The sequence below is a fragment of the Methanomethylovorans sp. genome, assembly GCF_041447285.1.
GTDB lineage: Archaea > Halobacteriota > Methanosarcinia > Methanosarcinales > Methanosarcinaceae > Methanomethylovorans.
In genome coordinates, this window is record NZ_JBGMEB010000014.1 from 1 (window position 1) to 57,671 (window position 57,671).

Sequence of the window (57,671 nt, forward strand, 5' to 3'; positions counted from 1 at the left end):
GTGAAGAAATTAAGGCAAAAAACTACTGGAATCAAGTAAAAGAGGTTAAAATCAAGTTATTGATACATAACCTTGACAGGCATGTCAAAGTTATATGTATTGCTCAAATGAGGATTTCTACAAAGCCCATTTTTAGAACTTATAAAATATCCTCAAGTTTTCATCCCCAAGGTAGTTATTCATAATTAGATTTTCATCTATCAGATGAAATCAAGGATCACTTTGAACATCAAGATAACTATCTCAAATTTAAAAAAAGGAAACTAAAACGATGTGTTTATATTGGGAGCATTGTTATTTGACAGAAAATAGCCTACCGATGGGCAGTAAAAAAAGAGGGATAAAACGGATTTCTTAAAATGGAAATGTGAAGTATGGCAGAATTGCTCCCTTCGCCAGTACAATTTGCCATCTCAGGATGCTTGCACCCATCCAAATAAAGTAAAATATTGCTGCATGGGGAATTGTCCAATGATTTCAACTCAAGAGAGTTCAAAATATTCGCTTTAATCATTCCTTTTATTGTTGAGAACATTTTAAGTTTCTGTGGGAATCCTTGTTTTTCAAGCAAATAAGTAAGTTGAAATTATTCTCAAATCGTTTTTCTACGCACTTTGTTTTTTATTTACTGAATTTACAATGAAATCCTTATCTTCTTACACTGCTATTTTCTTATAGGGGGTAAAAATGAACATAGTCGTTACTTGCTATAATTGTCAAAAAGAGTTTTTTGCAGTTGCAACCAGTCTTCAGTTCATCCGCCGTTGTCCCAACTGCTTCAAGATGAACAGGGTCAGAACAATCATTAATGGGAAAGCCTACGGTGAAGATGAACTGGCCTCATTGCTCTCTGTAGATTCATATTGATCTACATGCTATTTTTATTACCTCATTTTGATAGATAAGTTGCATAGAGATCTCTCTGCTATTAGGCTTTTTGAATCCTTCCTCCATTGCTTAAGAAAAAAAGGTTTTTGAAAACAATTCCTATCGAAAATCTTATTTACTCAACACTGAAACGTTATTATATCGAATTAAGTGTGGGGTGTGGTAAAATGAAATTACATATTGGAAACTGGATACTTACATTGATTGTTGTCTGCTCAATGATAATGCTAGCAGTACCAGCATCAGCACTGGTAGATGCAAGCTCAGATGACATACTAGAAAAAAGTGTAGATGTTAAGGATACTGAAAAGTACGTACCTGGCGAGATACTTGTCAAATTCAAGCCCGGACTTTCGGATAAAGAAATCAAGGATATCAACGCTAAACATGAGACCTCTGTCCTGTATACAAGCCCGTATGCAGGCTTCAAGACACTGAAGGTTCCAAAGACCAAGACTGTCGAAGAGATGGCCGAGATTTATAGCAAGAACCCAAATGTCGAATATGCAGTGCCAAATTATCTCATGTATGCGACCGGGTTCGTGCCTAACGACTATTATTATGATTTACAATGGAACTTCAACTCCCAACATGGCATAAATGTCGAGCAAGCATGGCCTCTTTCTACAGGACGCGGTGTGGTTGTTGCTGTGATTGATACCGGAGTTAAAAAGACTGCTCCTGACCTTGCAAATACTAAAATCCTTTCAGGTTATGATTTTGTAAATCGTGATACTAACCCTGATGATGACAATGGTCATGGAACGCATGTGACTGGGACCATAGCCCAGAGTACAAACAACGGAATAGGAGTTGCAGGCGTAGCTTATGGTTGTACGATAATGCCTGTAAAGGTGTTGAATGCAAAAGGAAGTGGAACCCTGAGCCAGCTTGTAGACGGGGTATCTTATGCCAGCAATAACGGGGCAGATGTGATAAGCATGAGCTTGGGATTCCCCCCTTCTGTAACTGCAGAGAGTTTGATACCGCTTGGGAATGCAATTAATTCTGCAGACAGCAAGAATATTGTCATCGTGGCTGCTGCAGGTAATGATGGAATTTCAACTGTTGGGTATCCGGCAGCCTATGAGGAATGTATAGCCGTTGGTGCAACCAGATATGATGGAACCCGCGCATATTACTCCAACTACGGAGATGCACTTGACATAATGGCACCTGGAGGAGACTTGAATGTAGACCAAAGCGGTGATGGTTATGGGGATGGTATACTACAAAATACTTTCAACCCAAAAACTGGAACATTCAGTTATTACTTCTATCAGGGAACTTCAATGGCAACACCACACGTCTCTGGTGTTGCAGCCTTGCTGATAGCAGATGGAGTCAAACCAGAAAATGTGCGGACAGCAATAGAGTCAACTGCAAATATGGATACTACGGCTGGATATGGATGTGGTATAGTGGATGCATATCAAGCACTTTACGATTATTCCCCAATTTCAGGACCAACTGACCAGGTATCAATCGAGGATGTGACAGTAACCTGTACCCCAAGGACAGTCAGAAAGAATACATTAGTAACTGCAAAAGCCACCATAACAATAGTTGATACAAGTAAAACGCCAGCTGTCCCAATTCAAGGAGCAACCGTTTCAGGTAAATGGAGTGGTGCAACCACTGATTCGGATATCGGTCTTACAGATAGCTCTGGACAAGTAATTTTCTATTCCAATGAAGTAAAGGTACTCAGTACTGCAAAATTCACTTTCACGGTGAATGATATATCTGTACCTTATACAATCCCATGGGACGGAGCCGGAGCATCTAATTCAATAACTTACCCTAAATAAACAAAACAGATAGGACCACACCAATGGTCCTGTTTACTTTTTTTACAGCGAATATCATATTGAATTGAAGTTAATTTTATAATTATTGTAACAAATGTGATTCATGTACCAGCATCTTGCAGAAATCCTTAACCGTCACTGTTTAGATATTTCCATAGGAAAAGATAATCAGGAAGCTGCTGGGGAAAATAAATAAAAACTCTTAAACCAAAACACACTGTATGAAAACGATTAAAGGAAAACTGGTTGATATTATTCAAAGGGATATTTATAATGCCATCATCAGTATCGAGGATGGGAAAATACAAAATATCCAAAAGACAGGAGAGGAGTTTGATGGGTATCTGCTGCCCGGATTTATAGATTCCCACGTACACATTGAAAGCTCAATGCTCAAACCTTCTGAATTTGCCAAAATGGCTGTCAAACATGGTACTGTTGCTACTGTTTCCGATCCTCATGAAATAGCTAATGTATGTGGTCTTGAAGGAATTTTTTATATGATAAAGGAAGCTGAAAAAGTACCTGTAAAGATACATTTTACTGCTCCAAGCTGTGTGCCTGCAACCGTATTTGAGAACACAGGTCACAGTTTATCATCAAAGGAAATAGAAATCCTGATGAACGAGCCCAAAATAGTTGCATTAGGTGAAATGATGAACTATCCTGGTGTACTGGGCGATGACCCTGAGGTATATGCCAAGATCAAAGCTGCGCTTGACTCAGATAAACCTGTTGATGGTCATGCACCTGAGCTTGGAGGAGAGGAACTTAAAAAATACATTCATGCAGGAATCAGCACAGACCATGAATGTACCCGGCTGGAAGAAGCCCTGGAAAAAATAGAGAATGGAATGCATATCCTGATAAGGGAAGGTTCCGCAGCACAAAACTTCGATACTCTTCATCCTCTTATCGCTAAGTACCCTGAATCATGTATGTTCTGCACAGATGACTGTCATCCTGATTCTCTTGAACAGGGGCATATAAATACACTTGTGTCCAGAGCCATAGCTGCAGGTCATAATCTCTTCGATGTATTAAGGGTTTCTTCCTACAATGCATCAAAACACTATGGGATCAATACGGGGATGCTGCAACCAGGAGATCCGGCAGATTTCGTAATTGTCAATTCTCTGGATAAAATGGATGTTATTGCAACCTATATAGACGGAAAACCTGTATTTGAAAATAGTAAGGTACAGTTTCAGACATCTACATCAAAACCGGTCAATAATTTCAAATTAAATAAAGAGATCAGACCAGAACAACTGGAAGTATGCTCGGATGCCAGTCTTTTTAAAATTATACAGGCTTTTGATGGTTCACTTTTCACAGATATGTTGGAATACCAGCTTCCAAAGAAAAAAGGCAAGGTGCTTGTAGATTCTGCAAACGGGATCAACAAGATAGCAGTAATCAACCGTTATACGGAAGATCCTGTGCCTTCTATTGGATTTATAAAGGGTTTTGATATCAACAAAGGGGCAATAGCTTCTACAGTAGCCCATGATTCCCACAACATCATAGCCATAGGAACGGATGATGTAGATATAGCTCGGGTAATCAACAAGCTTGTTGGGTCAAGGGGTGGCTTGGCTCTCTCAGATGGAGTCGATATATATCATCTTCCTCTGTCGGTTGCTGGGTTGATCTCAGATGAAAAAGCGAGTAATGTTATCGAAGCCTATAAAGTGCTGAATGAAAAAGTCCACCAGATCGGATGTAACTTGAACTCAGCTTTTATGACAATGTCGTTTATGGCATTATTGGTAATTCCAAAGTTTAAGATAAGTGACAAAGGCTTATTTGATGTATCTGAGTTCAAATTGACAGCCTTGGAAAAGGATACTGGAAATACAACACATTTCTAAATCGTTTCCCCTGCTTTTCCAGAATCAGGTTTCAAATAAAAATGAAAGAGAAAAATGAGGTCATACTACCGAATATAACATCGATGCGACCCCGATGAAGAGTGGCTCCATGACGAGATCCACTCTGTATTTCTTTCCGACTTCTTCAGGTAATCCACAGGGTATTCCCGGTGTTGAGACCAGACATCTCTCTGCGATCATACCTTCAGTAATGGTATTTGCATTGGGTGTTGCCTCGAAGACCATTGAAAATTTCTTGCGGTCTTCCTTGCAGTATTCCTTTATCCCAAGCTCATGAGCTGCTTTCTCCAGAAAGTTCCTGTTTGGGTCACAGGCATAAACATTGAAACCCTTTTCAGCAAGATGTTTAGCTCCTGCATATCCCACTCTTCCAAGACCTACTACCAGGATCTCACTTGAACCCGCGTCCTTGAACCTGGAAGCTATCTCTGAGTAGATTATGCCTGTTGCTTCATGATTGGTGACAACCTTTCCGTCCTTTAGGTTGTGAGCTATGAAAAGATGGTCATCGGCCATCAATAATATGTCTGCACCTTCGCTTATGGCTTCATAATATCCTGCTACGTCCGTATGCTGGGTAATAAATCCTTCAAGTCCGAGGCGCTGGACTATGAAAAGCAGGGAAGAGGAGAAATTGCTTATCACTCCGTTTCCTGCGGTTATGGGTATTATACCCACCTTTTCCGACCCCAGGTCTTTTCCATAGATGTCCTTGCATATATCCGTTAGTTTGCTTCCTGTAACTCTTTCAATGGTGTATTCTACCTCTTGAAATTTGCTAGAGAGATTGTCCAGATCCTCAGGTGTGAGCAATGCCATTCATACCACCTCCTGCTCTGGTGCTGTGAGTATCATTTCATGTGCCTTTTTCCTGTTCATCTCGGCACTCTCCTGATCTGCACCCCAGGTCACAACCGTGAATGCTTTGTGTTCTCCATCACGCTGGAATATTTCCATACCTTCGGATTCATGGATTGGCCTGTAGTTCTTTCCCATAGAGAGAATATGCTCACCTATGGGCAAAAGTTTGCCATCTTTCAGAATAAGGTGTTCGTATATGCAGTAGTTACCCTCCGGTGCTTGTGTCATTTCCTGGACACCTTCAGTAAAAGCCTGCATCAGCAGTTCCAAGAGATTCACTCCTGATGAATGATACACAGCTGTAGGTGTCTGGCTGGGGAACCTGGCATCAATTTCCAGCACTTTCAAACCTTGTGGACTGTCAATTGCTTCCACATCCATGATACCTTTGAGCTTAAGATTACGGGCAAGCTCGTAGGTGATTTTTCTGAGTTCAGGGTTGTGGTCAATGGGTGTCACCATATGGCAGTCGTAGGTGTCATCTATATGCACCTTTGTTTCCTTCACCACTGCAAAATGTTCTCCGTCCCCCACAACTTCAAGGGATAACACGTCTCCTTCTACGTATTCTTCTATCAGTATAGTGGGATCAAGACCCTTCAGACCTTCATCGTCATAGATTATGGCTGTGCCTATACTGCTGCTCATGCAGGAGGGTTTTATGAAATATGGAGGATGGGTGGGTTTATCAGCAGGAGTTGGAATATCTATGGACCTGAAATATTCCTTAGATGTGTTCTTATCCCTGCTTATCCTGTATGCATCAAAATCAAAGAGTAATGGACATTGAAGTTTGTCCTTTATAGTTTCAAGGAAATCGATAGTGTCAAAATTTTCGTTGACAGGGATCATGGCATCTACGGTTTTTGATATCTCTATGAGTCTTTCGGGTTCTTCCGCAATGTCAAAACAGTGGAACGTATCCACAAGATGCTTTATGAATGCATCTTTGTTCCTGTCTACCAATACAACTCCCATGCTCGCTTTTCTGGCATGGTATGCAGTTTCAAAGCCCTGTAGCTTGCCTCCGATCAGGCATATCTGCTTCATGCCACCACTCCCAATATCCTGTTGAAATCTGACTGTGCGGCTGGTTCCATACCCATAGTCCTGAGCTTTTCTACTACGCTCTTTGGGTCTCTTTTCCTCTCTTCATGTTTTCGATCATAGTTTGCCACTCCTTCAAGGGAAGAGTCGGAGGGGATTATGGATGTAACCACGTTGGCACCTGCATTAAGGCGGTATACCATGCCTTCGATGCCTTCTACGTCCAAAGATGCTGGTATCAGTCTGTTGGGGAACATCAGCCTTAGCACTGATATTATCTTAAGTTCTGACAGGTTTGATTCCTGTACTTTTTTCTCAAGAGGTGTTCCCTCCTGGGGAATGAAGGTCATAACCCGGACCATTTGAGGATTGTCTTTTGCCATACCCTTAAGAGAAATGATGGTGGATTCTACATCATTACCTACACCCGTAAGCAGTCCGTCCTCTACACAGTAACCTATCTTCTGAGCGAATTCACGGGCATGGATGCGGTCTGAGAAGGATTGCCCAACTCTCAGGTTCTTATAAAGTTCTTCGTCGTAAGTTTCCTGATACAGGGCAAGGAAGTTAGCTCCATGTCCACGAAGCATTTCCAGTGTTTTATCATCCAGCACACCAGGCGAGACCATAATGGGGAGATTAAGTTCCTCCTTTACGATGTCTATGACTTTGGCGAATCGGGAGGGTTCTTCATAGAAATAAGGATCTTCTCCCATGGTAAGGTCCACCATGTGGATCTGCTCTCCTTTAAGCTGCTTGCATATGTTGCGGATATCCTCCAGTTCCAGTCTGTACCTGTTGATCTTATTCATTGTGTTGTAGTAGCAAAATGCACATCTGTTCTTGCAGTGTGTGGAAAAGTAAACAAAACTGTACAGGAATACCTTGTTCCCGAAGTAGTGGTCTCTCACTTTCCTCGCAACGTAATGAAGCTTTTCAAGTTCCATACTGTCGTTTATCAAAAGCATTTTTCGAAGATCGTCATCAGATAACTGCATCCCATCTATGATATTTTGTGCATATTTGTCAAGCTCGTTATTGTCCATATTAGTAAACATTGAGATCACCTCATAGGTTCGTACTTATGCCATTGTAGTAATTTTCACAACGGGCTGCTCTTTTAATGGTCTTGAAATTGTGCATGACCTTAAGCAGTCTTTCCAGTCCGAATCCGGCTCCCATCCAGGGTTTGTTTATACCCCAGTCTATGTCCTGAGGGATGGGTCCTACAACTGCAGAGGAGAGTTCCATGTCTTTATGGAGCACATCTATAGTTTCTCCATATACCATGCAGTTATCAGAGACAATCTCATGTTCTATGTTCAGGAAGTCCAGAAAATCCTGAATGAGAAGTATCAGGTTTTCCCGGGTGCATTTTGATCCCATCTGGCAGAAGTTGAGCATTGTGAACTCTTCAAGGTGGCTCTTACCATCAGATTCCTTCCTGTAACAAGGTCCTATCTCGAATATGCGTATAGGATCAGGAAGGACGTTATCGAACTTGTACAGATAATTATAAAGGCCAGGGGCAAGCATGGGGCGAAGGCACATGTTTTCATCCACGCGGAATATCTGCTGGGAAAGTTTCGTATCTTCACCGACTCCCATTCTTTCCATATACTCGAAAGGTATCAGAATAGGAGATTTAATCTCCATGAAACCTCTGTCTACAAAGAATTCAGTTATCTGGCGCTCCAGTTTTCCCAGAAGGTTTTCCCTGCTGTCTTCATACACTTCACGCAGGTCTTCTTTTCTTTTGTTAATGAGGGTGACTTCAAGTTCCTGGAATGAACGCTTCTCTTTTGAGAAGGAAATCATTTCATCAGGCCCAAGCAGCGAGACTATTCTGTCCTTCTGGCTCTGGGTGAAACCTGCATCTTTTGTTTTTGTACCAGAAGTTACGGGTTTCTTAGATGTATTTATATTTTGGCCTTCTACCCTTTTTTCAGTTTTCTTCTGAGCCTGCATCATAGGAGGTATTTCAGACTGAACTCTAGGGATGGGTGGAACAGAGACCACTGGTCTCTCAGCTTGAACAGGAATAGACACATTTACAGATGATGGAATTTCTGTTACTCTTACAGATTTCGTTTTACTTTCCTTGGATGTTTTCTGCAAGAACTCATTGACCTTCATGTCAGAAACGCGACAGTGTTTGCAGGGTTTTTTGAACTTCCTAAGTCTCAGAGACCTTGCCGAGCGGCTGGACCTCGAGTTCCTAATGTCAAAAGTCTCTCCACAATCGGTAACTATATGAATAAAACGTTGAGATACATTAAATTCCCGTATGCTATGCAGCAATCCGGTTCTTGATACCCACATATCAGTATCATTAATTAAGGATTCAAGTAATTTTTTCTTCATGCTTTCAGCTCCTTTATACGCTACGACCGTTCAAGAATCTCCTATAAGCCCATGTAGAGCAATGTCCAGTTGTTCTCTTTCTTCAGTGACATTTTACTTTACCTTCTTTGTATTAATTAAGATTATATTCATGTCACTCAGTCCTCTATTTATATTTTTTGCTAGGAAAAAGTAGTATTTATATTTGTCCAACAGTTTGATGAAAGAACAATAGCAAAAATACAGATTGCAAAATAGAGATGAATCAATATTTAGAGGAATGGAAATGGCGGAAACCCCGGGAATTTAACCCGGCTGAACGGATTTAGAGTCCATTTGATCAACCTGATCCGGTTTCCATTTAGTAAAGAGTAATCCTTCAACCTACTATTTATATTTTGCGTTTGCACGGGTTATGTCAAAATAAGGGAAGAAGATCAAGATCTATTATTGATCCTGAGGCTTCCCACTCCCAGAAATACAAGCTTTGTTTCTATGGGGATGGGGCTGCCTTCATGCAGCGTTATATCTTCTCTGGACATGTCTATTTTTACATCGCTCCAATCCATGTCTGCTTCCCTCATGTACTCCATAACCAGGTTTTCACCCATGTTCTCAGCATACTTTAGGGCTTCTCCATGAGTCGAAAACTCCTCGAATCCTCCGGGTGTGAAGACAAGGAAAAGTCTCTGTTTCTCTCTATACACAGCTTTAATAAGAACTTCGACCCGTTTGACACCCTGACCTACCAATGCACCTACAGCGTTACCCACTTCCGCAAAAGGTGGCAGTATTATCTCTGCATCGATGATATTTTGCATCTTTTCCACATAAGCCCTTACAGGTCCTCCGAGAAGTACCACAGGTACTGATAGCCTGAACTTAGAAAAGAAATCACCCCTTAGTATCTTTTCTATCTCTTTACTGTCGACTCCCTTAAGCATAAAGGACATCAGGTTCAAGGCCATATTATATGCAACTTCTTTCTTTATGTGCTCCGCGAGTTCCTCCTCGCTTATATGCACAAGTCTTGACATAATAGTTGCACCTATAACTGAAGCTTCCCTGTCCCATTCATTGTAGTCACCCAATACATGCAAAGCATCTGTGGGTGTGAATCCAATGGCTTGTACAAGCCTCTTCTGTATGAGATAGTCCAGATGTTCTACTGAAACAGGACGCCCGAATTTCCAATAAATATCGCTTATGCATACTGGTTCTTTGCCAATTGTATTGAGTATTTCCTGTTCATAGGGACTTATCTTTACGGGTTCCTTTCCTGTACGCACAAAGAACTTTGTGGGTTGCACATTTTCCCCCAGCTCTACTCTTGCAGGGGTGCGTCCTATTTTTAAAGTGTCTTTAAAACCAGGATACTGCACAGCAGCAACGCATAATGGTATTACCCGGCGAGGACCTATGTTTAACTTCCTGTTTTTAATCCATACGTGACTGTCTCCTCCCATAGCGGAAGTTTCCATCCGGATAGCTTTCACTTTCGTATTCCAGCCACCCACTTTAGCGCCTTCCTCACAAAGTTCGGGCAGTCCTTTATACAGCAGGGAAACATCAGTACTCGTACCTCCTACATCTATTACTGCACATGTATCTCTCTCGGAAAGGAAAGACGCTCCTATAAGGCTTGCTGCAGGTCCTGTAAATATGGATTCTATGGGTCTTTCTATGGCTTCTTTGATGTTTATCAGCGAACCATCACATTTCAGCATCATGAGCTTTGCATTAATACCTCTTCTCTCAATGTCAGAAATAATGGCGTTTATGAACTGTGTGGCTATGGGTATAAGCTGGGCGTTGAGGTATGCTGTTACACCTCTTTCATAGGCTCCCAGACTCTGGGATAGTTCATGCCCACATACTACAGGCATGCCCGTAGTTTTTACTATGTAATCTTTTATATGAATTTCATGTTCAGGGTTTCGCACGCTGAAATAAGAAGAAACTGCAAAAGCAGATACTTCATCCTTTACTTTTTCCACAAACTCTTTCACTGTATCCATATCAAGAGCGGCCGCTTCGGCTCCGGTTGCAGTATGTCCTCCTTGAACCATGATATATTCTTCAATAGATGTTTCTTCAGGCACCACATAATTGCCGACAAGAATCAGGCCTACAGGATAGCCTGTTTTCTCAAGTATCGTATTGGTTGCAAGAGTTGTAGAAACTGAGACAAGCTTTATGTCCTTCAAGTATTTTGGATCCAGGCCATCAATAGCGTTTTCAATACCAGTGATCACTTCAGGATAAGTTGTAAGGGCTTTGTGTGAAGCCACAACTTTCCTATCAGAGTTTCTTATAATAACTGCATCAGTGTAAGTACCACCTGCATCAATACCCAGACTATATTGCATTTCTCCTCCCGTCTTAAATCCTGAATTTGATTCAAATGCTTTTGATGGCTGTTCAGTTGTTCACTTCGCCTTTTACTATCCCTACTCCAAGGAAATCTAGTTTTGTTTCCAGAGGTGTGATGCCATCCTCCACGCTTATGTCCGTACGGCTCATGTCTATCTTCACTTTACTATTATCCAATCCGGAAAATGACATGTACTCCATCACAAGTTCAGCCCCAATCTTTTCTGCATGTTCCAAAGCTTCTGTATATGAGGAAAATTCTCTTCTGCCACCCGGATAGAAAACAATGTAAGCTTCAGGTTTCAGATTGTACTTTGACTCCGTGAGCGAGGCTTTTACGAGTACCTCAAGTCTTTTGATACCTTTACCCATAAGTGCTCCCACAGCGTTTCCTACACTGGAATGTTCAGGAACAACGATAATAGATTCTATATATTTCCCAAGGTCATTCTTGTAGGCAGTTACTGGTCCTCCCAGTAATACCACGGGCATTTTCACTTTGATACCTGCAGCAAAGTTCCCTTTGATTATATTTTTTATTTCTTCTCTGTCCACGCCTTCAAGAAGAAAGGCAGCCAGGTTCAGAGCCATATTAAATGCCACTTGTTCCTTCACATTGGAACATAATTTCAACTTATCAATACCTGTGAATGTGGCTAGTACTTCTGCACCTATTTCTGCTGCTTCCGCATCCCATTGGTCATATTCTCCCAAAACATGAAGAGCATCAGTGGGAGTAAAACCTATGGTTTTCACAAGTCTTTTCTGGATAAGCATATCCATAGTCATGGGGCTTGGCATGCGGTCCTCGTTCCAGTATATCTCACTTACTGAAGAGGGCCTCTCGCTAAGACGTTTGAAAAGATCTTTTTCCTCAGGACTAAGTTCATCCGGCTTTTTTCCGCTCGTCATGAAAAATTTAGTAGGCTGTATGTTTTCCCCGATCTGGTTTCTGAGGATCGTTTGTTTCATCTTAAGTTTTTCTTTTATCTCCGGATATTTCATCGCAGCAAGGCATAAGGGCATGACCCTGCGAGGTCCTATATGGATCTCATGATTTAGCATCCACACATGACTGTCTCCTCCCATAGCGGAAGTTTCCATCTTTAGTGCCTTTACCTTTGTCTGCCATTTGCCTACAATTGCTCCTGAATTTGATATTTCAGGAAGGCCTTCAGATATCATAGAGACATCAGTGCTTGTCCCTCCTACATCAACTACTGCACAGGTTCTAAAGCCTGAAAGATGAGAAGCACCCAGTAAACTGGCGGCAGGACCTGAAAAAATAGATTCAATAGGTTTTCTAAGAGCTTCTTCTATGCCCACTACAGATCCATCACACTTGAGCATCATGAGCTTTGCTTCAATGTTCCTTCTTCTGATCTCTGCTGTCACAGCTACCATAAATTGATTAGCTATGGGTATCAACTGTGCATTCAGATAAGCTGTCACACCTCTGTCATAAGCTCCAAGGTCTTGGGACAGTTCATGTCCACAAACCACTGGCAGATCGGTAAATTTTATTATACTGTCCTTTACCTGTAGTTCATGCTCAGGGTTACGGACACTGAAATATGAGGAAACTGCAAAAGCAGAAACATTATCTTTAACTTTCAGGATGAATTCTTCAACTGACCGGATATTAAGGGGTTCAACTTCATTACCTGCACTGTTGTGGCCGCCGCTAACCTGTATACTATATTTTATTTTGTGATCGCTGGGAACATTTGCTTTTCCAATCAGTATTAAGCCGACAGGGTAACCGGTATTTTCAAGTATTGTGTTTGTTGCAAGGGTTGTTGAAACCGAGACCATCTTTACATTAGCCAAGAATGTTTGGTCAAGACCGTCTAAGGCATTTCTTATTCCATGGATAAGATCAGGATATGTTGTCAATGCCTTGTTTGTCTGCATAACTTTACCATCAGTATTACTGAGAACAACAGCATCAGTGTAAGTACCACCAGCATCAATGCCAAGACTATATTGCATTTATACGTTCTCCTTTTTCTTTAAAATGGCCTGTTTGGCTCTTTGATATGATTGCTCAACAATCTTCACTGTGCCTTCCATATTGACTATTTGAAAATCAAAGGTTTGAGCAAACTTTTCTACATTTTCATCGAAACTTTTCTCATAAGCAAGACCTGTATCAATCTTGCCTACTTTCTTATATCCTGAATAATCAAAAACTATCTTTATCATGGTAGTATTTTCAGGATCATTTGTGAGACGGGCAATAACCGCCATCTCCCTCCAGAAAGCAGCTCCCATAGGTGTGAGGAAATAAATACCATCTCCTCCGGCTTCTTTCAGGGCTTTAAGATAGTTTATTCTTCCTCCAAGGGAAGCACCTATACAATCATCGATGACCTCGCCGTCTTCTTCTCTCAGAATGTGCACAGGACAGGAAAGGTGTGCAAAGTCACTGTTTATATTGCCAAGGACATTTCCGCACAATCCGTAGAATATAAGAATAGTATCAGCATAATTGGACATGCTGCCAACTTCCTTGTAGACACTTTCCTTTAATAACTGGGGGGATGCATCAAGGGAAAAACCAAGGATATTTAAAACAAGGATATAATTTGTTTCTTTTTCTGTGTATGCCATATACTCTATTTCATTTGCTGAACAAACTGTATGAGGTATAGAATTATCGGACAATTTTCCAAGTATACCTGCAGCATCCGGGCTATCTTGAACTAAAACCTTTGTAATTTGAGAATCGTTTTTAATAAGATGTATGATCTCGTCCTCAAAGATCCTGCAGGCAATTATGCACATAAAAGTCATTGAGAGTCTCCGTAGACATTCTCCTTTAATTTCCAGTCTCTTTTTACTGACAAAACTCATAGTTAGAATTATGTATATATATTTTTTCATAGAGGCTGATTTAATGAGTTCTCTTTATGTAGCAATTTAGTCAAAGTGGAAAGTGTCAATAAAAATAAATATTTATACTTTTCCCTATCTTTTTATCAGTGAATAGATATTTCAAAAACGACAAATAAAATAAAAATGTTGCATGGATTTTGTTTTAATAATATGATCATAGTAGTTATTTATTTTATGTAATACAAAATGAATTTATACCACTACATTTTTACTCAACCCGAAATCTATATATATTTAGTTTTTTGTTTCTTAGATTGATCACAAATACTGTTTATATTTCCATAACGTAGAGACTTTTCGATCCAAGGCGGTAGTTATTATTTCCAAAAGTACAACACTTTTTGAGTATGAAAAGAAACGTGCTGAATATTATCTACCGGAGGATCCTGATACTCTAAAAAAACTAGAGGCATTATATAAAGTGAGCCCTGTGATCCCTTTCATGTGGAGAGTGGACGAAAGATGGTCAGTTGAATGGGTTTCTGCAAATATCACGCAATTTGGATACACTCCTGAGGAATTAATGTCAGATGAACTTGATTATGCTGATATTGTTCACCCAGATGATTATGAAAAGATTAGTTCAGAAGTCAAAAAACTTGTTAAGAAGGGCAATATATCTTATTTCACCCTTGTCTACAGGATTCTCACCAAATCCGGAGAAGTAAGATACGTAACTGAAAGGTCTCTTTTAAAGAGGGATGCCGATGGAAATATTTCACGTTTTCAGGGTCTAATAATTGATAATACCGAAAAAGAAAAAGTAGAACATACTTTGGAAGATTTAGAAAGAAAATATCATATATTATTTGAAAAAGCTCCTCTGGGTATCCTTTGTTTTGATGAGAATGGTACAATTATCAACTGCAATAATATCTGTTTAAAAATTATTGCTGCACCCAAAAACAGGGTATTAGGTCTTAACATCCTTCAATATGCAGGTGAAGGTCCTCTTAAAGCAGCTATTGATCTTGTATTCCTGGGAGAATCTGGTCATTTTGAAGGGGAATACATTTCTCCGGTGGGAAATAAATTTTCCATTAAGGCAGAGTTTTCTCCTATATTATCTGAAGGAGGTTCTTTTGTAGGGGGACTTGGGCTTATTCAGGATGTAACTGAACTTCAAGGGACTGAGGAACGTATCCATCTGAATGAAGCGCGTCTGGAAGCACTTCTTGAACTCTACGAAAGAAGTGAATCCTCGATATCAGAGATTGTAGAATTTGCTCTTGAAAAAGCTGTGAGATTAACACATAGCCAAATCGGTTATCTTGGTCTGCTACAAGAAGATGGAAAAAATCTGGAAATGTATGCATTTCCCTCACAGGAAACAAATGGTGAAATGAATTCTTGGGAATTCCCTGTAAAATCTGCCGGTATATGGGGAGAAGCTATCAGGGAAAGAGAACCTATCGTGAACAACAATTTCTTAAGGTCTGGTTTACTCAAAGATATTGATAAGGATATCAAGATTAGTCGTTATATAAACATACCTGTCCGGGATGGAGATCAAGTAGCAGCGGTTGCTGCCGTGGCCAATAAATTAGAAGATTATAATGGCTCGGATGTTAAGCAGCTTACATTACTTTTTGATGGAATGTGGAAACTTATACAAAGAAAACTTCTTGATGAGGAATTACTCGAGACGCGCAGGATACTTAAAGTTTTAGAATCTGTGATAAATGACAGTCCGGCAGTAGTCTTTATCTGGAGTCCTGAAAAAGATTGGCCAGTACAATTCGTTTCAAAGAACATAGAACGTTTTGGCTTTTCAGTTCAGGATTTCCTTTCAGGTAAAATGATATATGGTGACATGATTCACCCGGCAGATCTGGAGAAAGTACGTACAGAGGTAGCCAGGTGCTATAAAGAAGGATATTCTGATTTTAGCCAGGAGTATAGGGTTCTTACCAAATCAGGCGAGGTCAGATGGGTAGATGAAAGAACGCTTATCCATCATAATCCTCAGGGAGAGATAGATTTCCTTCAAGGTATTATTGTTGATATCACTGAACGAAAGCAGGCAACTAATTTTGTTCAGGTGGAATCTGATTTTGAAAATGTTCTCTCTTCAGGCGATAATCTGCAGGATATGTTTGAAAAAATACTTGATTTTGCTCTTCAGATCAAGGCTGTAGACTGCGGAGCTATCTACTTGATAGACAGTTCAAAAGGTAATTTTGAAATGATGGCTTATAGGGGATTATCTAAAAAGTTTGCAGATGCCTTAAGTCATTTTGGTCCTAATACTATTCAGGCAAGGCTTTTTACAACCGGTTATCCGGTATATAAATATTTTTCTGAGATTAGCGATATGATCAAAGAAGATCTTGATTATGAAGGTTTGCAGGCCATGGGCTTCATTCCGGTAATTAACAATGAAAAACTTATTGCTTCAATGATACTTGGTTCTCATAATGAATTGGAAATACCTGCAAATTCCAGAAATGTTATTGATACTATTGCAGACCAGTTAGGTTTGATCATAACTAGGTTCAAAGAAGGTACTCCGATCAAAAAAGATCAGAACGGGCTTCAAGATCTTTTCGATACAATGGATGATCTGATATTTATTATGGATATGGGTGGATTGATCATTCATGTCAATCATGCTTTGCAGAAATACTTAAAGTACTCCAGAAAAGATCTTTCTAAGATGGATTTCTTGGAACTTTTCCCTCCAGGGAAAGAAGAAGAAGTGCTTGAGAGTATTGATATTGAAGGTTTGATTTCGGGTAATTCATCCAGGTGCTATGTACCTCTTATGACCAAGGATCGTAATTTCTTGTCATCAGATACTAAGTTCTTTATCGGTAAGTGGGATGGACGAGAAGCTTTAATAGGTGTGTCCAGGCTATCGGCAAATCACAATTAAGTTCAATTGTCATTTGATCTGAGTTTTCAATGTCTGATCATTTGTACTTATTAATGGGTAATAAGGGTGTATTTTTCTGCGCTAACTGGTTTCCTACAAACTTATGCCTCTTATTTATACAGATCTGCAGGTAGAACCTGAGATCTTTGTAGCAGTACAATAAACAATATTCATTGCCTTCATTTTTCTCTATTTCTCTTTATGTGTTTCTTTTTCAGGAAAGCTCTTTGAAACAAGGTAACATAAAGTATTTATAGTTGTTCAAACCCATTAATTTATTGTCCAAATAAAAATAGTTATCAAAGAAGTATACATTTCATTTTTATTTTCTTTTGTGTATTTGTGTTTTGGCTTATATCTTCCACTGCTTTTAAGTACTATTACTTTTTCTTCTTGCACCGCAAACTATATATTACAGGATTAACAGCAAAATATATATACTAGATTGCATAAGCCTAATGTAACAGGAAAAGCATGTTAGAAACAGCAATTCTGACGGATTGCAACGTGACATGCATAAGTAAAGTAAGGAGGAAAAAATATGGTAAACCACTATTATCCAGGCAGGGATATATTGGATGGTGTGAAGTTGGAGCTCTTCTCTGAAGAAGATCTCAGAGCACTCCACTATGCAACCATGGATGTATTAATGAACCCAGGTGTCCAGGTTTCAGATGCTGAAGCAAGGAACATTTTCAAGCAGGCAGGATGCCAGGTCGATGAAAAGACTAAGATCGTCAAGATCCCCGAATATATAGTTAACAGGGCACTTCTTGACTGTCCATCAAGATTCACTTTATATGGACGTGACCCAAAGAAAAAGGTCGTTCAGGAACACAAAGGTAAAGTCCACTGGACTTGTTTCGGTACCGGTGTCAAGATGTGCAATTACAAGGCACCAGGACAATATGAGACAGTAGATTCCACTGAAGCCGATGTTGCAGCAACTGCAAAGCTTGTAGATTGGGCAGACAACATTGACTATTATTCACTTGCAGTTTCTGCAAGGGACTGGGCAGGCAAGGGAATGCAGGATGTTCACGAAACTCTTACACCTCTGATGAACACATCAAAGCACTTCCACCACATCGATCCAGTCGGTGAGCATGTAGAGTATTACAGAGATATTGTAAAAGCTTACTACGGTGGAGACGAGGAAGAAGCACGCAAGAAGCCTATCTTCTCTATGCTGCTCTGTCCAACCAGCCCACTTGAACTCAGTTCAAACGCATGTCAGGTTATAATGAAGGGTGCTCGTTTTGGCATTCCAGTTAACGTATTGAGCATGGCAATGTCCGGTGGCTCATCCCCAGTTCACCTTGCGGGTACACTGGTTACCCATAATGCTGAAGTCCTTTCAGGTATAGTACTAGCTCAACTCACACAACCCGGAGCATCAGTATGGTACGGTAGCTCTACAACTACTTTTGACCTTAAGAAAGGTACAGCACCAGTAGGTTCTCCTGAACTCGGTCTTATCAGTGCAGCAGTAGCAAAACTAGGCCAGAAATACGGTCTGCCCACATACGTGGCTGGTTCGTAGTCTGATGCCAAGATCCCAGACGGTCAGGCAGGTCACGAGAAGACCATGACAACGTTGTTGCCAGCCCTGGCCGGTGCAAACACCCTATACGGTGCAGGTATGCTTGAACTCGGTATGACTTTCTCTATGGAGCAGCTTGTCTTTGACAACGATATGATCTCCATGACAAAGAAGGCAATGCAGGGTATTCCAGTATCTGAGGAGACGCTTGCAGTGGAAGCTATCCAGCAGGTAGGAATAGGAAACAACTTCCTTGCACACAAGACCACAAGGAAGAACATCGATCTCCCCTCCAACCCAATGCTCATCAACAGGCTGATGTACGGAGACTGGGCAGCGGCAGGCTCAAAGGATCTGGCAACAGTAGCCCACGAAAAAGTAGTCGATGTAATGAAGAACCACGAGGTTGCACCAATCGATGCGGATCTACTCAAGGACATGAAGGCTATCGTAGATAAGGCAGATAAGGCATTCAGGGAAGGCCTGTGATTTCATAGAATTTTTTATGGAGGATTATTAATGGCAACAAAAGCAGAAATAATTGCAAAAGCAAAGGCAGCAATTCTTGACTTTGATGAAGAGGCAGCCGAAGAAGTAGCTAATGAAGCTCTCAAAGCAGGTGTCAATCCTGCAGAGCTGATCCAGGATGGTTTCACTGCTGCAATGACAGAAGTAGGCGATCAGTTCGAAGCAGGTACATTATTCCTGCCACACGTTATCGCAGCATCTGAAGCAATGAGTGCTGGTGTGAAAGTACTCACTCCTGCACTTGAGAAGATGGGGGGAGAGACAGAGAGTAGAGGCAAGGTCCTGATCTGCACTATTGAGGGTGACATCCATTCTATCGGTAAAGATATAGTGGCTACCATGCTTAAGATCGCCGGTTTCAAGGTTGTAGACCTTGGAAGAGATGTTGCAATCAAAGAGATTGTCAGTAAAGCATCTGAGATGAAACCGAATGTAGTGGCAACTTCAGCTCTGATGACTACTACGATGGTCAACCAGATACAGGTTGAAGAGCAGCTCAAAGAATCAGGTTTGCGCGCAGGTGTCAAGACTATGGTCGGCGGCGCACCTGTTACTCAGGCCTGGGCTGACAAGATCGGCGCTGACATATACGCCGAAAATGCAGCAGATGCAGTAACAAAGCTCAAAGCTTTGTTCTAACCCTGAATATCGGGGTCTATATCCAATTGGGGTGTACCATCCAATGCACCCCAACTCCTTCAATTACTGATTGGAGGGATATATTGCTCACTAAAGGAGGAATTATACTTAGGATAGTTTTGTGGTCATATGACTGAAAGTCAGTCTACTGGTAGTTATGACTGCATCAGTCGATTCAGGCGGGCTTTGTCCTGAAACAAAATGGAGGTATTCGATTTGGATCTGCAAGCTTTAAAGAAACTCGAACATCAAAGGAGGGTAAGATATGGATACATGTGGGCTCTCTTCTGTGCTGTGCTATGGGGACTTTGGTATCTTCCCGGTACAGTGGTCTGGGTACTCAATCCTTTTGATGAAATGTACGCTGAAATTGCTGCGGGAAGCGGTGATTCAATAGCGCTGTTGGTAACTGCTGTACTAATTACGGCATTCAATGCTTTAACGGTTATAATTGCACTAATGGTATGGAATGGTGTTCTCGGTAAATTTGGTGAAATGAAGAGAACTCTGGTAGAATTTAAGCCATGCTCAAAATGGTTCTTTTTGGCATCAATCTTTGGTGGTCCAATGGCCATTTTAGGTTCATTCATTGCTATGGGTTTTGTAGGTGCTGCTTTTGCAGCTGTTGCAGCTTTGATGTATCCTGTTGTTGGTTCTATACTTGCATCTCAGTGGTATGGTGAAAAAATAAGTAAAAGGGCTGCCACTGGTATCTTCTTGATAATTGTTGGTGGGTTCGTAATATTTGGTGGTGGGCTGCTTTCGGAACTCGGCAGTGGAAATGTTCAATGGATCGGTTATATTGGTGGTCTGATGGCAGCTATCGGCTGGGGTATTGAAGGAGCAATCGCCGGAAAAGGCCTGGATATTGCTGAACCAGATGTTGGTCTTACTCTGCGTTTCCTGGGAGAGAACATAATCTGGTGGATCATTGCAGTACCTATCTTGGCAATTGCCGGATTCCCAATGGTAAAATATGCTTTGATGGCATTCGAACCACTTACAATCATGGTACTTGTCTTTGCAGGAATAACATTTGGTTTCTGTTATGTTACCTGGTACAAGTCATTCCCTCTCATCGGAGTTGGAAGAGGGCAGGGTATAGGGAATCTGTATGGATTGTTTGCTGTGCTTTTTGTGATCTTGTTCTTTGGGGATGTTCCCTCATGGACTTTATTATTGGGAGGTGCATTCTGTCTCGCAGGCAGTTTCACTATGTTCTCTGAAGATACCAGTAGTCTTGAATCACTAAGAGGTGACTGAAATGGCCAGGAATCGTCCGATCAAGTTCAGGATACTGGAATTGTTCAGTGATGAAAAGCCTCATTGGAATTATGAGGTCGTGCAAAAGATACAGAAAGAATACAACCAGATGAGTAACTTTCAAAGAGATTCAATAAACTTTGATATTATCGAATTGGCTTCAGGGGGTATGCTCAAGGGTATCGAAACTAAGGTTGATGAAGAAGGCATCTATAAAAAGGGATTCCTTCTGCACAAGTACGTAATCACAGACTTCGGAAAAGTCAGGGCATCTAATGCGTGTCTTGTATATGTTTAAGGAGGAGTGCAAATGGTACAAACTGCAGTCGCAATGGAAGCATACAATAGGTACTGGGCAAACTCGTACCTTCCTTCTGCAGAAGTTCTGTGGATGGTAGTGATTTTGATAGTAGCTGTTGTAGCTTTATGGCAAGCTAGGACATTTGTATCAAAATTCTAAGGGTAAGTATTCTGAAAGCTGCAGGTATAATTTCATTAATGTGTTGTTATCCTGTCCTTGCTTTCAGTTTCTTTTCTCTATTGATATTAAATGTCAGCAATTACCAAAAAATATAAATACTTAGAGTGATTGCCTATATATAAATATGCGTGTTACAAAAAATGGCACTAGTATATATATATTATCAAAGGAATACCCGTCCTATTATAACAACGGGCATAAAAACCAATATGAGGTATGAAAATGAGCAAAGAAGAGATGTTCAAGGAACTCTCAGATGCGATCATTTCCTGTAAGAAGGACGTAGTGATCGCTGCTGTGAACAAGGCAAAAGGCCAGGGAATCGCACCTGCTGAGATCATTGAGAAAGGTCTTGCTGCAGGTATGAATGCAGTAGGTATAATGTTCGAGAGAGGCAAGCTGTTCTTACCGCACGTTATGATGGCGGCAGGCGCCATGCAAGAAGGGGTAAATGTCCTGGAAGCCGACATGCCTAAGGAAGCAGCATCTAAGAAACTGGGTATCATCGTCAACGGTACAGTTGAAGGCGATGTGCACGATATTGGCAAGTCCATCGTGTCCACTATGCTGCAATCTGCAGGTTTTGAAGTCCACGATATAGGTCGGGATGTGCCACTCCAGAACTTTATTGACAAAGCTAAGGAAACCAATGCACAGATGATCGGTCTTTCAGCTCTCATGACAACAACACTGGCAGGCCAGAAGGATGTTATCGAGATGCTTAAAGAACAGGGCATGAGAGACAAGGTCAAGGTCATGGTAGGCGGTGCCCCTGCAACCCAGAACTGGGCTGACAAGATAGGCGCTGACTGCTATGCAGAGAATGCAAGTGAAGCAGTTGCAAAGGCAAAAGAGCTTTTGCTCTGAGGAGTGAGGGAAATGACACAATATGCATTGAGAATGGGAGACGGTAAGAGGATCTTCCTTACAAAGGAACAGATCAAAGCCGATCTTGCAGCAGGTACTGCAGATGCTGCAGACCTGGGCAGCATTCCCGCGTTAAGTGGTAATGAACTGGACAAGCTGGCTGAGATTATTATGATGCCTGCCAGAATGGTTGGTGTAGAGCCTGGTAAGGAAGTACCTGTAACACACGACATAGGTACCATCAGACTTGACGGTGATCAGGGTAACAGTGGTGTAGGAATTCCTACAAGCAGGCTTGCAGGATGTATGGTCCACGAGAGAGCTTTCGGTGCCGATACCATGGAACTGGGCCACATCGACTACAGTTTCAAGCCCGTGAAACCTGTGATTGCACAGGAGCAGCAGGCAATGGAAGTGTGCCAGCAGAACATGGTGGTACCATTGTTCTACGGTGCTATGCCTAACATGGGATTGTATTACACTCCTGATGGTCCCTTCGAGAATCCTGGAGACCTTATGAAGGCTTTTAAGATTACTGAAGCTCAGGCATCCATGGAACATGCTGCAGACCATCTTACCAGAGATATGATCTGGATCATGCAGAAGATGATGTTTGCAGGTGCAGATGGTGTTAACTTTGACACAACTGGGGCAGCCGGTGATGGTGATATGTTTGCAACGCTCCGAGCAGTGGAAGCTTTGAGAAAGCAATATCCTGAGATGTATATTGAAGTAGGTATGGCTGGAGAGCTTGTACTGGGTATGCACGGTGAGCTGCAATACGATAACACTACCTTGGCAGGACTGTGGCCTCATCAGCAGGTAGCTCTTGTGGCAAAGGCAGGAGCTAATGTATTCGGACCTGTGGTCAACACCAACACCAGCAAATCCGCAGCATGGAACCTGGCAAGGGCTGTTACTTTCGTGAAGGCAGCTGTAAAGGCATCACCAATACCGTGTCACGTAAACATGGGTATGGGTGTGGGCGGTATTCCAATGCTGGAAACCCCAACCATTGATGCAGTTTCCAGAGCCAGCAAGGCGATGGTGGAAATTGCTGGCGTGGATGGTATATAGATAGGGGTCGGCGACCCGATGGGTATGCCGATCACTCACATAATGACCTCCGGTATGAGCGGTATAAGAGCAGCTGGTGACCTTGTGGCGAGGATGGAATTCTCTAAGAGTATGAGGCTCAACGATGCCAAGAACTATGTGGCAAAGAAGCTGGGCGTTTCTACAATGGACCTCTCTGATGAGTATGTCATGAGAGAACTGAGGGAAGAGCTCGGTATAGGCGTGGTAACCTCTGTTGCAGGAGCGCCGAAAGGCATTGCAGCCAAGATGAACATCGAGAAGCTGCTTGATGTCAAGATAAACTGCTGTGAGAAGTTCAGAGGGAAGCTGAAGTAACTTATTTAAGTCGCGATGGCCGGAACCTTGCGGTGCAAGACTCGGTCTATTTCTCTCCTTTATATATTTTGTGTACTTTGACGGAAAACTATAAGTATAATTAAGTCGGTATAGAGATACCGTATGCCAATAAAGGAGCTGTGTAAAAAGAGTAAATAGCATCAATTTCTACAACACAGGTTCATATAAGGTCTAAAAATTTGATGATGGAGGAATACAAATGGGAAAGCAAGAGATAATTGAGAAACTTAAAGATACTATAATTAAGCAGGATATCAATGGTTGTGCAGCAGCAGCCAAGGAAGCACTGGCTGCTGGTGTACCAGCGTTTGAGGCCATCAATGATGGTCTTGCAGTGGGTATGAAGGTCGTTGGTGACAGATTCGAAGCTGCTGAGATATTCTTACCACAGATCATGATGTCAGCCAAGGCCATGAATGCTGCAATGGCAGTTCTCAGTCCTGAACTCGAAAAAGAGCAAATAGGCGAAGGTAAGGGTACTGCAATTACTTATGTGCAGGAAGGAGACATTCACGATATTGGTCACAGACTAGTGTCAACTATGCTGGGTGCAAGTGGCTTTAAGATAGTAGATCTTGGTGTGGATGTACCTAACGAAAAAGTAGTTGAAGAGGTTGCAAACGCCAAAGTTCAGAAAATAATCCTCGTAGGTTCTGCACTCATGACAACTTCTATGCTTGGCCAGAAGGACGTGGTCAGACTGCTCACTGAAGAAGGTGTAAGAGACAAGGTCAAGATAATGTTTGGTGGCGCACCTGTTACCAAGGCTTGGATCAAGGAAATTGGTGCCGATGCAACTGCAGAGAATGCAGCCGAAGCAGCTCGTGTAGCTCTGGACATAATGAAATAAGGAGGTTTAGCGATGACATACAGAAAATCATTTGACGTTTACGACTTCTATGACCGTGCAAAGACCGGAGAGAAGATCACTCAGGATGATTGGGATCTCATGGTTATTCCATCTAAGACCATGGAACTCAAGCAGAAGTATGGCTTAGACTTTAAGGGTGAGTTCATCCCTACCGACAAGGACATGATGGAAAGGCTGTTCAAGGCTGGTTTCGAGATGCTGTTGGAATGCGGTATCTTCTGTACCGACACCCACAGGGTCGTCAAGTACACCGAGGACGAGATCTGGGACGCTATTAAAAACGCAGGTGAGGAGTTCACTCTGGGTACTGGCAGGGACGCTGTGCGTGTCAGCAAGAGGCAAGTGGGAGATAAGAAGAAACCCATCATTCAGGGTGGCCCGACTGGTTCTCCAATATCCGAAGATATGTTCCTTCCTGTGCATATGAGCTATGCTCTGGAGAAGGAAGTTGACACCATTGTCGATGGTGTGATGTACTCTGTCCGCGGCAAGTCTCCTGTGCCAGGCAGCCCCTACGAGGTACTTGCAGCCAAGACCGAAGCCAGGCTCATCAAGCAGGCATGTGCTATGGCAGGCCGCCCAGGCATGGGCATATAGGGACCAGAGACTTCCCTGTCCGCTCAGGGAAATATCGCTGCTGATTGTGCCGGTGGTATGATTAGCAGTGACAGCCATGAGGTCTCACAGCTTAATGAGCTTAAGATCGACCTGGATGCGATTGCTGTGATAGCCCATTATCAGGCTAACAGCAACATTATCATGGACGAACAGATGCCCATATTCGGTGGTTACGCAGGTGGCATTGAAGAAACAACTATTGTGAACATCGCAACCCACATTAATTCAATGGTAATGAGCAATGCAAGCTGGCACCTTGACGGTCCTGTGCATATCAGATGGGGTTCCACAAACACCAGGGAAACCCTTATGATCGCAGGCTGGGCATGTGCAACCATCAGCGAGTTCACCAACATTCTCTCAGGTAACCAGTACTATCCATGTGCAGGTCCATGTACCGAGATGTGCCTGCTGGAAGCAGCTGCTCAGTCCATCACAGACACTGCATCCGGCCGTGAGATCCTTTCAGGTGTCGCAGCTGCAAAGGGTGTCGCACTGGACAAGACCACTGGTATGGAAGCCAGGATGATGGGAGAAGCTGCAAGGGCTACTGCTGGAATGGAGATTCCTGAGGTCAACAAGATCCTGGATAATCTCGTCAAGATGTACGAGAAGAACTATGCCACAGCACCCGCTGGAAAGACCTTCCAGGAATGTTACAACGTCAAGACCATTGAACCCACAGATGAATACCTCAAGGTATACGACGGAGCAAGAAAGAAGCTTGAGGGACTTGGACTGGTATTCTAAACCTTAGTAGTAACTCACTTCCGTTACCGGTGGCTGATCCCCACCGGTTATTTTTAGTAGTGCACTCTTTCATAATGGCTTCTACTATGATTTATAATGAAATATTAGATTGCTTCTCCTGGAAAATTTCCCATTATCTCGTAGGATATCTTTCTATAGAGCGATATGTATTCCTCAGTAGGTTCAAGATCATACTCTGATTTAATCCTATAACATTTATCAAAGGTTTTTCCTTCAGGAGGATTGGTAAGCTTATTCTCATACTTTGAATATATTTTCTCGACAAGACGGTTTGCTTCAGACAGTGACAAATGTGTTGCCATTTGTGCTATTTCACCCATGAATCTGGACTCAAGGCCTGATGAATGGTCCGGCACTCCGCCGTGTGATCCTACTGGACCAAGAAGCATGTCCCTGCCGCATACCGTGTCTCCTATTGCCTGGGCAGCAGTTTCATAAAACATCATATCAGTGCATATTCCAGCTGCGTTCCAGTAATATCTTGCAGTGTAATAATTCATATTCCTGGATATTGCAAGTGAGGAAAGGTTAGATGCCCAGAGTATCTCTTTTGCAGAAGATGATCCGGTATTCGCATGAACAGCACCCGATGCATGGATGCTTGAATGGGTAAGTACTTTTGATTGCAACGTCTCAGCTACATCTATTATTGCAAGTCCTTCTGGTGAACCTATACAAGGTCCGCCAAAAACAGGCACTTGTCCGGAAACATAATGATTTCCATGTTCTTGATGAAAAATACATTTTGATAATGTTTCATAGTCGACTTTCAGATCGTCCATGTAAACTTCCTGAGGGTCATAACTGGAATATAGTTCATCTGATGATACGAGCAGATATGAAGTGGGAAGAGTAGGTGTGCTGGGCCCCATCAATGCCAGTCCTTCGCGTCCTCCTATCTTTGTAGCAAGCCTTTCATTCCGTGCAGCTTTAAGGACAGCTAACATTTCCAGTGGACTCTTTGGTCTTATGTATTCTCCGCAAAACTGTTTCATTGCACCGCTATAAATTCCCTGCACAACATTTTCAAGTACTGCACTTAAATTAATGTAAAGGAAATTCTCTTCAGAAACACTTCCTCCCATTGGACCACCAATAATAGTTGGGGGGATAGGTGCCATAGGATATCTGTGGGCAATGGTTACTTTTTCTTTTAATCTCCCGATTTCCAAAGGATTTATAACATTAAGGGATTTCAGAATGTCTTCTTCATCGATCTTGATGACTTTTTCGGTGCTTTTGCAGTATACACCTACGGAATGTAGTAGTTCTATCCCTGCCTCAAATGTTGCATCTGCAAGTTCAAGATCAGTGGGTACAAAGCTTTTTCCATCGTATTTGATGCCATACTCTAAAGCAAGTTCTTCTGATTTTTTGAAGACACTCAGATCATGCTGTTTCTCAGTTTTAGTCTCGCCTTCAATTGCACTTTTGAGGTATTTATACATGTTTTGCATGTTACAACAACCTGGATAAGAAGAGATAATGCAGTAATCTTTACTTTTTAAGTTTTAATATTCACTCTTATAATCATTTTGCTTCTGTTTTATGAGCTAATTTGTTCGTTCAGATAATTTCGTCTCATTTGTTTTGTGCTTTCTTATTCCATCGTGTTCCTTTGTTGTGTAGTATTTATATTTTTCTATTATCTCCTATTGGCATCAGGTAAATATAGGATAGAGTCTTTAAGAAAATTTGTTTTCATATAGTGTCATAATAATGAAAAAAGCTCTATACTTCTTGATTCTTGTTTGTATCTCTATGGTTTATTGTAAAGGGCTGTTTTGTCATTATTTCTCGCATATACTCTTTTCGAATGGTCTTCTTTCCTTCTTCTATATATACTTATCTTCAAGGGAAGCAAAAAATATATATGCTTCACTGATCTACTATCCATTATCGCTTAAGAAGAGGAGACGTCCGATGTCAAATTATACACCAAAAGAAAGACTAGCCCGTATTCTTACCGGGCAGGCAGTAGACCGAATGGCAGCCATATCTGTCACACAGACTGGTACCGTCGAACAAATGGAAGCTTGTGGCGCATTCTGGCCGGAAGCCAATGAAGATGCCACTCTTATGGCAAAGCTTGGAGAAGCAGGTCACACCGTTGTAGGTTTTGAAGCTGTGCGCGTTCCTTTTGATATCACAGCTGAAGCAGAGTTCTTTGGATGCAAGATAAAGGCAGGTACACGTGAACAACAGCCTTCTGTAGTAGGGCATGTAGTAAAAAACGTTGATGATATTGCCAAACTTGAAGGCTATAACCTTGACCATGGAAGAATTGGTGTTATCTGTGAAGCTATCAAGATTCTAGCGGACAAATATGGTAAGGAACTTCCTATTATCGGCAGTATGATCGGTCCTTTTTCCCTTGCGCAACATCTCAATGGTGATGAATGGTTTATCAACATTTTCACTGATGAGAACCTGGGTCTAAAACTCATGGAGTTCACAACAGATTTCAATATTGCATACGCAAAGAAAATGGTGGAGAACGGTGCCGATACTATGGTCGTTATTGATCCGACCGCAAGTTATCAACTCATAGGAGCCGAATTCTATGAAAAGTTCGTGGTTCCGTATCATAAGAAACTGGTAGATGCGATGAATGAACTGAATGTGCCTACTGTACTCCATATCTGCGGGGATACCACAGCAGGCCTTGCCCTCATGGAATCATGTGGTGTGAACGCCATCAGTATCGACCAGAATGTTGACCCCGCAACCGCTGTTAAGGCGGTACAGAAGGCAAAGATTGTTGGTAACCTGGACCCTGTAAATGTGCTCTGGAACAAGACACCCGAGTTTGTTAAAGAGAAGTCAAAGGAAGTTCTTGATGCTGGAGTTGCATTGCTTGCACCAGGATGTGGCATTGTCAGCAAGACACCAACAGTGAACTTGCAGGCAATGGTGGAGATGGCAAAGTTACATAAGTACTGAACATTTCATTTTGCATGCTTGATTTTTGGGGATCATTTCTTAATGATCTGATCCTCATATATGCCACATTTTATAGTTTCTCTATTAGATTTTTAACTTGTAAAATTACAAGTATTGCTCAAATGAATATTTTTACAGAGCTCAAAATTGATTAATACTTAAACTAACAAACAAATAAGATAAGAATAAGTGTTTAGCTTTAGGGGGAATTAAATGGGAGCTAACATATCCGGCAAAGAAGAGATACTTGAAAAGATTATCAGTAACGGTCCAGTTATTGCTTTTCTCTGGAAGGCAGAAAACACTGCCGAGGAAAAATGGCCCGTAGAATATGTTTCAGATAACGTAAGTCTTTTGGGATACACGGTAGAAGACTTCATTTCCGGGAGGCTTCTTTATGCTGACATAGTTCATCCGGATGATCTTCCAGAGGTAGAGATGGAACTTTCGGAGATCTCCCATGCTGGAGGTACAGTCTTTGTCAAGGAATACAGGATAAGGACTAAGTCCAGAGAGGATAAGTGGGTGAAAGAGCAGACGTTCATTCAACGCAATGATGAAGGGGTTGTGACTCATTATCAGGGTACGATTTTCGATATAACCGAACAAAAGAACAAGGAAATGGCCTTAGAGGAAGCACTGAGGAAACAAAGGTCCCTGGAAAATGCCATAAAAAATAGCTCTACTATGGTATTCCTGTGGAGGGCAGAGGAATTCTTGCCTACGGATTACGCTTCTGAGAATGTTTCAAAACTTGGTTATTCAGCTGAGGACTTTGTTCTCGGTCGTATTTCTTATAGCGATCTGATTCATCCGGATGACTATGAGACTGTCAAAGATACGCTTGCAGAGAAGTGTGAGGATGACACTGACCATTATACTCAAGAATATCGTTTGATGTCAAAGAAAGGAAAGATTTTGTGGGTAAGTCAGGGGACTTTTATTCAGAGGGCCAAAGATGGGAATGCTACTCACTTGCAGGGAATTATTCAGGACATCACTGAGCAGAAGGAAAAAGAGATCGCACTCAAAATAGCACTTGAAAAGCAGGCCGATCTACTGGACAGAAAACAAGCCTTTGAAACAATTGTCAACCATAGCCCTGTGATCGCTTTCCTTTGGAAGGCAGGTCCTGTTGATGAAATGGAGCTATGGCCAGTTGAGTTTGTTTCAGATAACATAACCAAGTTCGGGTATTCTGTTGATGATTTCCTCTCAGGGGATATCCTTTATGGCAACATAATCAATCCTGAAGACCTTCTTGATGTGCAGACGGAACTTTCGGACATATCTCGTGAAGGCGGGACAGTCTTCGTCAAAGAATACAGGATAAGGACGAAGTCCGGAGATGAGAGATGGGTGGAAGAGCAGACTTTCATCCAGCGTAATGATGAAGGGGTTGTGACTCATTACCTGGGTGTCATCCAGGATATTTCAGAACGAAAGGAAAAGTGATGTAAACTGAAGTAAGTGAATATTTCAATTAGAAACACTAGCAAGGAGCACCCTTCGAGCGTTTGTGTCATCTGGATGATTGTTATTACTTTCATCCTCTCCTTCCCTCAAACGAAAGCAAAAGTAATCGCCTTCAAGCTTGAACTTCTCATGGGTGTGACATCCGAGACACAGACAATCTGCCTTTAATGATGGTTTGTGCTGATTTTTCCTGGCACAGAACATCATCCCATTTCCTGGATACGAAGAACATTTTGTACAGAGGCAACCTTTTGAATGATGGTATGAAGTACATATACCAAAATACCGGCCATACGTTTGCCTGTTACTGTCAGTATGTTTTGAGGGACCCATACATCATGTCCTTTGAAAGTGCCCAGCCTGCAAAGGTTCAACGCTTTATTTTCAAGAAATGTTTTATTTTCAATATGGAATGGTTCATTGTTTGCTCGGGACAGATAGCAACACAACGTCTGCAACTTGTACCCAGACAATGCTGGCTGTCTATATTGGCAAACCTCTTACCGTCTCTTTCAATGATAATAACAGCGTCTTCAGGACATTCTTTTTCACACTTATGACACAAGATACATTTTTCCACTGGTGCTTCCAGGGTAATACCTATGTCTTGTACTATGTCTAAACCTTGTTTACCCACATCATCGATATCTTTTGAAACACGTCTTACTACATGCACTTTTTCGAGGTTTGGGGGGAATGGTTTGATGTTATATAACTCAAGCATCTGGTCATAAATCTCTTGGGGCATTCCTTGTTGCCAATAAGATAGTTCACAGACGTATATATCTTTGAATGTCTCGCTCGTAGCCATCATAAGATGATCGGCATGAATTTTATTTGCCATAGACATGACATCGCATAGCTTGATAGGATCTACAGCAAGCTTTCTTGCAAGGCCGATCGAAGTGTTGCCGAACTGGACAATGTTACTGACAAAACCTGGCACAGAACCTATATGCCTTGCTTTTTCAGCATTTACATAGGTACCGGTGGCACCGGACATATAGACATATTTCAAATCGGAGTATTCAATACCGGCTTCTATCATGAGAGTCATATGGGCTGCCCAGATAGCACCTATTGCCTTACCCACTTCTTCAACATCCTTATCTGTGATGATAATACCTTCACCCAAGATAATCCGTCCATCAGGAAGATGCGGCAACTTTTTAGTAAGGCCTTCTTTGATAGCCAATGCGATGGTTGAAATAACACCTGTTCCTGTAATACCTTTGGCCTGTATGCCGGAAGATTCAATGATTTCACCGGAAACCGGATCTATAAGATCTCCTTTTACAGCTTCCATCTTCTCATTGAGCACTATGAGCCTCCAGTGAGTACCCTCAAGGTTAACATCACTTATGGCTCCGGGACCAGCCAGCATACCACAGTTGATTCCCTGACCTTCAATGGCTGGACCAGCAGCAGCACTCGCAGTAATGATCTTATCTCCAACCTTTAGTGCCATTTCTGCATTTGTCCCGTAATCTGTTACAAGGCAGATTTCATCTTGGTTTATAAAATCAGTTTCCATCATCATAGCAAGAGCATCAGCACCGATCTCATGTTTTATTGCAGGGGGAACTACTATCTCACAGTTGTTCATCTCATAGATTCCTTTGAAGATCTCGTTAGCAGGGAAGATCCGGGCATCTCTTTTCACATTGTGGACACCCAGCTTTTTCTGCTTTGTCTCTCCTGCATACGCAAGATCCAGGATCTCGCTGTTCTGGAAAAGGGATAATTGTATGGGATTACCACAAACAGCTATCCTCTGAATACTTGAAGGATCAACATCGAATCTTTCCAGCACTTTCTTAACAGCCTCTATCATTAATCCATGAGCTACATCCTTGCCTGTGTTAATGGCAAAATCCAGATGGTCCATTACATTTCCTCCTGGAAGAGGATGGCCCATAGTAATCACAGTTTTAATAGTTTCCCTAGACTCGATATCTATGAGCTGGGATCTGAAACCGCTAGTCCCTAGGTCCAATGCAATTACATACATGAGAGTTCCTTCAAATTGTATTTTTTACTTTTAAATGCTATGTTTTGTGTTAAAGGCACTACTATATATATTTTGTGTTTCAATATGTTGTGGGTGAATGCTTAACTAAAAAAATTAAGACGAAGCTACTGATGTTTATTCTATACTCGATTATGACATTTATTCTGTATTTCTAATATTACAATTTTGGTGAAAAATAGTGGTATTTATATTTTACTGTATTTGGTTCCAACATTGATCATTTCGATTAGCAAGGCCACATTCTTCTTGTTATCTAGATCTTATATTATTTCCCGTGGGCATGCTATTTAAATCCATGTTCAATAATTAAATAATTAGGGTGCTTTCATGAAAATTAATAATGACCATATTTTAGTGGACGAGGATATCCCGTCGATCCACGTCACATTACACCAGTTTGTCGATCACGATACTTGGAGTCTATATCTTACTTTGCACGCAAATGATATATTAATTGGCACTGCTTCTGCCAAACTAGGTAATTCCAAATATGATCAAGAAACAGTTGTTGCTGCAATGCAATATCTAAAAAATGAATATTTTAAGGCTATTGGTTCACCTATGCGATATGAAAATGGGAAACTCATATTTCTAGCACCTCACAAGGGTATATCAATGGATAAAAGAGCAGATTTGCAGGTTAATAGACAAGAAAAAGTCAATTCTATGAATATGTCCGAAAAAATGCCGCAAAAGATATTTGCATAATTCCTGACAGCTTCCTAGGCGTTGCATATTAATAAGATCGATCCAAATACTTTTTAGGGAGGTTTTTTCTTGGAAGAAAAAGACGATCTTGAAGATGTTATAATGGCTAAGCCAGGTCCTCGCGAAGCAAAAAAGATTGAACATGACATGCTTAACAGAGCCGCTTCTAATCCGGTGCGCCGTAAAATCATCAAGGAAATTGGTATTTACGGTGCTTCAAAGGAGGAACTTCTTAAAAACATGAGTATGCAAGAGGCAGCTTTCAAGTTCCAGATTGACTACCTCCTGCACCAGGAACTTGTAAAGGAAGATAATGGAAAATACCGTCTTACTGATAAAGGTATTGAAATACTAGAAATAAGCAAGTAAATTTTTCATAAATGGGCTTATCAGTTTAGTTTATTCATCAGGTAAGCCACTAACTATTTTATTGATAACTTTTATGCCCTTTGAGCTTTTCTATTATATTTTTCTCAAAAACCATTTTACAATCATTGAATCAAAGCTCTGTTGAAAAGCCATTTATAAAAAAGAGGTTAATAAATAGGTTAAAAATGAACGATGTCACGTTTCAAGGCCATCAAGTGATCTCTTGAAATATGCCAATCGCATGTTTTCATTGACATAATCAGAGAACTTGACTAATTCCCAGCCGTCAATACCCATCTTATTGAGATCTTCTTTAGTTTGATCCCAGTCTCCATATCTTACTGATCTGATCTCATATTCCCATGGTGTCATTTTCCCAACTCTGTTCTTTTTTCAGTTCATTTTATTGTAGTGTATAATTAGAGTAGGAAGCTTCAGTATTTATAACTATCTAAAAAAGCAACTTGTGTTTAACTAAAGTAAATTTGATTTATTGCATCAAAACTGTGTTTTTAGATTTGATATTAGATTAAAACGATATTAGTTATGTAGCTAATGTTAATAGCATTTAACAAAACATTTATATCTAATAATGCACATGTTCAAATTAAGTTGTGTTACAATCCCTTCAAAGTAGTACCTCCTTCAAATATACTTATGAACCCTATGCAAATAGTTTTAATACCCAGTGAACTAAGCAAAATCTGTTTTCAATTGAAAGGATTGTAACCTGCTTATTCTTTTCAGAACGGTTTATCATAACGCGAGAATTAACAGCATGAGCTCTGCACTAAGGCCTGCAAATACTGGTATAGATAAATTATCATCGATTCCTGATAAGTAAGTTTCAGTCAATGTAGCAACTAGGGCCATCAAAAAAGCTACAGGCAGATTCTTTAAAACTATAATCCCAATAACGGTATCTATTAAAAATTCAGCAGCACTCCCCTCTAAAGACTTATTCGTTCCCTTGACACGTGTTTTGCCTAAGGTTATACCTACAAGAGAAGCTGCCAAATCTCCAAAAGTAATAAAAAGTACTGAAGTAATTGCCACTTCCTTGCTATAAACCCCTATCGCAATAAGGGAACCAAGAGCAAAAAAAACATGTCCGCCCATAAATGCTCTCTCTTTATCCCTAAATAAAAAATCAAATAAAGGAATTTTGATGCCTTTAGTAAGACGGAAATGCTCAATTAATAAAAGGAGTGCAAGATACAATATAAGCAGATTTAGTAATATCTGCTTCCCCAAATAGACATATATTAGTACTATGACCAGAGACAAAAGATGAATGCTCTTGCGCAAGAGCTCTTTGATAATGATAGGTGTTGTCATTTGTCATTAAAAATGAAAAGGCAAATGAATGCACGAAAGATCATCTGCCTGATCTTGTTATTGTGAACTATTTAACTTGTCAGCGATCTTCATTATATGGGAAGTATGCATTTAATACATACTCCTGTATCATTCTATGAGTATTAAAGAATGAACCATTTATAGCAATTGAATGTGTCATCATACTAATAAATTGTTCTCTATTCTCATAGAACATAGGTATAATTATATTTTCAAGTTTCTCATATAAAGAGACAGCATCGAATGAATGATTTCGATTTTCTCCGTTTCCAATAACAGCTTCACCTATAGACCAACCTGTTAATCCTTCTATATTACCTTCTATCCACCATCCATCCAGTATACTTAGGTGGGGAACACCGTTAAGAGCAGCTTTCATTCCGCTGGTTCCAGAGGCTTCCAAAGGAGGAACAGGTGTATTCAGCCAAATGTCTACTCCAGCTGTTATCATTGCACCCATTGTCATGTTATAATCTTCAAGGTATACTAGTTTTATATCGCCATTTAGAGATTGCTTAGCATGGAATATATTTTGGATGAGTTTCTTTGCTTCATAATCCCTTGGGTGCGCTTTTCCTGCATATATTATCTGGATCTTGCCAACCTGAGAAGATATCTTTTTCAATCTTTCAATATCCTGGAACAATAAATCAGCTCTTTTATAGGTAGCTGCCCTTCGTGCAAATCCTATCGTCAACACATCTTCATCTAGGTAAATGCCCGTTTCGTGGCCTACAAAATCAATCAATTTTCTTTTAGCTTCCATATGAGCTTCCCATATTTCCTCTTTTGGAATGCTCAGTGCATATCGAAGGCTGAAATTATCCTGTTTCCAGATAGGAATATACTTATCATAAAGTTTCTGGAAAGGTTCTGATACCCAGGTACCAGCGTGCACTCCATTCGTAATAGAGTTAATAGAATAACCTGCAAAAATGGCTCGTGAAGCTTCACCATGCTTTTTAGCTACTCCATTTACATAGCGACTCAGGTTTAGGGCCAGACGTGTCATGTTGAGGGAGTCTCCTTTATGGAGTACACCTTCTAATGCAAAGAAATCCTCTCTTGGTCCCAGCACTTTCCGTGCAAGCTCGACAGAAAATTTATCGTGACCAGCCGCAACAAGGGTATGTGTCGTAAATACACATCTTCTTCTCACGGCTTTTCGATCATTTTCAATTAAATAGCTTCTTCCATCTCTTTTTGCGTGCTCATCCAGTAACTCAAGTGTCAACAGCGCTGCATGTCCTTCGTTCATATGGAAACTCTGAATATTTTGATATCCAAGGGAACGCAGCATTCTGATACCTCCAATACCAAGAATAACTTCTTGACAGAGTCTGTAATGCTCGTCTCCACCATAGAGATGGTGCGTCAAAGTTCGATCCCATTCATTGTTCTCAGGCATATCTGCATCAAGGAAATAGATTGGAACCTTATAGCCACCAACGCCTTTTACTTCATATCTCCACACTTTTAAATGGATGGTTCTTCCTTCTAGCATGACAAGAGTTCTTTGTGGCATTTCCTCCAAAAGAGATTCAACAGCCCATGCTGCTGGCTCTTCTTTTTGCCAGCCATCAGACTCTATTTTTTGACGGAAATATCCTTTCCGGTAAAGAAGAGTTATCGCAACCATTGGAACTTTGAGATCAGCTGATGAGCGAATCGTATCACCAGCCAATATTCCTAAACCGCCGCTGTAAGTGTGAATTTTCTCATCAATTCCTATCTCCATAGAAAAATAGGCTATTGATCTTTTTTCATCTGCTGATTGCTGCATATTATCCTCAGTATTATGTCAATATTAATGATAAAGGGTTCGAGACTTCGAAAGCAAACGTATTGTTAAACATATCAATGGTCAGTCGAGTATTATATTTCCCCTTAAATGTTTTACTATAATATCAAATTTTCATTAGATAAAATCTGTTGACAAAAAGGTAGTGTCATGTTTATACTTATCGAGTATGGATTTGTCATACTAGTTTTTATGGATACTTGTAGATATTTTGGTGTCCGATGTTTCATGAAACAATTAAATGTGATAACATCTGTAGAATCATTTTATATATCTCTAATTATATATATGTTTACTCGAAGAGTTAAGATCAATAATCTATCACCTAGCTTCATGGAGCTCCAAATATGAACGATGCGGAAAAAACAAAAGAACAGCTTCTTAAAGAAGTCGAGGAATTAAGAGTACGTCTTAAAGAGTTTGAATCCAATTCGTTTAAGCAACAAAGAATAGATATTGTTAATAATATACATCTACTCAGTGAGCTTTCAAGAACTCATGAGCAACTTCTTTCCATTCTAGAAGCTTTTGATCAGCCAATTTATGTTTGTGATCCACTTGGTTATGAAATTCTGTTTGCGAATTCCCCTCTAAAAAAGAAATATGGACCTGAAATAGTAGGAAAGAAATGCTATTCAGTTTTCCAACAGCTCAAAGAGCCATGTTCTTTTTGCACTAACAATCGAATTTTTGGAGATAATCTTGGTCAAACGTATACGTGGGAATTTCAGAATAATATTGACAACCGGTGGTACCGTTGCATAGATAAAGCCATTAAGTGGCCAGATGGACGAATGGTAAGATTTGAAATAGCTACTGATATCCACGAACAGAAAATGTCGGAACAAGTTTTGCAGGAAAGTGAGAATAAGTATCGTGAGTATATAAATAACTCTCCTCAACTTATTTTTGTAGCAGATACATCTGGCAGATACATTGATGTGAACCCAGCAGCGTGTGTGATAACCGGATATTCCAAAGATGAATTATTGAACATGCATCGACTAGATCTCTATGCTCCTGAATCTAAAGAAGATGCTATTAACTCATTTAAACATCTTTTGGATATAGGTAAATCAACCGGAGAATTTTGCTTTCTCAAGAAAGATGGAAGCAAATTTCATATGACTGTTGAATCTGTGAAATTATCCGAGGAAAATATCATAGGTTTCTGTACAGATACTACTGAACGCAAAAGAACTGAAGAAGATCTATTAAAAGCTAAAATTGCTGCTGAGAACTCAAACCGCACAAAAAACGAATTTCTTGCTACCATGAGCCATGAATTAAGAACGCCACTTAATTCTATCATAGGTTTCTCTGAAGTGCTTTCTGAAGGATATTTTGGACAATTGAACGAAAAACAGACAAAGTATTTAAAAAATATACTCAATAGTGGAAAGCATCTTTTGACATTGATTAATACTATTTTAGATATTTCTAAAGTGGAATCCGGAAAAATGCAGCTCTATGCAGAAAAAATATATCTGAAAGATATAGTGGATGAAATGATCTCTGCAATGCAGTATCTTGCAGCAAGTAAAGAGATAATACTGAAACTTCAGCCAGGTTCACAATTCGCAGCAGTGCAAGCTGATAAAGCAAAACTGAGGCAAATATTGTTTAATCTAATTGGAAATGCCATTAAATTTACAGAGAGTGGCGGTTCAGTAATCATTGGAACAGGACAAGATGATAAAATGGCCTATATTTCTGTAACAGATACTGGGATTGGTATCTCTGCCGATGATTTGGACAAACTTTTCATACCATTCACTCAGCTGGATTCATTCTGTGCAAGACAATATGAAGGCACAGGCTTAGGACTTGCTTTAGCAAAAGAACTTGCTGAGCTGCACGGTGGAACTATATATGTAGAAAGTGAGGCTGGAAAAGGTAGTACCTTTACTTTGGCATTGCCTATTCGGGATGACAATGCATCATCATTGGCTACAGATAAAAATGTAAAAGTTCACCAGCAGTCCAATTTATTCTGCTCAAAAGCATAATTTATATAGAAAAGAGATGGAAGATCATGTATTCTGCCATCCCATATCTTTCATTGCCTGCACAGCATCTGGCATAACCTTTAGAGTATAGGAGCATTGTTCAGTGTTGCCATCAGCTGTTATATCAGTGACTTCAATGCCGTAAACATTGCTATAATATGCAACAATAAGTTCGGATTCGGTTGGTTCTTTGAAGAACTGAATGTTTCCTTCGCCGTACCATTTTGCCCAGGGTGTCTCATTGCAGAGTATATTTTTATATTGCAGCGTTGTACGCTCACTTTCTATCGTCTGCTGGTTCATTTCATCCCAGACACCATCAATTATAGCTGATGTGACCAATCCCTGATACATATTGATATTCAAGGTGTGATTGGTTATGACCTCAGCTGTCATTTGATCTGAACGGTTTCCATAACCTGCATGGCTACTTATAAAACTATAAGTCAGGCTGTGTTGTTCAGGGAATGAATCCATAGTAGCATGGTTTATCAAAGTAAGGTTTGAACCATCATACTTGTAAGTACGTGCATTTTTGATCCAGTCTTCTGCAATAGTCTCTGTCTCTGTGTTGGATACATTAAGAGCATACTGTTTGAGGTCAAGTAATGCCTGATCTATCTTCTGCAGACCTTCTGGCATATAATCTTGTGAATATGGGTCCACTTTTACTGTTTTGTTGAGATTTGTCTGCTGCAGGCTGATTTCAACAATACCAACGTCTGCAACTACAGGCTGGCCTTCTTTAGGCACATATGTATCACTCATTTCCAGAAAACCCGTTTCGCTGAAAAGCTGCAGCAGATTTGAACGAGTACTTGCGTTTAATGGTTTGGTAAACCTTTGTGTTAGTTCGTGGTTCGGACCATAATAACTAAGGACTACAGAGGTATCATTTATCACAAGTTCCTGAAAGGCCATATTAGTCATCACAAATCCACCGTATGTAAGATGAACAATAGTAGCATCTTCAGAGATATTTGTTGTTTCTGTAGGCTTTTCAGTGCATCCTGCAACTATCAGGCTAAGTGTCAGGGTTAGTATTAATAAAGCTTTGTTCATGCAATCCCCCTCATTAATCTTCATTCCTTGTACTCTATTACTCTAAAATTTCAATTATTTGAAGATTGCTTATATTAGATGAAATTTCAATGAACTCAATCTTGTAAGGAATCCATAAGTTCAAAAAAATACTTTGCATCATGCGTTTGATACAGTTTATACCATGCTTCAAGCGTTTTGGAAGAAAACACATTTAACTCTTTTAATACCTCACGTGTAAATTCAAGAGGAGCAATTCCGGATGCAGTTATGAGTTTCTTGTCTGTAACTGCAGGTTCTTGCCTATAGAATGCCTCACCGGCATAGTCTGGAGAAACTGCCTTCATGTAACCAAGGTCATTGCTGGTATGCTTACGGTTGTCTAACAGGCTGGCCTGAGCCAGGCCTACAGTTGCACCGCAGATCGCAGCAACAAATACATCGGCAATCAGGAACTCTTCTATTTTTTTGATGATTGGATTATGGAGTGGTTCAAGCCATGTGTCCCCACCGGGTAAAATCAAAATGCAGGCATCAGCAGCGCTGCAGGCTTCGACTGTAATATCCGGTATTATATGCATGCCACCCATTGTAACTATTGGTTCTGTTGTCAGACCAACAGTTCTTACTGTACACCTCGTTGCATCTTTCTTAAAATAGCGTCCGGAGTTCAATTCAGCAGTTAGGTAGCCAATCTCCCAATCGGCCATAGTATCAAACACATACAGGTAAGCGATTTCACTCATTTTGATCCCTTGTCTTAATGGTCTATTATTCATATTTCACGCGATACATGAGCCAGAGATGATCATTTTCCATTACCTCGTGTTTTACCATTTCAAGCTTCATTCCTCCAGTTGGAGAATGCAGTTTGCTGAATAGATTAACAGAAATGTTCCCGACAATCACCGGAGAGATCAGAAGGCTTATTTCATCTATAAGTCCCTGTTCAAGAAGCTGGCAGTTGAGAGTTACACCTGCATCTGTTGTTATTGTTTTGGCTCCATACCTTTTGGACACCAGTTCAAGGGCTTTTTTCAGGTCTACATGATCGTTCCCTACGAAGAAATGGTCATAATGCCTTTCTTCAAGGTATTTAACGTATGATTTAGGAGTACTTTCTGAAAGCAGCACTATAATATCTCTGCAATGTTCGTATCTTCTCAAAACATACAGCATCCCTTTTAATATTCCCTTTGAGTCTGGTATTATCCAGGGCACACAATATTGAGATTTATCAAGAGGCTTTATAAAGTCCGAAGCTTCTTCCTGTGGTGGTTCAGGGTAAAACATTTCTATACCCGTTTTGGCGGTGTTGGAACCTACCAATACCATATCTGCATTGAACCCGGCAGCTATCTGGTAAAATAGTCCTATGTTTGGTTCGAAATGCAGAGTAGAGCCGTCAAGGCTGATAGCATTGTGCATTATAACTTTTATTCCTTCCAAAAATTATCCCTCTTATTTCTTGAATCCTTTAACAATCTAATATTCTATAAGATTTAGATGGAGACGTCTGTTAAATATGCTTATCTGTTCAGCTGTCAACCTTTTTATAGTGAAAGTTCCTTCACTTGAAGAAAATAAAGTACTTTTACTAAGGATACGGGAAAAATGAGTGTGCCAGCAATTGAAAAAGAGTGCAGACTACCAGAGATACTGGCCCCTGCCGGTGACATGGAAGCATTGAAAGCAGCTATCAAAGGGGGAGCTGATGCCGTATATCTGGGTGTGGGTGAATTCAATGCACGTCAGGGTGCTACCAATTTTACCCTGGAGAACCTGGAAGAAAGTATAGATCTTGCTCATTCTTACAATGTTTTGATATTTCTGGCACTCAATATCCCTATCAAGGAACATGAGCTTCCATTGGTGCTTGAGATCGTTGATCGCTCCTATGTCATGGGTATAGATGCAGTGATCATTGAGGATCTGGGACTTGTGGATGTACTGCACAGCAGATACCCGGACCTTCCTTTACACATAAGCACGCAGGTTACCGTGCACAACACACCAGGAGTGCATTTTCTGGAGCAAATGGGAATTTCCCGTGTAATTCTTTCGCGGGAGCTTACAACTGATGAACTAAAGCACATTATAGAAAATACTGAGCTCAGTGCTGAGATATTTGTACATGGTGCTTTATGCTATTCTTATTCAGGCAGATGCTTATTTAGTAGTTTTGTCACTGATCGAAGTGCAAACAGAGGCGCATGCGCCCAGCCTTGCCGCAGGCGTTACAGAGTATTTGTCGACGGACGGGATGTCAGCAACCTGATGAATGGAGCATATCCTATCAGCTGTGCTGAACTGTGTACTCTTGGTGGTATCAAGGAAATATTAGATACCGGTGTGAAGAGCCTTAAGATCGAAGGCAGGATGAAAAAGCCTGAATATGTTACAGCCAGTTCCAGGGCTTATAAAACTGCTGTGGAAAGGGTATGTGCCAGCGGGAAAAACCTTGAAGAAACTGAAGTTACTGGCATGAAGAAAGAACTTGCTAAGTTGTTCTATCGCGGTTTCACTGATGGTTTTGTACTCGGAGCAGATGACGTAACCCATGCAAAATACAGTTCTAATTACGGTGTTCTCCTTGGAAAAGTAAAGGAAATCAGATATGGGGAACACAGTGCAGGTATCAAGCTGGTTCTGGAAGACGATGTGCATGTGAATGATGGTGTAAGCATCAACACCAATTCAAAAATGCTTGGTTCAAAGATCACTGCCATTGAACTTCTTAACCGTAACAAGGTCGAAAAAGCTGAAAAAGGCACTACTGTCATATTGCAGATCAGTTCAAAAACAGCAAAGGCTGTGCGTATCGGTGATGAGGTGTACATTTCCACAGATACTGAACTACTTGATGATCTGCAGAAGCTGGAAATGGTAAAACTTCCGGTGGATATTCATGTAAAAGCATTCAAGGGCCACCCGCTTTCAATAAAGGTTACTGAGAACAGAAGCAGTGTTGAATATATTGACGAATACCAAGTACAGGAAGCCAAAAGTGCGCCTACGACACAAGAACAAATAACAAAAGCAATAGATAAACTGGGAGATACCCCATATCATGCTGGTTCTATAGTAATAGAAGCTGATAATGGCATATTCATCCCGGTAGGTGTACTAACTTCAGCCAGACGTAATGCGATAGAAAAACTCAAGCAGGATGTGCTGCAAAGTTACAAAAGGACATCTACTTCTTCTCAGCTTTCTAATTCAAGTTCTTTTGTCAGTTCTTGTAAGGATTCTCTCTTAACTGTGTCATCTGGACTAAAGAATGGAAAAACATTGCTAAGTGTGGAGGTATCAGATACTGCATCTCTGTCACTGGCTGTGAGAAATGGTGCTGACATAGTATACTTACCTATACATTGTTTTGAGGATTTATTGCAGGAACATAATTCTGAAGTTCTGCAGGAGATAAATACAAAAGGGATTCAAGTGGTTTTTATCACACCTCAGATTACCCATGATCATGAACTGGAAGCTCTCAAACATCTTTTTGCGGCAGTAAAACATGCTGGCCATAAGCTCGCCTGCTCCAATCTTGGAACTGTTCAGCTTGCTATGGAACTCAATGTACCTTTTGTGGCCCAGAAAGAGTTCAATATATTTAATTCAAATACTGCTTCTCTTTTCTTTGCTTGCGGAGCCTATCGTGTTACTCTTTCCAGTGAACTCAATCTTCAAGAGATAGCCAATGTCTGCAAGGCATTGGAAACCTGCAAATATCCCGGCCAGTTAGAGATCGTGGTACATGGCAGGGAGCTTATGCTCATTACTAAAAATGATCTTCTTGGACCTGTAGCAGCCAGAAAAATACTTGGCGACGATAGTGAAGCATATCTGGAGGATCAGCAAGGTAATAGATTCCCGGTCAAAAGACTGAGGCAGAGGACTCTTATATATGATTCAAAGGTGTTGAACATGGCAGAACACGCGGAACAAATCATTTCATCCGGCGTGCATGTTCTAAGACTGGACTTGTCGCTGTACAGGGGTAAAGCAATAAGGGACATTACAAGAAACTATAGGCTGGCATTGGATAAAAAAAGAGTAAGGCCTATATTTTACAAAGGTGAGATTGTCTCTTCAGGACATTTCTTTAAGGGAGTATGATCTGTCTCTCTTATTCTCATCTCTTTTTTTCTAGAAGTGTGTGAAGTAATCTCTTTTGAAATTATAATGCCATTATAATTTTCAACTCTGCATGAATTTAGGCTCAATTTATGTTATATAGAATAACTATTATCTCAAATACTGCCAATTGAGAGCTTTTCTCTATTGGAATGCGCGGGCTGGGAACTGGGGAGTTCCTATGAAGTGAGTGGAGTGTATGAAAATTGTCTCTTTCCGTGAGAGAACTCCATTTTCGCAAGAGAAGGGAGACTTAAAGGTAACTGGATGGTTCGGGTGGAAAAAGTAAAACCTCTGTGGTGAACAGATAAGAGAAAGAACGGCTTAGTTCCGTTCTTTTTCTTGAAAACCATTAAAAATCACTATGATCTTTTGGGGAGATATAATAATGAGATCGTTGAAGATTTGTCCTGAGTGCCATGCCAAATTCCAGGCTGATGAAAAGGATATACAGGTCTGCAAAGTGTGTGGATATTGGACACAAAAAGGTACTGTAAGAATTGAGTCAATAATGGTTGAGTGAGGGGAGAATAATGAGCGGTATTTTGAAAAAAAAGTGTAACTATTGCAATGTTGCAATGAAAAAACAAACAATTGGATTGAATTCTCTTTACTATTGTCCGGATTGCGGTACCATGATTACCGCAAATATAATTGAGATGAAACAAGGTGAGATGCTACATCACCTTCAGCCTATTTCTTCAAATCATTAAGTTTTCTATTATGGCAACTGCAAATAATTTTTGGGCTAAAGGAACAGGTGATATCATCACTTTGCTTCCTATTTTTTAGTCTATATATTTTTCTATATTCTGGTTGCTGTTATTTTGATTTCTATCAATTTAACATGTTTTTAAAGCTACACTGGTAATTGATAGCAAACATTTATAGTGGTCAGGAGATATAATTTAAAAATGAGGTTGTATACAGCATATAGCACGTAAGTGTCAGCGTTCTTTGTTTTTAAAGATGATCACGAATTTCTATGTGTTGATAAAGGAGTGTTATTATATGAGACGTTCATTGCTTGAGGTCATATTCATGTCAGAGAAAAGGAAGAATCTTTTGTTTCTTCTGAGGAGTGGACCTCGGAGAATGGAAGAGATACTTGAGGTTATGAATGTCAGCCGGCATGCACTCCTCCCTCAGATTAAAATATTATCTGAGAACGGTCTCGTTGTAAAAAACAAAGATATATGCAGACTCACGAAAATAGGAGAGGTTCTAGTTGAGGATATGGCACCTCTTGTAGGCACTTTAACGGTACTAGAGAAAAACTATGATTATTGGATAGAGCACGACCTCAGCTCTATACCCCCTCATCTTCTCAGAAGAATAAGAGAACTGGGATTTTGTAGAGTAATTGAACCTGATCTGAACAATATGTTTGAGATTAACAAGGATCTGGTTGAACAAGCACTCCGATCAAATTTCGTTATGGCAGCTACGGCTTTCCTGCATCCTTCGTACCCTTCAGTTTTTCTGGATTTTATAAAAAATAATGTCGATGTTTCTGTTATAATGACCGAAGATGCTATTGAAAGGCTGAAAGTTGATTATGGAAATGAACTAAAACTTTTCCTGGATAGTGGCTATGGAAAAATTTACGTCTATCCAGACCACATGCAACTTGCATCACTTTTCATCGCTGAAATGTTTCTGATGATATGCCTTTTCGACAAAAAAGGCAGATATGACCGCAAAGACCTCGTATTTTGTAATGCCAATGCTGTGCACTGGGGTCAGGAACTATTTGAGTATTATCTTTCAAAGTCAGATCCTATTACAAAGCTGTAGTTATATATTTCATAACCGGGAATTCATATCGGTTTCGTGATAGGTATCTCAAATACAAAACTAGATCCTTTTTCGATCTCGCTTTCAACCCAAACTTTGCCTCTGTGCATTTCAACATATTTTTTAACAAGCACAAGCCCAAGGCCTGTGCCCTGATATTTGCGACTATATGTGGAATCCAACTGTGTGAAAGCAGAGAATAACTTTTTCTGATCCTCATCACTTATGCCTATACCTGTGTCTCTGACTTCCATATGTAGTACATTAGATCTTATGGATGCGGATATATGCACTGATCCGTGTTCAGGTGTGAACTTAATGGCATTACTTACAAGGTTGTACAAAATTTGCTTGAATTTGAGTTTGTCTGCAGAGATTTCGTCGAGGCCAGGTTCTATTTCAAAGGTCAATTTGATGGACTTTGAAATGGAAAAATTTGAGAGAATATTCTTGACATCCGTATAAACTTCGCTTATAGTAAACTTCTCATAAGCAATTTGCATTTTTCCTGCGTCTACTTTTGAGAGGTCAAGTACATCGTTGATAAGAGCAAGAAGGTGGCGACCACTTGTAGATATATTCCTGAGGTATTTGATTTGTTTTTCATTGAGATCACCTGTGGTTTTTTCAAGCAATATGTCTGAAAAGCCGATAATAGCGTTAAGAGGTGTACGCAGTTCATGGCTCATGTTGGCAAGAAATTCGCTCTTTGTTCGATTAGCTGATTCGGCAGTTATCCGTGCATCGATCAAAGCTTCTTCAGCCTTCTTTCTATATGTGATATCCCTGATAATTCCGGCAGCATTCCAGGTTCCATCTCTTAGTATAAAAGAAGATAATGATAATTCAACGGGGAATTTCTCTCCAGATTTTTTCCTGGCTTTTAGGGATATGGCTTGTCCGAGAGCTGAACCTTTGCTTGTAGCCATAAATTCTACAAGGCCATTTTTATAACCATCTTTGTATTCTTCAGGAGCTATCAGGCTGTGGAGATCTTTACCTATAACTTCTTCCTTAGCATATTCAAACATCTTCTCAGCAGCCCGATTCCAGAATGTGACCAGACATTTGTTATCCATCATTATGATCGCATCCTGGGCTGACATACTGATTTTTGCAAATTTATCTTCACTTTCGATCAATGATTGTTCTGCCTTTTCTCGCTTTGCCAGTTCCTTTTTATATTTTCGATTTACAGAATCAATGTATGTGGTCGTTAACCCCATCACAAAAATAATCATAAGTATCAAGGCGAAAAGATACCAATATCTCATTATGATATCTTTTAATGACATTTTTTCAATATCTTCATATGGCCCGACTCTCAGATCGCGCATCAGGTGACGTACCTGTTGGTAATCCTGCGAAACTGTCCATCCTCCTTTTTCATCAGGCATCTTTAAAAGTGCAATTACCACTTCTTCCGCAAGTTCGTCAGCTACACTATTGGTTCTGGCAAATACCCATCCCGGATAAAGTCTTGAACTGAGAAGGAACGGAAAACCTTCCACATGTTGCTGGTTAATTACTTTAAAATCTTCTAGTTCAATCAACCCTTCTGAAGCCATTTCTTCCAGAGTTCCTGTTCTAATTGCTCCTCCATCTACTTTTCCTTCTTTTACAGCGAGTACGACTGCAGTACTATTTCCACCAAATGAAACAGTTTTGAACGGACTATTTTTAAGAAGATCTTCACCCATTCCATAGATTAACGAGGGTGGTGGCTGATGAGTGCCTGTTTTTTGTGAAGTCTCTATTCCCCGTTCCATTTGTTGTATTTCGTGCAATGTGATCAAATAACTTGAAAAAGAAGTATTATCAACATACATGAAAGAGCGATTCCTTAAATCGCCAAGCGAATTTATATCAGTTCTATTAGCCTGAGTGATAAAAACAGCACCATTCATTGTATAGGATTTGCCTTCCCAATTATGCTTGTGAGTAGCGATCGCTGTTATCCCTTGCTCGTTTTCGCCTTCCACATACATCCATGGACCACAGATAATAAAATCGATTTCTTTTGCTTCGATTTCAGTGAAGTTATTGAACTGTATGGGAATGAGTTCAAATAAATTGGTATCAGTTTCAGCATTAAGGAAATCAACCGTAGTATTCCAATCATCCATTGTATGGCCACTGTCTGATCCAACCATTACGCCAATATTGATGGTATTCTCTTCACAGCTTGCAACAAAAGAAAACAAAAGTATTAAAAGAAGAATTAGGCTACTTCCTTTCAATAAAGTATTAAGGAAGTTTCTGCCTTTAAGCATAGGTATCACTTAGTCTTCCAGAGTTACTTCTCCCAGATGGGACCTTACAGTATCTCTGAAATAATGGATATCAATTGGCTTTGAAATGTAACCGCTACATCCTGCTTCGATAAAACGTTCTTCATCTCCTCGCATTGAGTGTGCTGTTAAAGCTACTACAGGTATATCTTGTGTCTGAGGATTTGACTTTAGCCTTAAAAGTACTTCCATTCCATCCATCTTTGGAAGTTGAATGTCTAACAGTATTAGGTCAATCCTCTTCTCTTTGACCTTTTCCAGGGCTTCGAAACCATCAATTGCCTGGATTACAAGATAACCAAAGGATTCCAACAGGTCAACGGTTAGTTCCATATTTACCGGATTGTCCTCTACAACCAGTATTCTTTTCATCTCATTCACATCTTTACTTTTTTCTATTTGGCCAATATTATATCATGTGATTACTAAATCTCGTGATCATAGAGACTGCAGTAATTTCAATTCACTTTTTCTATGATAAATAGTATTTCGATACTATATAAATATACTTATGACATTCTTTTTGGATAGAATATATCAAGTTATGTAGACTCTTTTCCGCTACCGAGTGCATTATAAAAGCATTTTTCGATGAGTTCTAAGCTTGCATCCATTTCAATTATTTCAAAATCGAAAGTTTTAGCAAATTCTTCCACCATACTGTCAAATCCCAGTTCATAGTTTAGACCGGTTTTTAATTTTGCTACTTTCTTGTAACCGGCATAGTCGAAAACGTATTTTGCCATTTTGGTATTATCCGGATCATTAGTAATCCCGGCAGATCTGATCATCTCTTTCCAATTAGCTGCCCACATGGGAGTCATGAAGAATGTGCCTACTCCTTTGAAACTTTTTAATTTGTCAAGGTAAGCAGCTCTGCCGCCAAGAACTGCACCAATGCAGTCATCTACAATTTCCCCATTTTCCTCCTTTAGAATGTATATTGGGCAGGAGCATTTGCTCATTTCTTTTTCGACTTTGCCCAAGACATTGCCACATAAACCATAGAACAACAGGACAGCCTGCGAGTATATGCTCATTTGTTCTATTTTTTCGTAAACTGTCCTTCGGAGGTTTTCAGGTACTGCATGTAATGCAAGTTCAAGCATGTGTATTATCACTATAGTGCTATCTGCAGGTGTATCAGCAATGTACTCTTGTACTTTTTCGAGGGGTATGAACTCATAATTATATCCACATTTGTCTAATTTTCCGGCAATGCTTGCACTATTCTCATCATCTATTATGATCAGTTTAGCAATGCTTCCATATTTTTCGATCATGAAGACTATTTCATCCTCGAACATCCTGCAGGCAATGATACTAAGAACGAACATATGAATCACTTTTTAATCCTTGAAGAGTATGGGGTGCTGTATTATATAAAGAGCATCGAATTTTTGGCAGTGTAGAACTGTCACTTTGTATTTTATTTTCAACTAAATCTTTTAAAGAATAGGTCCTGCCAATAAACAGAACATTTGGAGAAATGCATAAATTCAGATGCATCACTATTTAATAAGTGATCGATCCGGTAAAAGATAGGGATATATTGGACATTGCAAGCCTCCGGTTACACAACCAGCAGATAATAGGCACACTGTACCATACTCCAGGTGACTTGGTAAAGCATCTTGTGGCAATGCAGGCACAGGATTATGCCGGTGTCAAATGGTCTGTTGGGTTGAGACTGATCGAATCTACGAAATCGGATTTTGATAAAGCGATTGCTGATAAAACAATTGTGCGTACATGGCTTATGCGTGGCACTTTACACTTAGTTGCAGCTGAAGATATTCATTGGCTGCTTAAGTTAGTAGCTCCGCGTATAATTGCAGGTAGTAGAACAAGGCATCAACGCCTTGATCTGGACTATGAAACCTTTGCACACTCCAAAGATATATTCATTAATGCACTGCAAGGTGGAAAGCAGTTAACAAGAGATCAAATGTATAAATTGCTTGAAAACGAGAATATTTCTACAACAGGGCAACGTGGATATCACATTCTCTGGTGGGCGGCTCTTGAAGGACTTATATGCTTTGGACCGGAAGATGGCAAGCAGCAAACATTCGTGTTGCTTGATGAATGGATACCTAAGAAGATGATCTTAACGCGTGAAGAGGCTCTGGCAGAACTCGTCAGGAGATATTTTATCAGCCGAGGACCGGCTACATTACAGGATTTTGTCTGGTGGTCAGGACTTAAGGTCACAGACGCAAGGATTGGCCTTAAAGCGGCTGCATCGCAACTGGAACAAATAACAATTGGTGATCAGACTTATTGGATGTCTCCAAACGCACCAGAAACATCCAAAATAGTGCAGAGAATGTATCTGTTGCCCGGCTTTGATGAGTATATGCTGGGATATAAAGATAGAAGTGCAGTTCTTGATGGTCAATATTCACGACATATCGTGCCTGGCAACAATGGGATGTTCAGTTCGACAATTGTAAAAGATGGTCATATAGTTGGAACATGGCGACACACTTTCAAAAAGAATCATCTAATAATCAATCCACATCCCTTCATTGAATTCACTGAAGCAGAAAAGAAGTTATTTTCTGCAGCATCCAATGAATATGGTCGGTTTCTTGAAATGAGCGTGTCAATAAATTACGTGAAATGATTACTATTTGGAAATCGTTATTGATGTTTCCTCATTTCTTGCTATCTATGCTTTGATCTCGGTCTTCATTTTTAAATAACAGTCTTCAAATATCTTTTGGTTACCATTATCGAATTCCAATATTTCAAAATCGAATATTTCCGCAAACTCCTTTATAGCGTCATCAAAGTTCTCAGTATATGTAAGGCCCGTGTTGATCTTTGCAACCCGTTTGTATCCGACCATCTCATGGGTCTTTTTCATCATTTTCAGTGCTTTATCTGGATCGCCATGTAACCTGCTGTTTATATCAAGTAGTTCTCTCCAGCCTCTACTATACATGGGTGTAAATAGATACGTACCAGCATCGCTTACACTTTTGAGTATCTTCAGGTAGTTCTCAGTTCCTCCCACAGTGGCTCCTATGCAGTCATCTACAATCCTCTCCTTGTTATCTTTAAGGATATGCACAGGGCATGAGAGCGAATTCGCGGCAAAGTCCGTTTCGATATTTCCAAGTACGTTTCCGCATAGGCCATAGAAAAGTAATATTCCAGAGGAGTAAGGAGCAAGGATTTCTACGGTTTCATATATTTTCTTTTTCAGCTCTTTTGGATTTCTGTGAAGGCCAAGCTCCATCATGTAGATCAGAACAGTATATTTATTGGATTCATCGGAAATTGGGGAAATGTTCCCTAGAGGGAGCGTTGAATAATGGATGTTTGCTTTATCGAGCTTTTCTACGAACTCTCCTATGTTATCATTGTCAGCAACAATGATCTCTTCGATCCCAGTGTCGTTTTCAAGTATCCATATAATCTCATCCTGCATGATCTTACAGGAAATGATAGTCATAGTGGGCATCAAATTCCTCCAATTATATGTTTCTTGTTTGTGTTTACGTTTAGTAAATTGCATATCTAAAAGGTCAATTCTTGCATCCAAGGTCGGATTTTATAATTAAGATTGATCTTTCAAGCGTTTTTCTTCCCTTTATGCTAGCCAATTGCCTAGCACCCAGTAAAGTTTCAACTATTGCTTCCGCACGCATATCGACAGGCTCAGAAAAAATGAACTCTCCTTTTTGCAGACCATTTTTCAAAACCTCTGAAAACCATGCCAGAACATTGTCCATTAACAGCAAATGCTGTTCTTTTACCTTCTCAGGCAGTTCTTCAAAATCAAGTATAAGGGAGCCAATAGGGCAAATATTACGTCCTTCATCAAATTCTCTTAACATAAAATCAAAGAAGTATTGTAGTTCTTCACAGGCTGAACAACCCGATTGAGCCATTTTGGCAATATCCTTAGTAAATTGCTGTCTTATGCTTTCAAATATGGTTGTGACAAGGTCTTCCTTTAGAGGATAATAGTGATGAATGGCAGCATTCTTGATACCAAGTTTTTGAGAAATATCCCTGTAGCTAAACCCATTATAGCCTCTGCATTGCAGAAAAGTCCTTCCGTAACTTAATATCTGTTGATTGGTATTGTTCATCTCTTGCATAACTATGCACTTACTTACTAGTAAGTAAGTAGACGGTTTACATATAAGTACTATTTGCTTTATTGTGGAATTTAGGCTTATCATCTAGAAACAGCAAAGACAAACCCAATTTTTACGAAATATGAACTATATACGAAGTATCTATCTTTTGTTATATGACATATTACAAAAAATAAAAAAGGATGAGTTCTTAGAAACAAATCAAATAACTCTCACTTTGTTTTCTTTACCGGGATCTGTACCTCTGTGAGCAATTCTTCCTCAGGCACTTCCTTTGGATCATTAATATACAGGCTACGAGATTCACCTGCAATTGCAAGCCCATGCTCTGTCATGTACTCAAACAATCGCGAATACCCCACTTCTACGCCATCATAAGGACCCTTATATATCGCAGAAACTACCTGCACAGCAGGCATAGTTCTTTCTTTTATAGCAGAATCATCAACATTCACTCTGCCTGCAAAGGGAAGAGCTGTTTCTATGTCTGCTCCTATTTCTTTGTATTCTTTGTCATGGCAGATGAACATCACTGGTCCTGTGATTTTTGCATTACTGCGCTGGAAAGCTTGTGAACCCACGAATCCAAAAAGTTCACCAGCATGTTTACTTATTGTATCTTCATAAGTTCCGATCTCTCGTCTGCTCAGTACTCTCAATTCAGGTATATCCTTTATCTGCGGTTCACTTACGTTCATTCCAAGCAACTCCATTGCACTGTCTGGTTTGAGCAAGACCTGTTCGATTTTCTCAAGCCAAAGGATATCCGATCTGACTTCAAGGGCTCTGTTTCTCATCATATCTGAGATTATGTCCTTTTTCCCTTCCTCTTCTGCATCCAGCAATGTAGCGATCTCATCCAATCCAAATCCCAGCCAGCAGAGAGTTTTGATCTTTATACCTTTCTCTATTTGTGGGAAAGTATAATGTCTATATCCTGTAAACCGGTCCTTAGCTTCTGGAACAAGCAGACCCTTACGGTCATATAAACGCAAAGCTTTGCATGTCAGATGCGTCATCAGAGAGAACCTGCCAATGGGTATCCTATCGTTTGTCATCTTGCTCAATCCCTAATAGAGTTCAAGATGTGATAAAGGGTCGTTATTTGCCACGGGGCAGACTTTTGATCTTTACTTTTGCCCTCATTACTTTCACTTTTCTAATTGTAATCACCTCTCTTTTCTTTTATATTTCATTTTGTCTCTGGATTTCCTTCATAAGCTCAATAAGTTTCTCTTTGGTGAACATGCCTTTCTTAATAATAGAGGATACGTTCTCATTCAATGAGCTCATATCAGTTGAATCCAGGTCCTTTGCAGTACATATTATAATTGGAATGTCAATGGTTTCAGGTTTAGCCCTCAGTACTTTTACTACATCAAATCCATTTACATCAGGCATCATTAGGTCAAGAATTATTAGATCTGGTTGTTTTTCCAGTGCAACATCTATGGCTTCCTGACCACCGTAAGCTGCAAGAGCATCAATTCCTTCGGCGTTCAGCATCGCAGTTATCAATTCGACTGCATTTTTCTCATCATCCACAACAAGTACTTTAAGAGGAGACTTTACTGTATTTTCCTTGATTCTTTTAAGTGTAGCAAGAAAAGCTTCTTTTTGTATAGGTTTTACAAAATGATCTGCAGCACCCCAAACTATCCCAATTCCCTGTTCTTCCAGCATGGTTGTGATAATCACTGGAATTTTCTTTGTATTATCGTTTTCTTTAAGATTTTTTAGTACATGCCATCCGTTCATTTCCGGCATCATTATATCTAGGGTAATGGCGAAAGGTTTCATTTTCTCTGCCAGTTTAAGAGCTTCTTTTCCATTTTTCGCAGATGCTACACGGTATCCTTCACTTTTCAGAGTTACTTCAAGTAGTTCTCTGGAAGAATCGTCATCCTCTACTACAAGTATGAGTGGCTCATGAACATTTGAAGGAATAGATTCTATCATATGCGGACCAGATTTACTGGATTCTGGTATCTTAACTGTGCTTTTAGTTGATACTTGAGCAGGAAGTGGTTCTATCTCCGTAGTTCTATTTTCGTTTAAGTCCGGTTTCAAAGGCAATTCAAAAATGAAAGTTGAGCCTTTTCTAAGTTCGCTTTCGACCCAGATCCTTCCTTTGTGCATTTCCACGAATCTTTTAACCAGGGAAAGGCCAAGTCCGGTTCCTTCATATTTACGGGTTGTAGTGGAGTCAAGTTGTTTGAAGGGTTGGAACAACTTCTTTTGATCATCTTCGGATATTCCAATACCCGTATCTTTCACACTAAATTGCGCTTTATTTTCTACTATAGTTGCAGAAATAGTGACCTTTCCACCTGCAGGAGTGAACTTAATGGCGTTACTTGCAAGATTGAAAAGTATCTGTTTGAACTTCAATCTATCTGCATATATCTTTTCAAGTTTTTCATCTCTATTCAATTCAAGTTTAAGTCCTTTTTTATCTGCAAGAGGGGATACTAATTGTTTCACTTCATCGATAACAGCATATGCACCAAACAGTTCACAGTTCAACTCCATTTTTCCGGCTTCTATCTTGGAGAGGTCAAGTATGTTGTTTATAAGTGATAACAGATGCTTTCCACTTATGGATATATTACTCATGAATTTCTTTTGTATTTCTTGCATTTCTCCGACACTACCACCTAGCATCAGGTCAGAGAAACCTATTATAGAATTAAGAGGTGTGCGCAGTTCGTGGCTCATGGTTGAGAGGAATTCGCTCTTGGCACGATTTGCCATCTCTGCATTTATCTTGGCTTGGATGAGTTCTTGTTCAGCCTGCTTTCTTTCAGTGATATCGCGGATTATAGATACATAGTTCCATGATCCATTCTTGAGTTTAAATGCAGAAAGAGATACCTCTACAGGGAATTCAGTTCCATTCTTCTTCCTGCTATTTACGGCGAAGACTTGACCAATGGCCTGTTTACTTTCAACTGCAAATCCTGTAAAGCTATTTTTGTATCTCTCTTTATATTCTACCGGAACTATCAAATCGTAGATCTCTTTGCCCAATGCTTCTTCTCTGGCATAACCGAAAATCTTTTTAGCAGCTGGATTCCAGAAAGTTACTACAGATTTATCATCTACCATTATAATTGCATCTTGGGCAGAGTTACTGATCTTAGAGAATTTCTCTTCACTTTCTATCAATCCTTTTTCAGCTTCCTTTAGCTGGCTCATATCCACAAAACTCTCGACCAGATAACTTTTATCAGAAAGTGATACCGGTATAATTGATCTAAAGACAGGGATATCTTTTCCATCTGCATTGATCAACACACCTTCAGATTTAGCAGGAAGCATTTCTGGATAAAGTGTACTGCAATCCTCTTTTTCCCGTGGGCAAAGCAAATTACGACAGATGTTACCCACTATCTTTTCTTTTGGCAGACCAATTATTTCTACAGCTGTCGGATTAACATCAGTGATAATATGTGTCTGTGCATCTATTAAAAGCGTGCCACAAATAACACTTGAAAGCACTGTCTCCATTTTGTGTTGATTTTCCTTTTCAACCTGCTTAAATTTTATTTCGTTTTCTTCAAGTGCTTCAAGCATATAATTAATGTTATCTGAAAGATCCTTTAGTTCATCGTTACCAGTCATTTCTACACGAGATGAAAGCGATCCATTTTCAGTTATAATTGCCAGATTGTTGTTCAGTGAAAAGATCCTGGATATAAATGCCTTATCTACAATTATTTTAAGAATTATCCCACAAATAACTGCTATGCCTATATTTGCAATGATTACATTGTTACTAGCAGATTTGCCTCGAAGATAGATATCCCTAGACATCTCGATGTCTAATAATAATACTGGATTTCCATTTATATCATTCAATACGGTTGTCCCTACAATAGAACTTTCATTAATAGGAACAATGTACACATTACTTTCTCCATCTATAATAGTATCAAGATCAGATGAGGTTTTATTTTCATTGAAAGCTTGTACATTAAGTGATAACTCAGTTGTTTCTTCAAGCTCCTCAATTAGGGCATCATTCAAGTATCTTCCAACTATCAAAGTGCCTTTTACATTTTCACGTTCTGTACTCGGTGTAATGGGGTTAGATGCAACAAGTAGTGGTCCGTTGTGAGTTACAATAATTCCACTAATATGCGTGGGATGGGAATTATTTGAAAAAAGTACTTTATAAGACGAAACATCTTCAAGCACAGTGATCGGAATTTCTTCATATTCAGAATCTTCCAGATTTGTCCCTACAGCATATAATAGCTGACCTGAAGCGTTATAAAATAACATTATGTTTGAGTTGAGGTTAACTAATGTATCAATGTCAAGGTTTTCCTCAGGATAATCTCCGTATTGTCCTTGTACAAAATTATATGTGTCATCCCAATTTCCCCAATCCTTTGCTATAATAGCTAGGTTATTAGTATGAGTACCTAGTGCTGCATCTGCTCTTTCAACGTTCTTTTCAACCTCGTGTTTTTCCAGTTGACCAAAACTATTTCCTACTATTTGTTCATTAGCTAAATATAGAAAAGCAAAGAAAATAGTAAATACAACTACAATGGTCAACAGCATTGCATCGCGTATTTTCATAAATCAGGCACCTTTATTCATGAACGATTGTACAGTTCCTATAAAGCTGGATACATCAATAGGTTTTGAAATATAGCCTATGCAGCCGGCATCAATGAATTTCTCCTCATCCCCTTGCATAGCATGTGCCGTAAGTGCCACAACAGAAATCTGCTTCAGGTTTGGATTCTCCTTTATTCTTTTCAGGATTTCCATACCATCCATTCCAGGAAGCTGAATATCTAATAAAATAAGATCAAAAATGCTCTTATTGAGTGCTTCAAAAGCTTCCAATCCATCAAAAGCCTGTGTTACCTCCATCCCATTTGATTTTAGAAGATAGGCAACTAATTCCATATTCATTAGGTTATCTTCTACTACCAGTATACTTGCCATAGGAACCTCACAATTATAACTTCATACATATAAAATTACATATTTAATAAACATTGCTATGGACATGCCATGTTTATTTAAGCAGATCTCTTCTTTCTATCCTCAAATATTTTGCAATAGTTAAAACTAATTTTAAATATTTATTGAACATCAAATATGTGAAAGTAATTGCTTTTTCATGCTTTCGCAAAACATATACAATAAGAAACACTAATAATAATTGGTGAAAGCTGGAAACGTCAAGGAACTTGCAGTCAGCACACTCAAGAGTTGGAGAAATCACCGCTCTATGACTGATAGTGCAGCTCTGTCATTTTATATACTTCTGAGTTTACCTGCTATTCTACTCTTTTCTGTTTCCATGGGAAGCCTCTTTTTGGGTTCAGGACAGGTTCAGGATAGCATCCTGGAATATATGGGAGGAGTAGTTGATAATAGTGTCATGGGGGGGTTAAAGGCTTTTCTTACAAATATGCCGGAAACTGGTTCTCTTTCTTTAAGTGCATTGACTGGTCTTCTTCTCTTAATATGGAGTGCAGGCAATGTATTCAGGCAGTTTAAAAAATACCTTGACAGGATCTGGAAAGTACCAATGTCCAAAGGGAATTTTGCAAGGAAC

The 57,671-nt window shown here is 40.0% G+C and carries 45 protein-coding genes and 4 pseudogenes (1 of these 49 running past the window's edge); 24 read left to right on the plus strand and 25 right to left on the minus strand.

The annotated features are described in order from the left end of the window. The 4 genes and pseudogenes from ACC612_RS08505 to ade form a co-directional block, all read left to right on the plus strand. A pseudogene (locus tag ACC612_RS08505) lies at positions 1 to 185 on the plus strand (hypothetical protein); the annotation flags it as partial. A 502-nt stretch (positions 186 to 687) separates the two neighbouring features. Beyond that, the gene (locus ACC612_RS08510) at positions 688 to 867 is read left to right on the plus strand and encodes a hypothetical protein (protein WP_371854104.1); all 180 of its coding nucleotides are present in this window, start codon (positions 688 to 690) and stop codon (positions 865 to 867) included. Positions 868 to 1,055: 188 nt separating this feature from the next. Next, positions 1,056 to 2,699 carry a S8 family peptidase gene (locus ACC612_RS08515; RefSeq protein ID WP_371854105.1) on the plus strand — a complete coding sequence of 548 codons (1,644 nt, stop codon included), beginning with the start codon at positions 1,056 to 1,058 and terminating at the stop codon, positions 2,697 to 2,699. Positions 2,700 to 2,920: 221 nt separating this feature from the next. Continuing rightward, on the plus strand, positions 2,921 to 4,573 hold the full coding sequence (ade, locus tag ACC612_RS08520) for an adenine deaminase (RefSeq protein ID WP_371854106.1): 1,653 nt from the start codon (positions 2,921 to 2,923) through the stop codon (positions 4,571 to 4,573). Between the two features lie 60 nt (positions 4,574 to 4,633). Here the strand turns inward: ade and pylD are convergent, their stop codons facing one another. The 7 genes from pylD to ACC612_RS08555 form a co-directional block, all read right to left on the minus strand. Continuing rightward, complete coding sequence (pylD, locus tag ACC612_RS08525) at positions 4,634 to 5,413, minus strand: 3-methylornithyl-N6-L-lysine dehydrogenase PylD (RefSeq protein WP_371854107.1); 780 nt, start codon at positions 5,411 to 5,413, stop codon at positions 4,634 to 4,636. Beyond that, entirely contained in the window at positions 5,414 to 6,505 is a 1,092-nt protein-coding gene (gene pylC / locus ACC612_RS08530) for a 3-methylornithine--L-lysine ligase PylC (RefSeq protein ID WP_371854108.1), read from the minus strand. Next, complete coding sequence (pylB, locus tag ACC612_RS08535; protein WP_371854109.1) at positions 6,502 to 7,560, minus strand: methylornithine synthase PylB; 1,059 nt, start codon at positions 7,558 to 7,560, stop codon at positions 6,502 to 6,504. The genes pylC and pylB overlap by 4 nt, the downstream gene beginning before the upstream one ends. 10 nt (positions 7,561 to 7,570) lie before the next feature. Beyond that, positions 7,571 to 8,866 (minus strand): pyrrolysine--tRNA(Pyl) ligase, encoded by a 1,296-nt coding sequence (gene pylS, locus ACC612_RS08540; protein ID WP_371854110.1) that lies wholly within the window; start codon positions 8,864 to 8,866, stop codon positions 7,571 to 7,573. 416 nt (positions 8,867 to 9,282) lie between these two features. After that, positions 9,283 to 11,214, minus strand: coding sequence for a hydantoinase/oxoprolinase N-terminal domain-containing protein (locus tag ACC612_RS08545; RefSeq protein WP_371854111.1), 1,932 nt, complete (start codon positions 11,212 to 11,214; stop codon positions 9,283 to 9,285). 52 nt (positions 11,215 to 11,266) lie between these two features. Further along, positions 11,267 to 13,210 (minus strand): hydantoinase/oxoprolinase N-terminal domain-containing protein, encoded by a 1,944-nt coding sequence (locus ACC612_RS08550; protein ID WP_371854112.1) that lies wholly within the window; start codon positions 13,208 to 13,210, stop codon positions 11,267 to 11,269. Beyond that, on the minus strand, positions 13,211 to 14,014 hold the full coding sequence (locus tag ACC612_RS08555; RefSeq protein WP_371854113.1) for a DUF1638 domain-containing protein: 804 nt from the start codon (positions 14,012 to 14,014) through the stop codon (positions 13,211 to 13,213). A gap of 421 nt (positions 14,015 to 14,435) precedes the next feature. Between ACC612_RS08555 and ACC612_RS08560 the strand changes: the two genes are divergently transcribed. The 10 genes and pseudogenes from ACC612_RS08560 (at position 14,436) to ACC612_RS08605 (ending at position 25,985) form a co-directional block, all read left to right on the plus strand. After that, a complete protein-coding gene (locus ACC612_RS08560; RefSeq protein ID WP_371854225.1) occupies positions 14,436 to 16,991 on the plus strand; it encodes a PAS domain S-box protein in 2,556 nt (851 codons plus the stop codon). 541 nt (positions 16,992 to 17,532) lie between these two features. After that, a pseudogene (gene mttB / locus ACC612_RS08565) lies at positions 17,533 to 19,023 on the plus strand ([trimethylamine--corrinoid protein] Co-methyltransferase). A 30-nt stretch (positions 19,024 to 19,053) separates the two neighbouring features. Continuing rightward, complete coding sequence (locus ACC612_RS08570) at positions 19,054 to 19,701, plus strand: methyltransferase cognate corrinoid protein (protein WP_371854114.1); 648 nt, start codon at positions 19,054 to 19,056, stop codon at positions 19,699 to 19,701. A 216-nt stretch (positions 19,702 to 19,917) separates the two neighbouring features. Then, positions 19,918 to 20,964: a hypothetical protein gene (locus tag ACC612_RS08575; protein WP_371854115.1), complete on the plus strand. Its 1,047-nt coding sequence runs from the start codon at positions 19,918 to 19,920 to the stop codon at positions 20,962 to 20,964. 1 nt (position 20,965) lies between these two features. Then, entirely contained in the window at positions 20,966 to 21,262 is a 297-nt protein-coding gene (locus tag ACC612_RS08580; RefSeq protein WP_371854116.1) for a hypothetical protein, read from the plus strand. A 12-nt stretch (positions 21,263 to 21,274) separates the two neighbouring features. Then, positions 21,275 to 21,424, plus strand: a complete 150-nt coding sequence (locus ACC612_RS08585; protein WP_371854117.1) for a hypothetical protein — start codon at positions 21,275 to 21,277, stop codon at positions 21,422 to 21,424. Between the two features lie 243 nt (positions 21,425 to 21,667). Next, a complete protein-coding gene (gene mtbC, locus ACC612_RS08590) occupies positions 21,668 to 22,312 on the plus strand; it encodes a dimethylamine corrinoid protein MtbC (RefSeq protein WP_371854118.1) in 645 nt (214 codons plus the stop codon). A 12-nt stretch (positions 22,313 to 22,324) separates the two neighbouring features. Beyond that, positions 22,325 to 23,725, plus strand: a pseudogene (mtbB, locus tag ACC612_RS08595) ([dimethylamine--corrinoid protein] Co-methyltransferase). Positions 23,726 to 23,945: 220 nt separating this feature from the next. Next, positions 23,946 to 24,596 (plus strand): methyltransferase cognate corrinoid protein, encoded by a 651-nt coding sequence (locus tag ACC612_RS08600; RefSeq protein ID WP_371854119.1) that lies wholly within the window; start codon positions 23,946 to 23,948, stop codon positions 24,594 to 24,596. Positions 24,597 to 24,608: 12 nt separating this feature from the next. Continuing rightward, positions 24,609 to 25,985: pseudogene (locus ACC612_RS08605) on the plus strand (monomethylamine:corrinoid methyltransferase). A gap of 104 nt (positions 25,986 to 26,089) precedes the next feature. On the opposite strand, the gene ACC612_RS08610 reads toward ACC612_RS08605, so the two are convergent. Beyond that, positions 26,090 to 27,463: a monomethylamine:corrinoid methyltransferase gene (locus ACC612_RS08610; protein WP_371854120.1), complete on the minus strand. Its 1,374-nt coding sequence runs from the start codon at positions 27,461 to 27,463 to the stop codon at positions 26,090 to 26,092. Between the two features lie 466 nt (positions 27,464 to 27,929). On the opposite strand from ACC612_RS08610, the gene mtbA reads away from it, so the two are divergent. Next, positions 27,930 to 28,949 carry a methylcobamide:CoM methyltransferase MtbA gene (gene mtbA / locus ACC612_RS08615; protein ID WP_371854121.1) on the plus strand — a complete coding sequence of 340 codons (1,020 nt, stop codon included), beginning with the start codon at positions 27,930 to 27,932 and terminating at the stop codon, positions 28,947 to 28,949. Between the two features lie 213 nt (positions 28,950 to 29,162). Beyond that, a complete protein-coding gene (locus ACC612_RS08620) occupies positions 29,163 to 30,404 on the plus strand; it encodes a PAS domain-containing protein (RefSeq protein ID WP_371854122.1) in 1,242 nt (413 codons plus the stop codon). Between the two features lie 24 nt (positions 30,405 to 30,428). Here ACC612_RS08620 and ACC612_RS08625 read toward each other — a convergent pair whose 3' ends face one another. Genes ACC612_RS08625 through ACC612_RS08635 form a run of 3 tightly spaced genes read right to left on the minus strand, consistent with a single transcriptional unit; the run spans position 30,429 to position 32,436 of the window. Beyond that, on the minus strand, positions 30,429 to 30,632 hold the full coding sequence (locus ACC612_RS08625; protein ID WP_371854226.1) for a DUF2769 domain-containing protein: 204 nt from the start codon (positions 30,630 to 30,632) through the stop codon (positions 30,429 to 30,431). Beyond that, positions 30,629 to 30,799: a hypothetical protein gene (locus tag ACC612_RS08630; RefSeq protein ID WP_371854232.1), complete on the minus strand. Its 171-nt coding sequence runs from the start codon at positions 30,797 to 30,799 to the stop codon at positions 30,629 to 30,631. The genes ACC612_RS08625 and ACC612_RS08630 overlap by 4 nt, the downstream gene beginning before the upstream one ends. Continuing rightward, complete coding sequence (locus ACC612_RS08635) at positions 30,796 to 32,436, minus strand: methylamine methyltransferase corrinoid protein reductive activase (RefSeq protein WP_371854123.1); 1,641 nt, start codon at positions 32,434 to 32,436, stop codon at positions 30,796 to 30,798. The genes ACC612_RS08630 and ACC612_RS08635 overlap by 4 nt, the downstream gene beginning before the upstream one ends. A 348-nt stretch (positions 32,437 to 32,784) precedes the next feature. On the opposite strand from ACC612_RS08635, the gene ACC612_RS08640 reads away from it, so the two are divergent. After that, entirely contained in the window at positions 32,785 to 33,165 is a 381-nt protein-coding gene (locus ACC612_RS08640; RefSeq protein WP_371854124.1) for a hypothetical protein, read from the plus strand. Between the two features lie 69 nt (positions 33,166 to 33,234). Next, on the plus strand, positions 33,235 to 33,534 hold the full coding sequence (locus tag ACC612_RS08645; protein WP_371854125.1) for a winged helix-turn-helix domain-containing protein: 300 nt from the start codon (positions 33,235 to 33,237) through the stop codon (positions 33,532 to 33,534). A 195-nt stretch (positions 33,535 to 33,729) separates the two neighbouring features. Here the strand turns inward: ACC612_RS08645 and ACC612_RS08650 are convergent, their stop codons facing one another. The 3 genes from ACC612_RS08650 to glgP form a co-directional block, all read right to left on the minus strand. Further along, entirely contained in the window at positions 33,730 to 33,906 is a 177-nt protein-coding gene (locus tag ACC612_RS08650; protein ID WP_371854126.1) for a hypothetical protein, read from the minus strand. 384 nt (positions 33,907 to 34,290) lie between these two features. Then, the gene (locus tag ACC612_RS08655; protein ID WP_371854127.1) at positions 34,291 to 34,788 is read right to left on the minus strand and encodes a diacylglycerol/polyprenol kinase family protein; all 498 of its coding nucleotides are present in this window, start codon (positions 34,786 to 34,788) and stop codon (positions 34,291 to 34,293) included. Positions 34,789 to 34,951: 163 nt separating this feature from the next. Beyond that, positions 34,952 to 36,676, minus strand: coding sequence for an alpha-glucan family phosphorylase (glgP, locus tag ACC612_RS08660; protein WP_371854128.1), 1,725 nt, complete (start codon positions 36,674 to 36,676; stop codon positions 34,952 to 34,954). A gap of 365 nt (positions 36,677 to 37,041) precedes the next feature. On the opposite strand from glgP, the gene ACC612_RS08665 reads away from it, so the two are divergent. Beyond that, positions 37,042 to 38,703 carry a PAS domain-containing sensor histidine kinase gene (locus ACC612_RS08665; RefSeq protein WP_371854129.1) on the plus strand — a complete coding sequence of 554 codons (1,662 nt, stop codon included), beginning with the start codon at positions 37,042 to 37,044 and terminating at the stop codon, positions 38,701 to 38,703. 24 nt (positions 38,704 to 38,727) lie between these two features. On the opposite strand, the gene ACC612_RS08670 is transcribed toward ACC612_RS08665, so the two are convergent. The 3 genes from ACC612_RS08670 to ACC612_RS08680 form a co-directional block, all read right to left on the minus strand. Beyond that, positions 38,728 to 39,765 carry a hypothetical protein gene (locus ACC612_RS08670; RefSeq protein ID WP_371854130.1) on the minus strand — a complete coding sequence of 346 codons (1,038 nt, stop codon included), beginning with the start codon at positions 39,763 to 39,765 and terminating at the stop codon, positions 38,728 to 38,730. Between the two features lie 95 nt (positions 39,766 to 39,860). Continuing rightward, on the minus strand, positions 39,861 to 40,490 hold the full coding sequence (locus tag ACC612_RS08675) for a type 1 glutamine amidotransferase family protein (protein WP_371854131.1): 630 nt from the start codon (positions 40,488 to 40,490) through the stop codon (positions 39,861 to 39,863). Between the two features lie 25 nt (positions 40,491 to 40,515). Next, entirely contained in the window at positions 40,516 to 41,193 is a 678-nt protein-coding gene (locus tag ACC612_RS08680; protein WP_371854132.1) for a dihydrofolate reductase family protein, read from the minus strand. A gap of 171 nt (positions 41,194 to 41,364) precedes the next feature. On the opposite strand from ACC612_RS08680, the gene ACC612_RS08685 reads away from it, so the two are divergent. The 3 genes from ACC612_RS08685 to ACC612_RS08695 all read left to right on the plus strand — a co-directional run bounded on the left by ACC612_RS08685 (position 41,365) and on the right by ACC612_RS08695 (position 45,681). Beyond that, positions 41,365 to 43,866 (plus strand): DUF3656 domain-containing protein, encoded by a 2,502-nt coding sequence (locus ACC612_RS08685; protein WP_371854133.1) that lies wholly within the window; start codon positions 41,365 to 41,367, stop codon positions 43,864 to 43,866. A 406-nt stretch (positions 43,867 to 44,272) separates the two neighbouring features. Further along, positions 44,273 to 44,407, plus strand: a complete 135-nt coding sequence (locus ACC612_RS08690; protein WP_371854134.1) for a hypothetical protein — start codon at positions 44,273 to 44,275, stop codon at positions 44,405 to 44,407. A 488-nt stretch (positions 44,408 to 44,895) separates the two neighbouring features. Continuing rightward, complete coding sequence (locus ACC612_RS08695) at positions 44,896 to 45,681, plus strand: helix-turn-helix transcriptional regulator (protein ID WP_371854135.1); 786 nt, start codon at positions 44,896 to 44,898, stop codon at positions 45,679 to 45,681. A gap of 23 nt (positions 45,682 to 45,704) precedes the next feature. On the opposite strand, the gene ACC612_RS08700 is transcribed toward ACC612_RS08695, so the two are convergent. The 3 genes from ACC612_RS08700 to ACC612_RS08710 form a co-directional block, all read right to left on the minus strand. Next, positions 45,705 to 47,954: an ATP-binding protein gene (locus tag ACC612_RS08700; protein WP_371854136.1), complete on the minus strand. Its 2,250-nt coding sequence runs from the start codon at positions 47,952 to 47,954 to the stop codon at positions 45,705 to 45,707. Positions 47,955 to 47,963: 9 nt separating this feature from the next. Next, the gene (locus ACC612_RS08705; protein WP_371854137.1) at positions 47,964 to 48,344 is read right to left on the minus strand and encodes a response regulator; all 381 of its coding nucleotides are present in this window, start codon (positions 48,342 to 48,344) and stop codon (positions 47,964 to 47,966) included. Positions 48,345 to 48,514: 170 nt separating this feature from the next. Further along, positions 48,515 to 49,309, minus strand: coding sequence for a DUF1638 domain-containing protein (locus ACC612_RS08710; protein ID WP_371854138.1), 795 nt, complete (start codon positions 49,307 to 49,309; stop codon positions 48,515 to 48,517). 185 nt (positions 49,310 to 49,494) lie between these two features. Here ACC612_RS08710 and ACC612_RS08715 point away from each other — a divergent pair, with 185 nt between their 5' ends. Then, the gene (locus ACC612_RS08715; protein ID WP_371854139.1) at positions 49,495 to 50,601 is read left to right on the plus strand and encodes a winged helix DNA-binding domain-containing protein; all 1,107 of its coding nucleotides are present in this window, start codon (positions 49,495 to 49,497) and stop codon (positions 50,599 to 50,601) included. 45 nt (positions 50,602 to 50,646) lie between these two features. Here the strand turns inward: ACC612_RS08715 and ACC612_RS08720 are convergent, their stop codons facing one another. The 5 genes from ACC612_RS08720 to ACC612_RS08740 form a co-directional block, all read right to left on the minus strand. Continuing rightward, positions 50,647 to 51,444, minus strand: a complete 798-nt coding sequence (locus ACC612_RS08720) for a DUF1638 domain-containing protein (RefSeq protein ID WP_371854140.1) — start codon at positions 51,442 to 51,444, stop codon at positions 50,647 to 50,649. A gap of 64 nt (positions 51,445 to 51,508) precedes the next feature. Beyond that, complete coding sequence (locus ACC612_RS08725; protein ID WP_371854141.1) at positions 51,509 to 52,087, minus strand: TetR/AcrR family transcriptional regulator; 579 nt, start codon at positions 52,085 to 52,087, stop codon at positions 51,509 to 51,511. 212 nt (positions 52,088 to 52,299) lie between these two features. Next, on the minus strand, positions 52,300 to 53,145 hold the full coding sequence (locus ACC612_RS08730; protein WP_371854142.1) for a GyrI-like domain-containing protein: 846 nt from the start codon (positions 53,143 to 53,145) through the stop codon (positions 52,300 to 52,302). 127 nt (positions 53,146 to 53,272) lie between these two features. Beyond that, positions 53,273 to 56,677, minus strand: a complete 3,405-nt coding sequence (locus ACC612_RS08735) for a response regulator (protein WP_371854143.1) — start codon at positions 56,675 to 56,677, stop codon at positions 53,273 to 53,275. Between the two features lie 3 nt (positions 56,678 to 56,680). Beyond that, positions 56,681 to 57,052, minus strand: coding sequence for a response regulator (locus ACC612_RS08740; RefSeq protein ID WP_371854144.1), 372 nt, complete (start codon positions 57,050 to 57,052; stop codon positions 56,681 to 56,683). Positions 57,053 to 57,275: 223 nt separating this feature from the next. Between ACC612_RS08740 and ACC612_RS08745 the strand changes: the two genes are divergently transcribed. Beyond that, positions 57,276 to 57,671: the start of a YihY/virulence factor BrkB family protein gene (locus ACC612_RS08745; RefSeq protein WP_371854145.1), read on the plus strand. The gene runs 468 nt beyond the window's last position; only the first 396 of its 864 coding nucleotides appear in the window; its start codon is at positions 57,276 to 57,278; the stop codon falls past the right edge of the window.

What these genes read in the sequence shown, in the direction of transcription:
- ACC612_RS08510 (WP_371854104.1), top strand. Translation starts at nt 688, where the DNA reads ATGAACATAGTCGTTACTTGCTATAATTGTCAAAAAGAGTTTTTTGCA.
- ACC612_RS08515 (WP_371854105.1), top strand. Translation starts at nt 1,056, where the DNA reads ATGAAATTACATATTGGAAACTGGATACTTACATTGATTGTTGTCTGC.
- ade (WP_371854106.1), top strand. Translation starts at nt 2,921, where the DNA reads ATGAAAACGATTAAAGGAAAACTGGTTGATATTATTCAAAGGGATATT.
- pylD (WP_371854107.1), bottom strand. Translation starts at nt 5,413, where the DNA reads ATGGCATTGCTCACACCTGAGGATCTGGACAATCTCTCTAGCAAATTT.
- pylC (WP_371854108.1), bottom strand. Translation starts at nt 6,505, where the DNA reads ATGAAGCAGATATGCCTGATCGGAGGCAAGCTACAGGGCTTTGAAACT.
- pylB (WP_371854109.1), bottom strand. Translation starts at nt 7,560, where the DNA reads ATGTTTACTAATATGGACAATAACGAGCTTGACAAATATGCACAAAAT.
- pylS (WP_371854110.1), bottom strand. Translation starts at nt 8,866, where the DNA reads ATGAAGAAAAAATTACTTGAATCCTTAATTAATGATACTGATATGTGG.
- ACC612_RS08545 (WP_371854111.1), bottom strand. Translation starts at nt 11,214, where the DNA reads ATGCAATATAGTCTGGGTATTGATGCAGGTGGTACTTACACTGATGCA.
- ACC612_RS08550 (WP_371854112.1), bottom strand. Translation starts at nt 13,210, where the DNA reads ATGCAATATAGTCTTGGCATTGATGCTGGTGGTACTTACACTGATGCT.
- ACC612_RS08555 (WP_371854113.1), bottom strand. Translation starts at nt 14,014, where the DNA reads ATGACTTTTATGTGCATAATTGCCTGCAGGATCTTTGAGGACGAGATC.
- ACC612_RS08570 (WP_371854114.1), top strand. Translation starts at nt 19,054, where the DNA reads ATGGCAACAAAAGCAGAAATAATTGCAAAAGCAAAGGCAGCAATTCTT.
- ACC612_RS08580 (WP_371854116.1), top strand. Translation starts at nt 20,966, where the DNA reads ATGGCCAGGAATCGTCCGATCAAGTTCAGGATACTGGAATTGTTCAGT.
- ACC612_RS08585 (WP_371854117.1), top strand. Translation starts at nt 21,275, where the DNA reads ATGGTACAAACTGCAGTCGCAATGGAAGCATACAATAGGTACTGGGCA.
- mtbC (WP_371854118.1), top strand. Translation starts at nt 21,668, where the DNA reads ATGAGCAAAGAAGAGATGTTCAAGGAACTCTCAGATGCGATCATTTCC.
- ACC612_RS08600 (WP_371854119.1), top strand. Translation starts at nt 23,946, where the DNA reads ATGGGAAAGCAAGAGATAATTGAGAAACTTAAAGATACTATAATTAAG.
- ACC612_RS08610 (WP_371854120.1), bottom strand. Translation starts at nt 27,463, where the DNA reads ATGCAAAACATGTATAAATACCTCAAAAGTGCAATTGAAGGCGAGACT.
- mtbA (WP_371854121.1), top strand. Translation starts at nt 27,930, where the DNA reads ATGTCAAATTATACACCAAAAGAAAGACTAGCCCGTATTCTTACCGGG.
- ACC612_RS08620 (WP_371854122.1), top strand. Translation starts at nt 29,163, where the DNA reads ATGGGAGCTAACATATCCGGCAAAGAAGAGATACTTGAAAAGATTATC.
- ACC612_RS08625 (WP_371854226.1), bottom strand. Translation starts at nt 30,632, where the DNA reads ATGATGTTCTGTGCCAGGAAAAATCAGCACAAACCATCATTAAAGGCA.
- ACC612_RS08635 (WP_371854123.1), bottom strand. Translation starts at nt 32,436, where the DNA reads ATGTATGTAATTGCATTGGACCTAGGGACTAGCGGTTTCAGATCCCAG.
- ACC612_RS08640 (WP_371854124.1), top strand. Translation starts at nt 32,785, where the DNA reads ATGAAAATTAATAATGACCATATTTTAGTGGACGAGGATATCCCGTCG.
- ACC612_RS08650 (WP_371854126.1), bottom strand. Translation starts at nt 33,906, where the DNA reads ATGACACCATGGGAATATGAGATCAGATCAGTAAGATATGGAGACTGG.
- glgP (WP_371854128.1), bottom strand. Translation starts at nt 36,676, where the DNA reads ATGCAGCAATCAGCAGATGAAAAAAGATCAATAGCCTATTTTTCTATG.
- ACC612_RS08665 (WP_371854129.1), top strand. Translation starts at nt 37,042, where the DNA reads ATGAACGATGCGGAAAAAACAAAAGAACAGCTTCTTAAAGAAGTCGAG.
- ACC612_RS08670 (WP_371854130.1), bottom strand. Translation starts at nt 39,765, where the DNA reads ATGAACAAAGCTTTATTAATACTAACCCTGACACTTAGCCTGATAGTT.
- ACC612_RS08675 (WP_371854131.1), bottom strand. Translation starts at nt 40,490, where the DNA reads ATGAGTGAAATCGCTTACCTGTATGTGTTTGATACTATGGCCGATTGG.
- ACC612_RS08690 (WP_371854134.1), top strand. Translation starts at nt 44,273, where the DNA reads ATGAGATCGTTGAAGATTTGTCCTGAGTGCCATGCCAAATTCCAGGCT.
- ACC612_RS08695 (WP_371854135.1), top strand. Translation starts at nt 44,896, where the DNA reads ATGAGACGTTCATTGCTTGAGGTCATATTCATGTCAGAGAAAAGGAAG.
- ACC612_RS08700 (WP_371854136.1), bottom strand. Translation starts at nt 47,954, where the DNA reads ATGCTTAAAGGCAGAAACTTCCTTAATACTTTATTGAAAGGAAGTAGC.
- ACC612_RS08705 (WP_371854137.1), bottom strand. Translation starts at nt 48,344, where the DNA reads ATGAAAAGAATACTGGTTGTAGAGGACAATCCGGTAAATATGGAACTA.
- ACC612_RS08710 (WP_371854138.1), bottom strand. Translation starts at nt 49,309, where the DNA reads ATGTTCGTTCTTAGTATCATTGCCTGCAGGATGTTCGAGGATGAAATA.
- ACC612_RS08720 (WP_371854140.1), bottom strand. Translation starts at nt 51,444, where the DNA reads ATGCCCACTATGACTATCATTTCCTGTAAGATCATGCAGGATGAGATT.
- ACC612_RS08725 (WP_371854141.1), bottom strand. Translation starts at nt 52,087, where the DNA reads ATGCAAGAGATGAACAATACCAATCAACAGATATTAAGTTACGGAAGG.
- ACC612_RS08730 (WP_371854142.1), bottom strand. Translation starts at nt 53,145, where the DNA reads ATGACAAACGATAGGATACCCATTGGCAGGTTCTCTCTGATGACGCAT.
- ACC612_RS08735 (WP_371854143.1), bottom strand. Translation starts at nt 56,677, where the DNA reads ATGAAAATACGCGATGCAATGCTGTTGACCATTGTAGTTGTATTTACT.
- ACC612_RS08740 (WP_371854144.1), bottom strand. Translation starts at nt 57,052, where the DNA reads ATGGCAAGTATACTGGTAGTAGAAGATAACCTAATGAATATGGAATTA.